Below are 57,671 nucleotides of genomic sequence, written 5' to 3'. Positions count from 1 at the left end.
TGAAGATGCAAACTAAAACATCGAAATCAGCGTTATTTCCATATGTGTTATGGATTGCCTTTTTCGTTATCGCGCCGATAGCACTCGTTGTTTATTATTCCCTACTTGATTTACATGGCAACTTTACGCTCGATAACTATAAAGGATTCTTTTCTTCTGTTTACTTAAAAATGACCTTGAGCTCGTTTTGGTATGCATTTTTAATTACATTCTTTACATTATTAATTTCATATCCAACTGCCTATTTCTTAACGAAGACAAAACATAAACAACTTTGGCTTCTGCTTATTATTATTCCTTCATGGATTAATCTTTTATTAAAAACATATGCCTTTATCGGCATCTTTGGGCTATACGGCCCAATTAATGCATTTATCGAAGTATTTGGCTTCGATCCAAAGCAAATGCTCTTTACTGATATTAGCTTTGTCTTTGTATCGGTCTATATTTTTATTCCATTTATGATTTTACCGATTTTCAACTCTTTAGATCGATTAAACCCAACGCTCATTTATGCAGCACGTGATTTAGGTGCTTCGGCTTTTACAACCTTCCGTCGCGTTGTTTTACCCTTGACAATGGATGGCGTTAAGTCTGGAATTCAAGTTGTCTTTATCCCAGCACTATCCCTTTTCATGATTACTCGCTTAATTGCGGGGAACCGTGTCATTACTCTAGGTACAGCGATTGAACAGCAATTCCTTGTGACACAAAACTGGGGCATGGGTTCCACTATTGCTGTATTCTTAATCTTATTCATGGTGATTATTATGCTAATTACGGGACAAAAGGATAAAGGAGGTCGCGTACGATGAACAAACTATCTGCATCAGCCAAAGTTTATTTAACAATTGTCTTTATCGTTCTCTATGCACCAATCCTCTATTTAATCTTTTACTCGTTCAATAGTGGCGGTTCCATGAATAATTTTGAATCCTTTACTTTAGAACATTATCAAGCCGTTTTCGAAGATTCACGTCTTCTTGTTATATTAATAAATACGGTCATCGTGGCATTACTTTCTGCTCTCATTTCTACTATTATTGGTACGCTAGGAGCAATTGGTATTGTGACGGTTAAGGATTCAAAAATGCGTAATACTTTACTATCCTTAAACAATGTCTTAATCGTCAGTCCAGACGTTATCATCGGGGCAAGCTTCTTAATTTTATTTACAATGGTTGGCATTAAACTGGGCTTTGCATCTGTGTTATTAGCTCATGTCGCATTTAGTGTACCAATTGTTGTACTAATGGTTTTACCCAAACTACTAGAAATGAATAACTCATTAATCGATGCAGCATTAGATTTAGGGGCAACGAAAAAGGACGTTATGATGCGTGTCATTCTTCCTTATATTCAGCCAGGTATTTTTGCAGGCTTCTTCCTTGCCCTTACGTATTCATTAGATGATTTTGCCGTGACGTTCTTCGTAACAGGTAATGGCTTCAGTACCTTATCCGTAGAAATCTATTCAATGGCCCGAGCAGGAATTTCTCTAACGGTGAATGCGATTTCTGGATTAGTATTCTTTGTTACGGTTTTAGTTGTTGTTGGTTATTATTTCATTACAAGTCGTACGAGTAAAAGAATGGAGGGGCAACGATGAAGTCATTAATTCAAGCTACCATCGCCATCCTTGTCGTTTCAGCCCTTTTATTCTATGCGGCTGACGCCTTAAGTGCAGGCGGCGGTAAAAGTGGAAAAGACACGTTAACCATCTTTAACTGGGGAGAATATATTGATCCCGATTTGTTAAAAGCATTTGAAAAAGAAACAGGCATTCATGTCATCTATGAAACATTCGATTCCAATGAAGCCATGATGACAAAGATTCAGCAAGGTGGAACAGCTTACGATATTGCTGTGCCTTCTGAGTATATGATTGAAAAAATGAAGGAAGAAAATTTATTGATTCCTTTAGATAAAACGAAGATCCCTAATTTAAAAAATATCGATCCTTACTTTTTAGATTTACCTTTCGATGATAACAATAAATATTCTGTCCCTTATTTTTGGGGAACTGTAGGTATAGTTTACAATCCAAGCCTTGTTGGAGACTTAGACTTCTCTACTTGGGACGATTTATGGGACCCTTCCTTAAAACGAAAAGTGTTTTTAGTGGATGGTGCTCGTGAAGTCATTGGAATGGGCTTAAACAGTCTTGGACATTCTCTGAATTCACTAGATGATCAAGAACTACGTGAAGCTACTGATAAATTAATCACACTCGCACCAAATGTGAAAGCTATCATTGGAGATGAAATTACGCCATTAATGATCAATAATGAGGCAACTGTAGCCCTTACTTGGTCTGGGCAAGCAGCAGACATGATGTATGAAAATGAAGAGCTAGACTTTGCAGTACCTGAGGAAGGCTCAAACTTATGGTTTGATAACATGGTCATCCCAAAAACATCGAAAAATATCGATGGTGCCCATGCCTTTATCAATTTTATGCTAAGTGCTGAATCTGGTGCTCAAAATGCCGATTTTGTAGGCTACTCAACACCTAATATTGCAGCTATGGACTTAATGGACGAAGAAGTTGTTTCTGACGAACGCTACTATCCTTCTGAAGAACAACGCGATACATTAGAGGTCTACAAAAACTTAGGACCAGATTACTTAGGGAAATACAATGAATTATTTTTAGAATTTAAAATGAGTATTCGATAATTAAACTAGCGAATTGGTTTTCACACCCATTCGCTAGTTTTTTTCTGCTTATCTAACTTTCTATTAAATAAGAACCTTTACAATGGATTATTTGCATTATTATATTTAGAAAATAATTTATCTGGATTTCGAGGATTCCTACATCATTTGTTATGGAGTAGCTTTGCATCTAGATATTGTCATCTATCATGCACAACTTTATATTGTTTTATCGAAAAACAAGCCATGAAAGTGTACTTTTTATATTACATAACCTTCACTCAGTATTTCTGATGCCGCTATATCATCGCTAGGATTTATAGCCAACCTTTATGTCATTACAGACTAACTCATAATTTTTTTTAATTATCTCTACATAAGCGAAGTCCATTCATTGTTGTTGCAACTTTGGAGCTGCAAATTTTCCATCTCCCATTCTACAGCTTCATTTTCATCCATTTTTATTACAAAAATGGATTATTTCGCAATTCGTAGATGCCCGGACGAAAACTTTTGTGGAAAACCATTCTAAATATAGAACCAGTTCTACAATCTTAACTATTAGCCAAGCAATAATTCTTTATGATAGACTGTACTATATTTGATTACAAAAAAAGGGGGTTCATTCGATGACCCAGCAGAAGTCCAATAAGGCGGCTTTGTATATTTTAATGTTTAATATGTTTATCGCAATGGGGAGTATTGGCATAATTATTCCTGTCATGCCGGAGTATTTAAAAATATTTGGTGCAGCAGGACAAGTTCTAGGTATGCTAATTGCAACGTTCGCCTTAGCTCAATTCGTATTTTCTCCTATTGCTGGGAACCTTTCCGATCAGTACGGTCGAAAAAATTTAATTATTTTCGGTCTCATCGTGACAGGTCTTGCACAAATCGGTTTTGGCCTTGCTACAGATGTATGGATGCTCTTTTTAGCACGCTTTTTAGGTGGCCTAGGTTCCGCTTTTGTCGCACCTCCTATTATGGCTTTTGTCGCTGACGTCACAACCTATGAAGAACGCGGGAAAGGGATGGGGATGTTGGGTGCTGCCATGTCTCTTGGTTTTATGATAGGGCCAGGAATCGGTGGTTTCTTAGCAAAGGTTAGCTTACATTTTCCATTTTACACTGCTGGAGCTGCAGCCATCCTAGCTTCTATTTTATCTTACTTTTTATTACCATCTACCAAACCAAACACTGCACAAAAGAAGCAAAAGCAAGACAATCTGGCGAAGCAAATGGCTCGTTCCATACATATGCCTTATTTTGTAATGCTTATCATTATGCTGGTGTTCTCATTCGGAATTGCAAACTTCCAAACGACATTGTCATTATTTGTGACAGAAAAGTTTAATTACACACCTGTGGACATAGCAATTATATTAGTTGTCGGTGGTGCTTTTGGGGTAGTTGTACAAATGTTTATTATTACACCACTATTCAATCGCTTCGGTGAAATGAAGGTAGTCCTTGTCAATTTATTTATTGCATCTGTTGCTATTTTCTTCATATTATTTGTTTCTGGCTTTGCCCTTATATTAGTTGTAGCAACGATTTTCTCTACAGCAACGACATTAATTCGTCCAGCTGTTAATACACTCATCTCAAAGCTTGCAGAGAAAGAACAAGGATTCGCTGCGGGCTTGAATAATGCCTATATGAGTCTTGGTAATATGATTGGACCCGCTTTGGCTGGTTTATTATTTGACTGGAATATGAATAGTCCATATATTTTCGGATCGATCATATTATTAGCTTGCTTCTTCCTTGCACTCATCTGGACATTGAAAAAAGCACCTCATTTAATGCATCCCGATACAAAATAGTCTGAAAAATCATTGACTATTTTTAGCAGTATGTTACATTAATGTTGGTCAACGAAATTGAATGATTTTAACCACTAGGGGAGTCTTTAAAAGGCTGAGACGTATATGGTAATATACGGACCCTTTGAACCTGATCTAGTTCACACTAGCGGAGGGAAGTGGCGCTACTTGCTGTTGTCACTAGATACACGCAAGGCCGCTTCCTATTGTTTAAAGGGGGCGGCCTTTTTATTTTTCCTCACGAACTTTATCAAAAGGAGTGAACTTTATGTCAATTCGTAAATTAACAGTCATGGCTTTATTAGTAGCTATTGCTGTTGCAGGCTCTACCTTCGTATCTATCCCAACAGGAATCGCACGTGCTTACCCCGTTCAGCATGCTATTAATGTGATAGGAGCCATTATACTTGGACCCGTACCAACAGTAATAGTTGCCTTTGTCACTGCCGTCATTCGAATTCTTACCGGAACAGGCTCTCTATTAGCTATCCCTGGTAGTGTCATTGGCGCGTTCTGTGCGGCCCTTGCCTATAAATATAGCAATAAAATGTGGTTAGCTGGTATCGGAGAAGTTGTGGGAACTGGCATTCTTGCTTCACTTATTGCCGTACCTTATGCAAAATTATTCATGGGAACATCTGTAGCAGCATTCTTCTTCCTACCTGCCTTTTTAACATCAAGTACAATCGGCGCCATTCTAGGTGTTATGGTTGCTAGCAGCTTGCGTAAAACGGAGCTAGTAAAGGGGTTTAATTCTTCTCTTTATTGAGGGGGGTGGCCAAGATTGGAGCGCTTTTCTTCCTTCTATGAGCGGCGATGGCCTTGGTTGGAGCGCTTTCTGTCTCCTTATGAGCGGCTGCGACTCTACTTAGAGCGCCTTCCACCTCCTTAGGAGCGGCTGCGACTCAATTTAGAGCGCCTTTCTTCTCTTTAGGAGCGGCAGGGACTCAACTTAGAGCGCTTTTCTTCTCCTTAGGAGCGGCTGCGGCTCTATTTAGAGCGTCTTTCATCTCCTTACGAGCGGCTGCGACTCAATTTAGAGCGCCTTCCTTCTCCTTACGAGCGGCTGCGGCTCTATTTAGAGCACCTTCCTTCTCCTTACGAGCGGCATTGACTCAACTTAGAGCGCTTTCTATCTCTTTATGAGCAAAGCTCCCACTTTTTAGATCATCTTGCCACTCTCTACAAAGGGGACAACTCTCTATTCAAACAATACAAAAAAGCAGTGCAAAATCTAATATTTTGCACTGCTTCCACTATATTAAGATCGTTTTTTCATACCTTTTAATAACTGTGCCACATTTGTGTCTTCTGCCTGTATAGGTTTTTCCTCAACCAGCGGTTCTTTCTTCTTCGCATTCGTTAGGAAGTTCCATCCAAAACGTCTTATGGTAATATCCATAAAGAATAAAAGCATACTTGCTAAGAGAAGCCATGTAGCAATATTTTGTCGATCCGCTCCTTTTGTTGTAAAGTCTCGGAATACATCTTGTGGTTCCTTTAAAACTGCGCCTCCTGTTTGTTGAGTTAACTCTTCTATCAGTTGATCATTGACAGGAAGTAGTTCGTATTCGGCACTATAAGGAACACTTAGTCCTGCTTGATAAATGGCCTGCTTTTCATCTGCTACACGGAAGAATATTAATCCAGGTTCGGCTTGTACTACAGCTCGAACTTGGGAGGCCGAAATGGTTTCAAGTTGTGTTTCTAGCTCTTCCCCAGCTTCATTAACTGCTACAATATCTAAAAATGCAGCTTCATTTGTAGGGTCGGTAATCATAAAGGAACCATCTGCTTCCAATCTTACATCATAGGCCACATCATTATAGCTTGGTAGCATTTGTGAAATAAGTGTTTGCCAGAATGTTCCCCAATCCTGCCATCTTGCCCAATCTCCTGTCCATTTACCCGTTGAATCAGATGTAAAGGCAAAAGTTTTACCGAGACCGTATTGCCACTGCGCTAACACAGGATCTTCCTTCTCGCTTTCTGCCACAACAGTAGTCCCCTGTTTTGCCGTTGTACCAATGTAAGCATTCATTTGTGGGACACCATTGGCAAACAGCGAATTCCATCCTGCTGCATTATAAATCGCGGGATAGAATGGATTATCCTCAATGTAAGTGCGAGAAATCATAGCTGTTTCACGAGATAAAATAGAAGGAATCGTTTGCTCATCTATGACATCATAGAAACGGCCACTGCCCATGTCACTAAGCGCTTCTAATAAGTTCGCATCGGCATCTTGTCCAATCGCTACTGTCGATAAAGTTATACCGTTTTCTTTTCCTTCAGCAATTAGATCCTCGTAATTTCCTGACTGTGATTGCCCATCTGTTAAGAGAATAATATGCTTACGTTGCAGTTTTAAATCAGCTAGATTTTCATAGGCTTTAGCTAATGAACTGTAAATTTCCGTTCCACCACCAGGTGTTACGGATAAAATAGTATCCACTGCCTCTTCTTTACTGCTAAGAGGTCCTGTCTCTATAATCTCCCAAGGACGATCATCAAAGGCAATAAATCCCAATGTATCCTCATCTCGCAACATCTCAACAGAACGTGCTGCTGCTTCTTTAGCAAGCTCTAGCTTCGAGCCTTGCATACTACCAGAACGGTCAAGTACAATCACTAACCCTAAGGAAGGTAATTGCTCTTTGCCCTTAATTTCCATTTCCACTGGCAATAAGGTTTCAATCGGTGTTTTAAAATAGCCGCCTAGACCAAAACTATTTTCTCCTCCAACCATGGTAAAACCAACACCAAAGTTTTTGACTGCTTGCTCAATAACACTCATTTTTGCCTCACCGACTAAATGACCTGGCACATTGTCGAAAATAATAGCATTATACTGCAAATAGCTGGACAGTTCATTTGGTAGACTTTGAGGATTGACAACATCATAGGCAATAGATTGACTGCCAAGTGCTGCTGCGATAGGTGAAGCTGTTTCATAACCATTAACGATTAGTAAATGTGGTTCACTTTGTACCATTGTGACACTAGTTAACTTATTGTTTTCAAAAATAGCATCCTGACCAACTTGAACAACTGCCTCATATTTTACAAGTCCTTCAGCTGTCGCTGCATGTTTATAGGTAAACACATTCGTGCCTTCAGTCAGCTCAACTGCCTCTCGATGAATAAGCTCATCATTTTCATATAATAACAGCTCTCCTTGGCCTGCAGTCGTTGCATGAATTTCCGTCACTAATTGTTGCTGCTCTCCCACATAAGCAACCTGAGGGGATACAAAGCTTTTTAGTGACACATCATTGACAACTGGTTGACTAAAAGGTCTAACATCCACACTAATATTGGAGCCTTTCAGCTTCGTGGCAAATTCTAAAGCATCGCCTTTTGTCTCATTACCATCTGTTAATAGCACAAGACGAGTTGCTTTTTTCGGATCGATAATACCTGCTGCAAGCTGGAGACTTTGTTCAATATTTGTTTGATCGGTTGCTTTAATTTCTGTAAGTTTTGGTACTTCCTTTAAAGTTTTAGACAAAATGGCTTCTGTTTGTAAAGTGGAGGAAAATGAATAAATGCCTGCAAGCTGTGGTTCTTTTTTTGATTGTAGGCTCTCCTGTATAAACTGAACCATTTCATCTTCTGTGCCATTCATGGAAGCAGAACGGTCAACTAAATAGACGATTTGTTCTTCTTTTATTGGTAATAATAGATATGGTCCTGCAAGTGCAAAAACTAAACAACTTACTGCTACTATGCGAATAGCAAGTACAACAATATGACTTTTTTTGAGTCGCTGCCGTTCACGAAAATAAGTCCATCCAAAATACAAGAACAATGGAAGGAGTAGCAACAATACTAATGGCATATCAATTCGTAAATCCACGACGTCGTTGCACCTCCCACTCTGAAACAAGTAATAATAAAATAATCACAATTAGCCAAGGTACGAAAGAGGTCATCGATACTTCTTCTTTCCCATTATCTGAGATATCACCTAATGTAAAGCTTGTTCCTTGTTCAATGACACGTTCTTGGGCTTGCAATTGCACTATCAATTGTTTTTCTTCATTATTTGAACGTACCATATAAATGCCTGGTTGTTTTGGTGCAGTTAGCATGCCCTTCGTAACAGTCGAGAGAAACTCGTCTTCTTGCGAATAAACATTCCACTCTCCTTGCGCTAAAGCTACTGCACGCTGTTCATTCGGTGAAAAAATCCCAAGTGAACCAACTGTTTCTGTTAGCTGCTGCTCAGTACTCCATAGAAATAGCGGGAATGATGGATGTAATGGCCAATCTGTATCGGCAATATCCGCTAAAACAACGATATCTCCTTTAGGGGAGCGTTGGATGAACGGCTCTTCTCCAACAGAAGCAATCGTTTCATAGTCCGCAAAGCCTGGATAAACAGCACTAACATAAACATCCTTTAGTTCGCTAAAAGCAAACAATGCATCACTTCTAGTGCTTACCAAGCCATTTGCTTCTACTTTTTCTGCATCGTCACGACCAAATAATACAAGGGGTTTGTCCATCTTTTCTAATAAGGCTGTTTGGTTTGTGATTACTGTAGCATCCTGATTGTCAGCTACTTGTAATGACGGAACGATTTTTACCCCATTACTGACCGTTTGAAAACCTTTTTGTATCAATTGATGCATACCTTGATCAACAACAATTTTAGAAGTAGTTGTTTGTAGTAAAACGGTTTGTTGATTGTCTACAGCATAATCATCTTTTGCATCAATAGTAGCTGTCATCGATTTTGCTAAAGGCAAATCTTTGAATGTTTTCGTAATGGCTTCATTTGGAGGCACAACGACACTTTCTGCTACCAGCTCCTCGCCCTCTGCATTTTGCAATGCGAGTGTTACCTTTTGCTCGGTATTTGTATCATTATGGAGCTGTACAAGTGCCAGCGTAGCTTGTCCATCTGTCGTAGCAGCAAAGCGGGTGATAGCGATATTTGTTAAGTCTTTTGTAGCACCTCTTACTAGCCATTTCACAGAATCCTTGTCCATCGGTAATTGCTTTTTATCAAGTGTATCTGTAAAAACATAGATAGAAGTCGGTGTGTCGCCCACAAATGCCTGTGCTACATCCAGCGCCTTATTCATTTCAGCAGTTTCATAGGCTACTTGTAAATCTTGAATAGCTTTTTTTATTTCATTCATGTTTGTTTCTTGCTGTAAAACAGCTTTTGGAGCGGCGCCAGTTGTAATCAATGTAACAGGTCGACCATTCAGCTCATCCATCAAGGTCAGCATTTCCTGTTTATGTGTGTCAAAGGTTGATTGACTCTTGCCTGCCAACATTGTAGCTGAAGTATCTACAATAAATATGGTTTGTGCACCCACAATGGTTGATTTCTTTACATATGGATTCATCAGTGCCAATACAAGTAGTAGCAACGCTAGTAGCTGTAAATATAGTAGGGCATTTTTTTGTAAATGCTTTAAATAAGGCGATACACGCGTTTCCTGCATAATCTCCGACCAAAAAAGTGTCGAAGAAACAGTTTGCTCTGTATATTTTTTTCGAAAGAAATAATAGAGTAGGACAATGACCGGGATGATGGCCGTCCAGCTAAATATAATTTGACTAAAGCCCAATACGGCTCACCTCACCTAATCCAATGTGCTTTTAATAATTGCTGGAAAATTGCATGTTGCAATCCATCTTCCACTTTCAATTGTAATTTTCGAACACCAAAGCGACGGCAAATGGCTTCAAATTCTTCTTCATGTAATAAGCGTCTTACATGATAGGTCTCTAGTACTTTAGAGGACATCGTCACATTCACATCATTACCTGTTTCACGGTCAAGCAGGCGTACATCACCCGAATAATTTGGTGACAGCTCTTCTTGCGTCACAATTTGCAAAATGCGAACATCCCCAGCATAGCGTGGTAGCCTTTTCAATAGCTGTTCCCATTCCTCAATTGGCTCTAATCCATCTGTTACGATGAATAATACGGTACTATCTTTAGGCAAAGCATTTAGTGCACTCTGGGCAAAACGATTAGAGTAATTAGCTTCCTCTATATCTGTTACTACCTGCAAAAAAGCTCGGCGATACATGGCACCTTTCCGTCTAAAGGGTGGTTTCACTTCATCTTGAACAATAGAAAAGGATAAACGGTCATCTCGACCTAATACCATTAAACCGAGGGAGGCTACGATTTGACGAGCAAATAGCCACTTAGCATGATCCCCCATTGATTTGGTAGCATCTAGTAAAATATGTACACGCATCTCTTGCTCGTCTAAAAACCTTTTAATAAAGTATTTATCTGTACGAGCAAAGACGTTCCAATCTACTTGGCGTACATCATCTCCTAAATGGTATTCTCGAAAATCCGAGAAATCAAGGGAGGCCCCGAAGCGTTGTGAACGATGCGAGCCCTTATGTTGCCCGCGTAGTTTGGAGGCCGTCGCTACTTGAAAGCGACTGATTTTTGCTAACCAGTCTTCGGGCAATAAGTATTTGGCTGTCACTTGCCAACACCTTGCTGAACCTTTTCTAAAATAACATCAATCACATCATCTGCTGTTTTTCCTGAAGCCTCCCCTTCATAATTCAACAGCATTCGATGACGTAAAACGGGCTTTGCAACAGACTTAATATCCGCTACAGAAACATGGAAACGTCCATTCATTAGAGCTCTCGCCTTTGCTAATTTGATTAAGCTCTGCAAGCCACGTGGGCCACTGCCATACATTGCATATTGTTTAACCTCATCAAGTGCATCAGCTCTTTCAGGATGCGTAGCCACCACTAAATCCGTTGCATACTCCAGCATTTCATCAGCAACCATCACTTCTTTCACCATTTGCTGAGCTTCAATAAGAGCCTCCGTATCCATCTGCTTCTGTAAACCAATTTCCTGAGCACCTGTCGTTCGCTTCATAATTTCCATAAGTTCACTTTTTTCAGGATAGGGTACAAGAATTTTACAAAGGAAACGGTCCATTTGTGCTTCTGGTAATGGGTATGTTCCTTCCATTTCGATCGGGTTTTGTGTTGCCAACACAAAAAATGGTTTCGCCATTTTTTTCGTATCCCCTAATATCGTTACCGTTTTTTCTCCCATTGCTTCCAACAAGGCACTTTGTGTTTTCGGTGTTGCACGATTTATCTCATCAGCCAATACCATTTGGCTAAAGATTGGCCCAGGTTGAAACGTAAATTGCTGCTTCCCATCGGGTGTACGTTCAATCATGCTCGTTCCTGTTATATCTGCTGGCATAAGATCTGGTGTAAATTGAATACGTGAAAACGACAGATCCAGTACCTCTGAAATCGTCCGAATTAACATCGTTTTTCCTAAACCAGGTAAACCTTCTAACAATGCATGACCATCCGCTAATACTGCATACAAGGTATAATCAATTGCTTCTTCCTGTCCGACAATGAAACGATGAATTTCTTCTTTAACTTGTTGTAATTTCGTACTCATATCTACATACTGTTGCTCCGTAAAGGCCATTTTTTTTCCTCCTACTGCGACTCAATTGACGTGAAATAAGATTGCACGACATTTTGTAAATCCTTCGGTAATTGCAAACGCTCTGAACTCTCTAAATAGCTGTCTTTATAAGAGCCAATTACTTCCTCATAAGGTCGAATAGAACCCTTTGTTATCGGGCCATTTCCTTGTTGCTCGGATACATGAGAACCGTCTCCTAATGCACCACCATCTACAGATGTCTCACTAGACCCACCAATTCGATTCGGTGTCGTTAACAAATTCCGACTGCCTTGGCCACTCCCTGCTCCTTGACCACCTTGGCCTTGACCCTGTCCTTGTCCTTGTCCTTGCCCTTGACCCTGGCCTTGACCCTGGCCTTGCCCTTGACCTTGACCTTGCCCTTGCCCTTGCCCTTGACCCTGGCCTTGTCCTTGACCCTGGCTATTACCATTTTGCTGTTGAGAACCGTTTTGAGCATTATTCTGACTAGACTGACCTTGTTGATTGCTGGGCTGGGCATTACCAGATGACTGTTGATTATTTTGATTGTGACTGTTTGCATTATTGGCACTGGCAATCGCATTTTGTAAGGAGTTACTCGCTGGTTTACCAAGTTTACTCATAGCGGTTTGTGTAGCATTTGCATTTTCTGTGAGCTCTTGCTGCATTTGGGCAAGCTCTTCTAGCTGCTCAATTTCTTCCTTCGACAAGCCTTGTCCTTCGGCAGCTCCATCTTGGCTAGCCGTTTGCTTATCTTTTAATTGCTGCTCCTTTAGAGCTAACTCCTTTTGCTTCTTCACAACTTCCCGTAAAGCTTCTTCTGCTGTTTCAGCCTCTTTTAAAGTATTTTGAAGTTCTTGCAATTGCTCCTTTACTTCTTTTGTTTCAGCCTTTTTCTCTAGTTCAGCAACTTCCTTCTTCATATCTTCAATTACAGCCTGCTCCTTTTCAACCTCTATTGCTTCGATTTGCGTAGCTGCTGGGAACATATAAAGAATGGCTAGTACAACTGTTGTGATAAATAATCCAATAAATGCCTGAGGACGAAATAGATTTTTCTTTCGAGCCTTGAAATCTGTAAAAGCTTTTTCAGCATTTTGCATAGCTTTCGATAATAGTGATTGAACAAGAGGATCCTGATCATCTTTAAATGATAACGCTGTCACTAATTCATTATGTGAAAAATAATGATCGAGTGTGTGCAAAGCCTCTTTCTCGTTGACTCGTTTCCACCATATATAAGCAAAGGTTGCAACAATAACAGTAATGAAAACTCCTAACGCTATTTGGCGATAATAGGGCCAAACAAATAGTCGGGAAATAAGTACGAGAGAAGCACTCGAAAGCAATGCCAAAAACAAACCGTATTGTGCAATGGGAATGCTTCTTTCAAGAGTTAATCTCGATTTTGCACGCTGAATATATTTTCGTAATTGCTTACGACGCTCCATAACTATTCCTCCTCATCGATTACTTTTCATGTTGGCACGTAATTTTTTAATGGCGATTGTTAGGCATAAAACAATAATCAAGATATACGCTATTAAATAGGTAATCCAAACAGGTAATTTCACGCCTGAAAGTTCGCTAAGCGCATCTCCCATTTCCGGAGAAATAAGTGTCAGCATCAAAGCACCTGGATTAATAGACGCCCAGAAATAGGTCATAAAGGAGGTACCTGTTCCAATGGTGTTGCCCATTTGATGAAAGGCCATTGTTAAAAAGAAGAAGAATGCTGTAATACCACCCAAGAAAATAATTGAGCCATATGTGGCAATCATGGCAACAATGGTTCTTTTTGTAATTGTGGAGAACATCACGCCTATGCTACCAATGGCTACTACAGTGACTAAATAAAATAAAAATATAGAAATAAGCTGTGAAGGCGACACACCACCGAATAGAAACACTAAGCTATATAGTGGCAATCCCGCTACCAGCATCAATACTAGAAATGCTACAGAAGATAGTAATTTTCCAACAACAATTTGTGTAGAACTTTGTGTCGTTGTTAATAAAATATTTAATGTTTGCTTTTCGCGCTCACTGCTAATGGCACCTGCAGTCAAACTTGGTGTAATGAAAAGAACTAATGCCATTTGTAAAATGGTTAGCACAGCAAACATCATAAAGCTTGTCTCTGGTCTAAAGAAGCCTCTGCCAGTAAATTCAGTTGTAAGCAATAAAAACCCTGCAATGAAAATACACAGTACTGCTAAATAAAACATTAAACCTGAAAAGCTTTTAAAAGAACGGAAGCGTAACTTCAATTCTTTTACAAGTACTGGATTATAAAATCTTTCCATCATTGATTGTCCGCTCCCTTCGTAATCGCCATAAAGACATCCTCTAAATCCTTCTCTTCTTCACTTAAAGCATAAATCGGTAAATCGGCAAGCATCGCCTTTTTCAGCAATGCCACCTGCTCTACATCTGTTCCTCGATAATTAAAGGCTATTTCTAATCGATTGTCGATGACATCAAGAGATGAAATTTGAGGATCTTCCTCTAAAAATGCACGTACTGCATCCAGTTGATCTGTCACTTTCAATACAATACGCTTTTCTCCCTGTAGCTGAGCCTGAATCGCAGCTACATTGCCATGCGCAATTAATTTACCATTATCAATAACACCGATTTCATCACACATCTCAGCAAGTTCTGGCAAAATATGCGACGAGATTAAAATTGTTTTTCCCATGGACTTTAAATTCCGTAAAATATCTCGCATTTCCACACGAGCCCGTGGATCTAGTCCTGATGCTGGCTCATCTAGAATTAAAACCTTTGGATCATGGATAAGTGCACGGGCTAAACATAAACGTTGCTTCATACCACGTGATAATAAATCAACATATTCGTAGCGTTTATTTGTTAAATTCACTAGTTCTAATAGTTGTGGAATTAACACTTGACGCTCTGCTAATTGGATACCGTAGCTCGCTCCATAAAAATCTAAATATTCATCTACTTTTAACTGATCATATACACCAAAGAAATCGGGCATATAACCAATTTGCTTACGAACTTCTTTTGGTTCCTTCACTACACTTTTGCCATTTATTAGAGCATCACCTGAAGTCGGTGACAATAGCGTAGCTAAAATAGAGAAGGTTGTTGATTTACCTGCTCCATTGGCGCCAACAAATCCAAATACAACGCCTTCTTCTAAAGATAAGTTTAAATGATCTAGTGCTGTAAAGGAGCCATACCGTTTCGTTAAATCACGAATTTCAATCATTATTTTGCCACTCCTTTCAGCTCTATGTCTGGTAACTTCGTTTGTTCCCCTGATGGATCGGGACCATACTTTAATTCAATGCGAAGCTCTCCTTCTTGATTAAAGTAAGTTGAAATTTTATCAGTAAACACTTGCTTTGTATCAACCAATGGCTCATATACATTCGTTTCATTATTCCAAATGGAAAGCTGCATACGTGCGACATCCTTATTAGAAATTGTCAGCTCATTAAATGATTTAATAACATCCATAAATTGATCTGGCATGGCCATCGTTACTTCATACAACCCTTCAGATAGGTACCATTTGTTCAATTCTTCCTCGATCTTTTCATAATACCCATTTGCTGATAGTGGCTCTACTGTATACGAGAAGTTATTGCGCTTCATTGTAAATGGACCAGATAGCTCTACTTTTCCTTTAAATGGCTGAACAAGCATCGTAATCGGTGACATATTGGCACTTGTTTCTAATTCAACCCCTACAATTGCTTGATCTGTCCAAGCAGTAAGTATTGGCTGTTTATCATTTTCTACAAGCGGCAATGCTAATGTTTTCATTCGTTCAATACGCATTGGGTCTACCTCATCCTTTTTCGATGGGTAACTATAATTATTGAAAATAGATGGTTTTTGAAGAACCGTTGTTTTCAGTTCCTTATTGACCTGTAATGTTCCGTTTGCTTCAATATCACCCAGTTTTACTTCTTTCACACCAGAGATTAATGTGACATCTTTTAATGCGAACGGGAAATTATTTTTAACTGTTCCTGTTAGTTTTTCATTTTTCAGTGTTATATCTATATCCATCTTGCCAATATTTTGTGCTGATGTTTTTCCACCAAAGGACTGCACAGACCAGTAGCTTAAATCACGTAATGTTAGCGTTGAACCGCTAGCGTTTTCTTTTATATAGGAAGATTCATGTAATGGCCCCATCGTGCCTGTGAAATTATTGTAATTTCTTAATGCAACGGCAGTTGTATTTTGATCAGCATTGACTACAAAATCCCCACTGCGATTCGTTAGAATGGACTCTACATAATAGCCATTTACACTACTATCTTCATTTACTTTATAGAATGCAGATTGTTGCACTTGTGGCTGAACAATACGATCCTTCGCTCCGACAATAAAGAGAACAATGGAAAGGACAACAGAGATGGACGGAATAATCCACCATGCATGCTCACGCTTGTCCGCTTTTTTCAAGACAAAATAAAGCATTGGCCCGATAATTAAAATATAAAGAATAATGACAATTAGCATATAGCTCACAGATACTTCGAATGATGGAAATAATTCGTTAATGTTACGAAGTTCATAAGAGATTTGATCGAGAGGAGATTGCCCCTGTCTCATCATTCCTTGCTGTGAAATACTTTGAATATTGATCACTTTAGCTAAAAGTGCTGCATAGCCATCCATAGAAGCGAGTGGTTGATCACCTAAAGAGAAGGTTGTTTGAATAACTTCCCCGCTACCTACTTTTTTCTTTGCTGCTAACACTGCATTATTTTCTGTTAATACAGGTAAACTTCCTTCACTACTAGTAGCTGAGTAAATCGAAATCGGCTGAGTAAAAATGCCGCCTCCTGACAGTTTAGTTAAAGCTTCTGCAGAAATCGAAGTCATTTCTTGTGATAATGACAAAGGTAAATATTCTTTAAAAATACCTGCAGTTGCATCGATTTGGTCAGCAGCACCTAGAAGTAAGGTACCACCATCTTGTACCCATTTAAGTAATGCTTCTTGTTGTTTCTGTGTTAAATCAGCAATCGCCACTTCATCTACAACAATAACATTGGCCATAGCAAGTCCTTGTGAATCTTCTGGAAGTGTATAATCTTTTAATTGATTGATATTGAATACTTCCACATTGCTTTGAGCTACAAATGTTGATAAACGTAATAGCGCTGAAAGTCGATCACTTTTATCTGTTAATGTATAAATGAATGTTGATGAGGGATCTAAAAAATTTGATTGCAGACGCTTTGTTCCTTTATAGGCAATCTTTTTTCCTTTTTCAATGTTTCCCTCATAAAAGGCAAATAAATCTGTGTCCGAATAACTATAGTCAGCTAAACCATTTAGATAGAAAGTAAATGTCTTTTCCTCTCCTGCTGCTATATCAATTGGAACGACGAGTGCTGAAGCAGCCTCATAAGAGTTGGCTGAATTGATCGCCATATCTCCAGAAAAGTCAGCCCCATTATTTTTCACTGTAACTTGTAGTGGCACTACTGATTGATATTTCGCTTTTCCTGAAATACCTGCTGTTGCTTTGACCTCTAGCGTAGCAGCAGCGCTCGCCTGTGTTGTAGGCAAGATAAAGCTCATTACAAGCATAACTAGTAAGGTCAGTGCCGTCCATTTTGTCTTTTTCAAAAGCTCAACCCCTTTTTATGTAAATAGATGGTTACATAATTATACGATTTAGATTGCATTTTGTTCCATTTCTTATGATATCTTCATGAATATTCATAAACTCTTAAGAATTCTACAATGCAAAAAGGCAACTCCAAAACAACCTGGAGCTGCCTGATTTTCTATTTAGTATAATCAAACAAACACCGTGCATGATCCTGCACCACTTCAACAAAAGCCTCTACCTGTCTCAATTCAAAGGAGGATTCGTAGCCAATTAGCCAAGTATCACGTGTAAGTCCAAATTCCTTTTCATTATTTGTCAGAGGTATTTTATGAATGCCGTCGTGGTCATTTAACGTAATAGAAGGTAAGATCGCATAACCGATACCATTTAAAGCCATTTGCTTACAAATTTCAATTTGATCCACTAAAATTTGTTTTCTAGGATTTGAAGCAAAATGCTGCTGCCACCATTGTTGAATTTCTTGATAATAGTTGGAATCACTCTTATATTGAATAAATGGACGGTCTGTCTTTAACACATCTTCAATTGTTTTAACCTCTTTGTCCACTAAATATAGAGTATCTCTGAAAAGGTGGATCTTTTCTCCTTTCCAGTCAACCTGGCCTCGTACAATGCCTACATGTGCCTCGCCCTCATAAAGTGCTTTCACAATTTCAGAACTCCAGCCCGTCATCAGGGATATTTTAGCCTCAGGATATTTTGCTACAAAATCCTTCAAGATTTTTGGTAGCCAGTTTTGACCAACGATCGATGCACAGGCAATTTTCAATGTCCCATTTACTTTTGTTGTTAAGGATTGTATGGTTTCAAAAATCTCTTCCTTTTTAGCCAGCATTTCCTTTGCATAGGCTATCACCTGTTCGCCAGCGGGTGTTGCTGTAAGACCTTTCTGTGAGCGAATAAATAACTGTGCACCCCAGTCTTTTTCAATCGTTTGCAATCGTTGTGAAAGGGCTGGTTGGGATAAAAATAGACGTTCTGCTGCTTTCCGCATATTACGTTCTTCAGCTAAAATTTTTAAAATTTCTGCCTCTGTTGCCATCAAACAATAAACCTCCAATACAAGCAAAGAGGGCCTCATGATTTTCATCTGAGTTCCCTCTTAAGCTACTACTCTTTTTGATAAATATATTTTTTCAATTGCTTCAAAATAACACGTCTTGTTAATATCCCTGCAAATGTACCATCTTCGTCCACTACACATAAAAAAGCGTGGTTAATGACTAAATCCAAAGCACGCTGGAAAGTATCCGTCAGCTTTAATACAGCGATCTCTTTTTCCATAATAGTGTCAACCTTAATATCAGGTAGCTTTTCATATTCTATATGCTCAAGTCCAAGAATCGATTCGGTAATCATTTTCATGCTTAGTAAACCTTGAAGTCGATATTTCAAATCTAATACAGGTATGGACGAGTACCCTGTACGTGTTAGTACAAGGAGTGCATGTTCCGCACTATTTCCAATTTGTACATGCGCAACTTTTTCAGAGGAAATGATAAACTCACTAATTGGCATTGCTAATAAGTCTTTGCTGTTAGTTGAAATCATGAACTTCTTCTCCTTTTCTGTCCTCACTGTGTAGAACAGTCCTTCCCTTTCATCATATCACAACTTTTCTATGTATGACCATGACCAGGCCGAGAAGAGTTTTTCATGAACAATGAATTATTTTAGCCCATACAGCAAAAACTTAGTATATCTTCATTCAGTCAAGCTTTTCATGACTGAATGAAGATGGTTCCTATCTAATAGCCAGCCTTACTCCAGTAATAAAAAATCATGATTCCTAAAAAAAGCAAAAAAATTGCATAGACCCAAACAATTGGGTTCAACATCGTTGCATACTCTTCAACTGTTTCTGAAATCGGGGTATCATTTTCAGATTTCCGTTCAGAAGTCATTTTGGCTATTTTTAGCGTATAGACAAACGAAATAGCAGAAATGATCACAATGGCAATAATTGCTGGTATTAACCACATACCCATTGGCAAAACTCCTTTCTTTACCCTTAGTATGCGTCAACCCAGCTCTCTGTTATGCAAACATTTTTAGAATGGATATTGATTGAGCCACTGCCCACCATCCAATGTCACACATTCTCCATTCATATAACTTGCTTTGTTAGACATCATAAACGTAGCTAAATCAGCAATTTCTTCCGGTGTTCCTATACGACCTAGCGGAACAGAATCTAGTGTACGAGCTGCCGCTGCTTCTGATTCCCAAAGCTTATCGGCTCCACCAGTACGCTCGATTGGACCTGGTGCAATCGCATTAACGCGAATTCCATACTGTTTTCCCCACTCGACAGCTAGCGTTCTTGTCAATGATAGTACCCCCGCTTTGGCCGCAGCAGAATGGATCACACCAGCGCCTGCATTCCAAGCATAAGTCGCCACCATATTTAATATAGACCCCTTGATTTTTTGCTCAATCCAATACTTGCCGACTACTGAAGAACAGTAGAATGTACCATTTAATACAATATCCACGACAGCCTTCCAGCCATTCGGTGATAAATCTTCTGCACGTACAATAAAGTTACCTGCAGCATTATTCACAAGCCCATCCACTTGACCAAATTTTTCTACAGCAAATGCGAGCATAGCTTCAGCATGCTCAGGTACGCGTACATCCATTTGGAATGTCTCGATAGAGGGACCAGCCTCCGCTATAAATTTCTTTGCCTCTGCTAATCGTTCTTCGTTACGTCCCGTTATGACAACATTAGCTCCCTCAGTGACGAATTGCTTAGCCATATACAGCCCCATGCCACTTGATCCACCCGTAATAATAATAGTCTTCCCTTGCAACATTCCATTTCCCCCTTTGTTAAAAATGAATGATGATTCACTAAAATTTTACTATATATTCTCGAATATGTCATATTAATTCTATAGATTGCTAGTTTATTTTCTAAAAAAATATAAGAGAGCTATTCATTAGTTTGAACAGCTCCCTACATAGTGTTAAAAAACAAAACCATCAATAGAATTTTTGTGAAAGGTGAAAATGGATTTCCGTTGCAGGCTACTTGCTTTCCTGTGGGCGAGCGTCAAGCAGCCTTCCGCATTAATCCACACATATAAATTGAAAGTGTCCACTACTCATTTTATTGATAGTTGTTGTGACTAATCATTCTTCACATTGAAAATAAGAGTCTATCCTCTCTCTAATCATACAAATCATGGGGTATTTTGATCGCTACCGCTAGTATGAAAGATAAGGAAAAGACACTATTGCAGAATGGTTGATTGGAGTGGAGCCAGCGTCACAGAGGAGACCCTGGAGCGAGCGTAAGTGAGTGAAGCGGCTCATCGGACGCTGGCGGAACAGAAATCACCCCCTCGCCTTGCCAAAAGGCCTTTTTCTACTAGTGACATGATCTTTTTCCAACAACATAGAGAGAGCCATTCATTAGTTTGAATAGCTCTCTTATATTATTAAAACTCATACGTATAGGCGATTTTGTATAGCTCCATTAATTCTTCTTTGGTTGGTATCTTCGGATTATTCGCAGGGCTACCACTTGCAAGAGCATCTTCAGCCATTTTAGGTATGGCCTGATAATAAGCATGCTCCTCTATTCCCCATTGCTTTAAATTGCCAATCTTCATATGCTTACACATTTCTTTAATGGACGTAATGGCAAGCTGAGCAAGCTCTTCTTGTGATAAACTTTCTTTTGTTTTATTAAAAAACTGTCCTAAATTTGCTAATCGATCTATACAAGCTTCTTTTGAATAGTCTAGTACAGCTGGTAAAAGCATCGCATTGGAGATGCCATGTGGTACGTGGAAAAGTGCACCAATCGGACGCGACATTCCATGTACGAGGGCAACAGAAGCATTTGAAAATGACAGCCCTGCCTGCATCGAACCTAATGACATGGCTTCCCTCGCATCAACATCATCTCCATGTTCATAAACCTTTATCATGTTATTAACGATTAATTCCATGGCAGATAAGGCCAGCACATTCGAATAGGGGTGAGCTAAGCGCGATAAATAGCTCTCAATGGCATGGCTCAACGCATCTATTCCTGTTGCTGCGGTAATTGCAGGAGGTGAAGTAATGGTTAAAATAGGATCCACAATCGCAATAGTTGGCATAAAAGCTGGTTGCTTAATCATCATTTTTACATCACTTTTTGTATTGGTAATAACAGTTGCATCTGTTGCTTCAGAGCCTGTACCCGCTGTCGTTGGTATCGCAATGTGTGGAATTGGCGAATAAGCTGCAACCTTTGCCATTTTCATATAATCTCCTATGTAGCCGCCGTTTGTAGCCACTACTGCAATCGCCTTTGCCGTATCAATACAGCTACCACCACCAACAGATATAATGACATCACAGTTTTCTTTCTGCAAAAGCTGCAAGCCCTCTGCTACATACGTATCAACTGGCTCTGTTGTCACCCCTAAATATGAAACGACTTCCATCCCTTGGGTCTTTAACAGCGTATAGCATTTCTTGACAAAGCCTAAGCCGTCCATGATTGGGTCACTAATAATTAATGCCTTGGAGCCTAGTTTTTTTGCATACTCTCCTACTTCTTCAAATGAATCACGACCATACACAATCGTTCCTGGTGAATGAACGGTAAAGATGGTTTTTGTTTGAATCATATTTTCCCTCCTAAGCTATTGAGCTGTATAGCCACCATCTAATAGAATGGCTTGACCGGTTAACCCCTTTGCTACATCACTTGCTAAATATAATGCAAGCCCTGTAATTTCCGAGACATCAAGTAAACGTTTTTGTGGTACAAGTGGATATAACACTTGTTCAAGTACTTCCTCCACTTGAATACCTCGTGTTTTTGCTAAATCCATAAACTGATTACGTACTAATTCCGTATCAACATACCCCGGACAGATGGCATTAACCGTGATTCCATCCGTGGCCACCTCAAGTGCGGTTACCTTGGTAAGTCCAATTACACCATGCTTTGCTGCATTGTAACCAGCCTTACCAGCAAAGCCAATGATGCCATTGATGGATGCCATATTGATAATACGACCAAATTGATTTTTCTTCATATGTGGTAACGCATACTTCATCGCCACAAATGGGGCAACCACCATTACTTTTTGCATAGTCTCAAAAATTTCTGTCTTAAAATCCTCAATAAGCGATACATGTTGAAATCCTGCATTATTGATTAAAATATCTAATGTTGAGAATTTTTTAATCGTAAAATCAATGGCTTCTCGTATGGCTTGTTCTTCTGTCACATCACATATAAAGGAAGTTAAAGAGGGGTTTTGTGAGACAGCTTCCTCTAAAAGCTGTTCATTTTTATCCGTAATCACTACATTAGCTCCTTGCTCAGCAAATGCTTGTGCCATGGCAAGGCCGATACCACGAGCTGCCCCTGTAATAAAAACCGTTTTTCCTTGCATACTACATCCCTCCCTCTTTTTTAGAAAAAGAGCTGTATGTCTCTACAGCTCTTGGTTTTATTAGTCGTTATTGCTAGGGAATGCAAATGTTGATGCTGTGGATGCATTGCCTGCCATCCATCGCTCTGAAATTGTCTTTGTTTTTGTAAAGAATCGTGCTTGATCTGGGCCAAACATATGCCCCTCGCCAAAACGAGAGCCTTTAAAGCCAGCGAAGTTATGATAGCCAACTGGAATAGGAATTGGTACATTGACACCTACCATGCCAACATCAATTTCTGTTGTAAATTTTCGAGCTGCTAGCCCATCATTGGTAAAGATTGTGACACCATTACCTAGCTCATGCTTATTTATAAGTGCAATAGCTTCCTCCAATGAATCAACACGAACAACATTACGAGCTGGGCCAAATATTTCTTGCTCATAAACTTCCATGCCTGGCTTTACATGATCTAATAATGTAGGTCCTACATAAAATCCTTTAGACTCTTTGACAATGTCAAGTTCTCGTCCATCGCATACTACTGAAGCTCCTTCTGTTTCTCCTCGATCAATTGCAGCAAGTATTGCTTCTTTTGATTGTTGAGAAATAACAGGGCCAAAATCTGAATCAGGGTTTGTATATGGGCCTACCTTTAGATTAGCGATCTTTTCCTTCAGGATCTCCACTAGACGGTCTGCAGTATCTTTTCCTACAGGCATAATGGTAGATATCGCCATACAACGCTGGGATGCTGCCCCATAAGCTGCTCCAATAAAGGCATTAGCTACCTGTTCAAGATCAGCATCTGGCATCACGACCATATTATTTTTACCACCACCAAGTGCTGTTACACGCTTTCCATATTTTGACCCTGTTTCATAAATATACTTTGCTACTGGAGTTGATCCAACGAATGAAATCGCTTGCACTGTTGGGTTTTCTAAAAGTTCGTTGACCGCATCTTTATCACCATTGATCACTGTCCAAATGCCATCAGGCAACCCAGCTTTCTTCCACAGCTCACTAACATACAATGCAGTCATTGGCACACGCTCTGATGCCTTTAAAACAACCGCATTTCCTACAGCAATAGCCATACTCGTTTGTGCTAGAGGCACCATGATTGGGAAATTAAATGGAGAAATTGCCGACACAACCCCTAATGGATATTTTGCAGAATAGGCATTTATTTGACCTCCAACATTAACAGAGTATTCTCCTTTCATTAAGTGAGGCGCACCGATGGCTAAGTCAACAGATTCAAGTCCTCGTGTAATTTCACCTTTGGCATCTTCAATCGTTTTACCGCTTTCAGTACAAATGATTTGTAATAGCTCCTCCATATTTTCAGTAACAAGGTTACGGAACTTTAGCACAATTTCTGCACGCTTAGCCACTGATGTATCACGCCAAGTTGGAAATGCTGCTTGAGCTTGCTCGATTGCATCTCGTGTTTCTTCTACTGTTGCAAGGGGAACCTTAGCAATGACTTCACCTGTTGTTGGATTAAATACCGACCCAAACCGGCCACTTTTCCCTTCAACCAATTTACCGCCAATAAAATGTGTTAATGTTTTAACCTCTTGCGCTGTTGTCATATCCATTTCCTCCTCTTAAAATTGTTCTAGTTTACATTTTTCTTTTAAGCTTAAATAAGCAGCAGACATATCATTTTCGCCATAGCCCTGCTGAGCAATTTCACTGTAAAGATCCACCAATTTTTCACCGATTCGCAGAGATACACCAGCTTCATCTGCCATTTCCTTAGCTAACTTCAAATCTTTTAATAGTAGATTTGTCGAAAAGCCTGGCTCATAATTATCATTTTTCATATATTCCACATAATTGCGTTCATAAATACGGCTTTGCCCATAGCTATTACTTAAGACTTCATATAGGGTGTCTGCCTGAATACCCATTTTTTCGCCAAGTACAATTGTTTCAGCGACCGCCTCTGTGTAAAAGCCAATCATTAAGTTATTGAGTAATTTAATTCGCGTTCCTACACTTGAAGATGTGCCCAAGTGATAAACATTTTCCCCGACTATTTCGAATATTTTAGCAGCACTTTTATAATCATCTGTGTCACCACCAACCATAATGGTTAATGTCGCATTGACAGCCCCAATTACACCCCCACTGACAGGTGCTCCCAAATAACGTAATCCCAAAGCTTTAGCTTCTGAATGTAACGTATCATTCAATTCGGGATTAACAGTACTAAAATCAATCAGTAGACTTCCCTTCTTTGCATGTTGTAAAATTCCTTGCTCGGACTGAAAAACCAATTCTACAACGTGAGGGGTAGGCAAACTGGTCATAATAATATCACATTGTTTCGCAATATCCATAGCTGTCTCAAGACCGATACCACCTGCTGCTACGAATTGTTCCATTGCCTTTGTATTTGTATCGAAGCCATACACCTCATAATCTGCTCTTAATAAGTTAATAGACATTGGTAAACCCATATTCCCTAAGCCGATAAAACCTAATTTTTCCTTCATTGTGACCTCCCCCAATTCTTGAAAATACAACAGAAAAGCTTGATGATGCACTAGCCAACTTTCATTTTTTAAAGTAACATTAATAACAAGATATTTTAATGACCACGGTCACTGACTTCGGTCAATTAAATCATAATCAATAGAAATCCATCTCGTCAATTAAAAATTCGATATTTTCAGAATGTTTTTTATGGAAAATATTTCACAATACTTAATATAGGAGGTAATAGGTGACAATGGAAGCACTCACAAGCAGACAGAAAAAGGCATTGGAAACACGTGAAAAATTATTGAAAACCTCTTTGGATTTATTTAATAAATATGGTTATGAACATGTATCTGTTGAACAAATTACGAAGGCTTGCAATGTTTCAAAGGGTACATTTTATACACATTTCCCATCTAAATATGATGTTATTTTAGAAAAATTTATGGAACTTGATCATTTTTATAGTACGGTTGAAAAAAAGATTGATGGTACATTATCAGCAAGTGAAAAAATACTATTAGTGTATCAAGAGCAAATGAAGTATTTAACAAATGTGGTGGGAAAGGATTTATTACGTACTGTATATACCGCTGCCATGACAAACCAAGTAGAACAGGATCATTATTTAATTAATCCCCAACGTAAGATTTTTCAAATAATGAACACATATATCGAGGAAGGCATTCAACAAGGCGAATTTAGACAAGATGTATCTGCCACTACCATACAATCAATTATTCAGCGATGTATGCGTGCCAATGTTTATGATTGGTTAATACATAGTGAAGATTTTGACCTCGCCTCTGAGATGGCCCAATTTACGGCAATTGTCTTAAATGGTCTTAAAAACGACAAATAAAAAAGTAGCACTTCATCTATTTTGCGATGAAAGTGCTACCTGTTTTCTAGCTGACAAAATATTGTTGTACAATGGTTTCAACGGGTAATGGTTTATTATACAAATAGCCTTGCCCTTTTTGACAACGATGACGTTTAAGAAAATCGACTTGTATTGGTTCTTCAATACCCTCTGCAATGACCTCTAATCCTAAATTATGAGACATTGAAATAATGGCTTTTATGATGGCTTCATTTTTGTCATCCTTTGCTATATCTGCAATAAATGACTGATCAATTTTAATAATATCAATCGGATAACGCTTGAGATAACTTAATGAGGAATAGCCTGTCCCAAAGTCATCCACTGATACATAAACACCTAATTGCTTCAGTTCTGTAAGTATCGAAAATGTTTCATGAACGTTTGTCATAGAACTTTCGGTAATTTCTACTTCTAATAATTCAGGTGGAACATCATATTTTTTTAAAGCTGTTTTAATTTTTCGCGCAAAGTTTTCTTTTCTAAACTGTTTTGGAGATATATTGACTGCAACACGTACAGGACGGTATCCCTTCGATTGCCATTCTCTTTGGTAACGACATACCTCATCAATAATCCAATCACCGATTTCAATAATTAATCCTGAGGCTTCTGCAATAGGAATAAATTGTGCAGGTGATACAAAACCAAATTTACGATTATTCCAACGCAGTAATGCTTCAAAGCTATTGATGCTATTATTTGCTAAATCCATTTGCGGTTGTAAATGGAGACTTAGCTCATTAAATTCAATTGCTCGACGTAAATGTGCCTCCATCAATGCTTCGTTTGGAAAAATGGCTGTCATATCTTCACGGTAGTAGCGGTAATGCGATCGACCATGTTCTTTAACAGAAAATAAAGCTTTATCTGCTTTCCGTACAAGTGTCTCGATATCTTTACCATCTGCTGGACTAAGTGAAATCCCAATCGACACGCTAATAAAATACTCCTGCCCATCTATCATAAAAGGCTGTTTTAATACGTCCATGATCAAGTTAGCAGTTCGCTCAATTTTTTGGATAGTTGCATCTTTTAGTACAAATATAAATTCATCACTATTATATCGGTATAGCGAACATTTTGAGTAGCAAAGCTCCCGTAACCTGTGACTAAACATACGCATCAACTCGTCTCCCTTGCTCTCACCAAGGGATTCATTAAACTTTTTAAAACGGTCAATGTCAACTAAAATAAGGGCTGCTTGCTTATGCTCCTGTTTTTTATCATTTAAATGTTGTAGCCAATGTTCCTTAAAAGCTTTTCGATTCCAAATACCTGTTAATTCGTCCATCAGCGCTAGGTAATAGAATGCTTCGTGATCATTCATAAATGAATTAGCATCTTTAACAAATAAGTGTACACCTACAACTTCACCATTATAATACGTTGGATGCGTTCTTAAATAAAAGGGCTCTTTACTAAGCAATTGACCCTTTAATAAACATTTAGGCATGCCAAACGCTGAACCTTCAATTGTTTTAGTAAATAATAATTTGAATTCATTAAGATATTTACTTTCTAATAATGAAAAAATATCTAGTCCAATTAGACTGTGCTGCTCTCTCGATAGTAGAGCAGTAGCAGCAATATTTTGATGAATGATTCGACCTTGTAAATCTGCCGTTAACACTGGACTTACATGTTGTTCAATGAATTGTAAATAGGGCTTCTCTTCAAATGGTGTTGCTCGAAGAATAATGGCAACCATTGATTCAGAAAAGTGCTGAACATGAAGCACGAATGTTTTCTCTTGAAGACCAGTACCTAATTTTAGGACATGCTGTTTATTGAATTCTTGATTTAGAAGTTCCGACAATTGCAGCCAGCATTGCTTTGTAAAAAAGTTCTCCGCGTTTTTGGCTGTTATATCCTCCAGCTCAATCAATGACGATAGCTTTTCATTAAATTCAACGACCTCAAACGCTGTCGTATCAACTTTTCTCAAACAAGCGACTGCATCAAATGGATTCAGTTGTATGAGCTGTTGATAATCTGCAAATGGCGCTACACTTTCTCTACATTTTTTCATTCTATCCCTCACTAAGTAGCGTGTTTGCTCTATTCTTCATCTAGCGTAGGCTTTAATGCATCCTTCAAGAAAATTTCCTGGCTATTTAATGGATCTTCGCTGCGATCAAACTCTTTGTAATGATACTTACCATTAGAGTCTTGAATACGTGCTTTGGCAGTATCCATTAATTGTGCATTCATTATGTCAATAATACGAGTTTTTGCTTCACTTGCATATACAGGGAATAAAATCTCTACACGTTTAATCATATTGCGTGTCATCATATCTGCGGAGGATAAATAGACTTTGTTTTCCCCATTATGATGGAACCAATAAATACGAGAATGTTCAAGGAAACGACCAACAATACTTGTTACGGTAATGTTTTCACTAATACCTGGGATACCTGGCCTAATACAGCATATACCACGAATAATAAGCTCCACCTTTACACCTGCAATCGAAGCCTCATAAAGCTTCATCATTAAATCCTTGTCGGTTAGTGAATTCATTTTTGCACGAATAAAACCATTACCATATTTTTTATGACAGGCAATTTCCTCATCCATTAAACGAATAAACTCATCTCGTATATCAAATGGTGCTACGACTAAATGATTAAAGGTAGGCTTTTCTGTATAGCCACTTAAGTAGTTAAAGAAATTTGTCGCATCAATGCCAAACTCTTTATCTGTAGTTATTATGCCCATATCCGTATAGATTTTTGCAGTAGCATCATTATAATTTCCTGTACCCAGATGGACAAAACGTTCAATTTTGCCATGACGACGACTAACGACTAGTGTGATTTTGGAGTGTGTTTTTAGGTTATTCATACCATAAATCACAAGACAACCCGCTTGTTCTAATTGTTTTGCCCAATGCACATTATTTTCTTCATCGAAACGGGCCTTTAGCTCAACTAAAACTGTTACTTGTTTACCGTTTTCAGCGGCAAGCTTTAACGCTTGGATAATCGGCGAATTCCCACTTACTCGATATAATGTTTGTTTTATTGCTAACACATTCGGGTTGACAGCTGACTCAGAAATAAAATCCACAATAGGAGCAAACGATTCATATGGATGATGGAAAAATATATCTTGTTGAAGTGCTTTTTCAAAAATATTTTCGTCTGACTGTAAATCTAAAGGTGGCTGTGGGATAAAGCTTTCATATTCTAAATGCTCACGTCCTACAGAAATACCTTTGACAAAAGAGAACATAAACGTTAAATCCAATGGTCCATCAATATGGAATACATCGGATTCTTCTATTTCAAATTCATCTAGTAAGTATTGCAGCACTTCCTCGTTCATTTCTCCAACTCGAACCTCTAAACGGCTACCTACTCCCCATTTTCGCTTTTTCAGCTCTTTTTCGATCTCCACTAAAAGATCTCGAGCACCCTCTTCATGGATAGTTAAATCCGCATTTCTTGTTAAACGGAAGGCTTGCGCTGATTTTACACTATAGCCATAAAATAGTTTTTCAATATGAGCTACTATTACATCCTCCAATAAAACAACAACTGTTTTTCCTTCTTCGGATGGTACTTTTATATAGCGATCTAAAACAGATGGAACCTGGACAATTGCCACTTTTTCACGACTTTCAAGATCTGTCTCATCCTGCTCTATCAGTACTAGTAAATTTAAGGTTTTACCAAGCAAGGTTGGGAAAGGACGATATGCATCCACTGCCACAGGTGTTAAAACTGGGAAGATAGTTTCTGTAAACATTTCATTGATAAATGATTTTTGCGTGCTATTTAAATCTTTCATATCCGCAATATGTACATTATGTTGTGGCAGTAAATCGTAGATTAAATGTCGATATACCTCAGTTTGTCGACGAACTAATGCTTGTGTACGCTCTGCGATTTTAGCCAGCTGTTCTTTCGGTGTTAATCCAGATTTATTTTCGGGCTTATGAAAACCAGCGCGTACCTGGTCCTGTAATCCTGCAACACGCACCATAAAAAATTCATCTAAATTTGAACTAAATATAGCCAAAAATTTTAAACGCTCTAGCAGAGGATTATTAATATCCTCTGCTTCTTCTAATACTCGCTCATTAAAGGCAAGCCAGCTTAATTCCCGATTATTATAATATTGAGGCTTTGCAATTTCCTCCAACAATAGATTGTAGTTTTCGGAAAACTCTTCCTCGTATAGCTCGTTTTTCGTTACTTCAGTTGTCATCCATTGTTCCACCCTTCTTCAATAAAATTGATTTTCATTGGGATTTTTAATGCACGTTCTAAATGTTTTCTATGTCGATTGGCTTGATATTTTTCAGCCGCAGCATTCTTTTTAACATAAATATCAAGCTGAACATGATCTTCTTCGGTGTGCATTTCAATAGCGTGTACAATATTGCGCTTTGAAACATTTAATGCATAGACAAATTTTAATAACGCTCCGAAATCTCGTATTTTACGATGTTCCTCCCGACTCATCCATGTAGCAAATGGAGCAGCAAATCGTTCGAAATAATCTTTATTTTTATAGGAGGCAAGAAGTGCTAGTTTTACTCGTTCTAAATGATTTAAACCATCAATGGATTGATTTGCAATTAAATAAAAAGTATGTTGGCTTGAAGAGCTTAATTCGATATACTCTCCTATATTAAAAACCTTCGCCGCTTTTGCTAATAAATGCAAATCTTCTGGATTATATTGCAAGTAGCCTAAATGACAACATTCACGATACAATTGATCTGCTAAATGCATTAAATAATCTACTTCCATTTCACTCCGACCATACTGACGTGCTAATCTTCTAGCATTTCCTTCAAATACATTATATTTATCAAAGGCTTGTGTGTCTGTTTGCAAAATCCGTTGAAAAATGAGTCCCTCACGTAAACCTCGTTTTGTCAGTTGGAAGGACTCACTACCAACTACCTCCATCAACACTCTAAATACCTCTAATGCAGGAACAATGATATCTGCACGGTCTGATGAAAGACCGTCCAATTGTTTCAATTCCTGAAAGCTTAATTGCCCTAAAAATAAGCTTAAATCATCCAAATCTCCCTTTGTCATTTCGTAGCCATGAACGCTGGCAATAGGATAATCATGCTTTTGTTGATGTATTTGAGCAATATTGCGCGCACTACCACCAATTGCGATAATAGGTAGAGCAATATTTTTTATCCAAGGGAGAGTTTGGAACTGCTCTTTTACAAAGGTAAGAAGCTCTTTTTTCTCACTACTATTGATAATGTCACCTTTTACAAAACGTTGCTTTAAAGAAACTGTCCCAAAAGGAAAGCTATGTGATTGCTGAATTTCTTTATTTTCAAACAGCGTAATTTCGGTACTACCACCACCGATATCTATCGTCACAGCCGATTTCGTACCCATGGAATAAGCAACAGCAACGTAGCCAAAATAGGCTTCTTCCTCTTCTGATAAAAGCTCTATTTGGATACCTGTTCGTTCTTTCATTACCTCAATAATTTTGTCACGATTAGTGGCTTGTCGGATGGCAGCAGTCGCAGCAGCTTTTACATCTGTTACTTCAAAATCCTCAAGCATTGCTTTAAATGTTAATAAAGTTTCTGATAACAATTGAATACCTTCATCAGACATCTCCCCTGAGGGCTGTATATATGTACGCAATCGTGCTACCGTTTTGATATTTCCAAGCTCACGAAGTCCCTCTTCATTATCATATTGATATAATACTAATCGAATAGTATTGGAGCCGATATCAATAATCGCTGTTTTTAATTCATTCAAATAATCACATCCTTCAAGCGTCTACAATTTATTTTGTTCATAATATTTGGACATATACAAAAAAAGTCGGTCCCTCTTAATTAAGGCATCCGACTTTTCTTTCATTTATTTTTACTTGCAGGATACCAATTATTAAAATTGAGAAGTATCATGTAAGCCATGGTGATTACAGAATTAGTTGGTCAACACGTAAAATGAGCTCTGCAATTTCTGGCTTACTTATTTGATCCTCAGCCCCTACTTGATCACCTTTATGACGTAGGTCATCTGTAATGAGACTTGAGAAAATGATAACAGGAAGCTTTTGAAGATCGGGATGCTCTTTGATTTTTCGTGTCAAATGATGGCCATCCATTTGTGGCATTTCAATATCCGTTACCACCAATTGAATATGCTCTGCTATATCACTACCACTCTTCACAATTCCCTCTAAGTATTCATAAGCATCGCGGCCATTTTCAAAGAATTCAACATTGTCATAACCAGCTTCACTCATTGTATCGAATAGTAATTTACGTAATAACGGTGAATCTTCCGCAATTAAAATTCGCTTACCAGATCGCTCACGTTTGCCGAGCTTTTTAACAGATTCCACACTAATTCCTGATGCAGGATTGATATCCACCATAATTCTTTCGAAATCTAGTAATAGAATCATTTGCTCATTCTGTTTAATGACACCAATTACTTGTGATGTACCTCCTTGATACATATCTGAAGGCTTTTCAATTTGATTCCAAGAAATACGATGAATCTGTGTGACATTATCTACATGGAAAACCACACGTTGTTTATTAAACTCTGCTACAATATATTTTTGTTGTGGATTTCGCTCAGCACCTTGAATCCCTAATACTCGTAGCATATCTACAACAGGTAATACCTCACCTCGTAATTGAATGATTCCTTCTACATGCGGGTGCGCGTGTGGGATAAATGTTACTGGGATCGGTTGAATAATTTCTTTTACTTTAATAACATTGATGCCAAATTTATTGTTTGCTACTTCAAATTCAACGATCTCTAGCTCATTTGTGCCACTTTCTAATAATATTCCTTTATGTTCCAATGCAACCCCGCTCCTTTCTCTACATCTGTTTATAATTCAATTGTATCATAGGCAATACATTTCTCCTACTTGCTATTTCCATTTTTATCATTAACTTTTAGATGTACCAGTAGACCAACGACAGTCATAACAATCAACGTTGATAGTGCTACACGACTAGCAAGAGTACCATAATCCTTCATCCACAATGTAACAGTTCCATATACGGCTGGACCGATAATGGATGATACCTTACCTGAAAAAGCAAACAACCCAAAAAATTGACCGCGTTTTTCGTTTGGTGATAATTCAATTATATATGTCCTAGATGTCACCCACATTGAGCCAAGTGAGATACCAAAAAGACTACCAGCAAGCCAGAACATCCATTGTGCTGAGGCAAAAACAGCGAATACCAACGCAACTATCATAATAAGTGCAACAATTGTAATGGCACGTTTAGCTCCTATTGATTTCGTAATATACCCAAATGCAAGTGATCCAAGGATTGTTGAAACTGTAGAGACCAAATAAAGAACGATAAATTGTCCAGAACTAAAGCCGACAATTGTTGTCGCATAAACAGCCATCATTGCAATCGTTGTAGCAATGGCATCATTTAAAAAGAAATAAGCAATCATAAAGGTAAAGATTGCTTTATATTGCTTCATATCTTTAAATGTTTGAATGATTTCCTTATAACCATCTAAAAACTTTAAGGACTTCCGCTGTGATTTAGGAATCGGTGTATCTTTATTAATTAAGAATAATGGCAATGAAAAGAGTAGATACAGGATAGCTGTTGGAATAAAAGCTCGATGAAAATCGCTATTACCAACATACAAGTAAACAAGTAATCCAAAAAGTGTACCAAGATACCCGATTGCAACACCATACCCTGAGATGAGTGGCATTTCTTCTTTTGTCCCTAGATCACCCATCATAGAATCGTAAAATACTAAACTAGAATTAAAGAAAAATTTTGCTATGACAAAACTTGCAACAACCAAAAACAAACTAAGAGGTACACCAGAGTAATTGACAGTGGTTTGTATATTCGCAAACATTCCCATCATAAACGTAAACAGAATAGATATGGATGCAAACCATACAATAAATCTCTTTTTATAACCTGTGTTATCAATCCAAACACCGAAAAGCGGTGAAAAGATAACGAGCAACAAGCTTGCAATGGCATTTGCATACGATATAAAGGTGCTCGCAACTTGTTGCATGACTTCATTTGTACCTAAAACCTCATCCATGTAAAACGGGAAAAATATTGTATTTATATTTGAAGAAAAAATTGTATTCGCAAAATCATAGAATGCCCATGAAAGTATCGGCAATGATAAATAAATGGCTAATTGACTTCGATGTTGTACGTCTATAGCTGTACTCTTCTTCATAAAACCCTCCCCTCCATTCTCTATAATAATCAATTAATTTCTCTCTGTAATAAAAAATACCTTTTTTTAAAGAAAATTAATATTATTTACAATATAACAGTAAATTCACTGAAAAATAACTGCCAATTGGCCGATAATTGAATACTCATTTTCCTTGTGAATCAAAAAAGGTATTCAAGCCCCTCGCTTGAATACCTTTTTATCATTCTATATCTATGGTCACCCATTCAGAGGACCACTGCTCAATCGCTTTTAGCACAGGTGCAATAGCATAACCCTTTTCCGTCAGTTCATACTCAATGACAACTGGTGTTGATGGAATTACTGTGCGAAGCACTATTTGCTCAGTCTCTAACTCCTTTAAACGTTCTGTTAATACACGACTACTAATATTTAGCTGATTTTTAATGGTCGAATACCTTTGTGGACCATCTAGTAGCTGATAAATAAGTAGAGTATTCCAACGATGATTTAATATCATGAGTGCTTTTTCAAATCGTGGACAAATATTTTTTTGATCCAAATGACTTACCCCCTTTGTATATTAGTTCCTATTTAACAGTATATCACTTTTTTAAAAAAACCTGTTCTAAAAAAACATTTAGTTACTTGACAAAAGTTGTTTTTAAAAATAAACTAAGTTACGAATTGTAAGTAAAAAAAGAAAAGGAGTTACTCTATTATGCAAAATATTGGTTCAACTATTTTACGTATCGTTTTAGGCATTATTTTTGCAGTGCATGGTTTTCAAAAATTTCAAGGCGGTATCAGCTATACAGCTGACTTCTTTGATAGCCTAGGTATACCAGGATTTATGGCGTATATCGTGGCAATTATTGAATTAGTTGGTGGAATTGCAATTATTTTAGGTTTAGCAACAAGAATATTTGGTGCTTTATTAGCCATTACAATGATTGTAGCGATCTTTACGGCAAAGCTTAGCATCGGCTTTATCGGGGCAGATGGATTGGCTGGTTATGAATTAGATTTAGCTTTAGGCGCCATAGCTCTGTACTTTGCTCTCGCAGGTCCATCTAGCTTCTCACTGGATTCTCAACTTTTTGGGAAAGAGTAAATAAAAAAAACCTGAAGGCCTCCTATCATAAGGAGTCTTCAGGTTTCCTATTCATAATACATCGCGAATTATTTATAATACTTTAAGAGTGCTTGTGTACCATTATCACCATAGCCTAAGGCGATTAATTTCTCATACATTTCATAGGCTAATGCAAGTCCTGGTAATGTGATGCCCATTTTATTTGACTCATCTAAAGCTATTTTCATATCCTTCACAAAATGTTTAATATAAAAGCCTGGTGCAAAATCTTCTTTTATCATACGTGGTGCTAAATTGCTTAAAGACCATGAACCTGCTGCACCTGAAGAGATCGATTGTAATACGGTAGGTAAATCTAATCCCGCCTTTAGTCCATAAGCTAACGATTCACACACCCCAATCATACCAGAGGCAATGACAATTTGATTGCACATTTTTGCATGCTGGCCGGCTCCTGCCTCACCCTGATAAACTATATTTTCTCCAAATTGCTTCATAATTGGCAATACCTTGTCATATGTAACCTGATCGCCACCAATCATGATAGACAAAGTACCATTTTGCGCACCAATATCCCCACCTGAAACAGGCGCATCTAAAGCCTCTACACCGATGGATTGAGCATGCGTATAAATTTTCTTTGCTAAAGATGGTTCTGAAGTCGTCATATCAATGACAATGTTGCCTTGTTCTGCCGTTTGGAAAAGGCCATTTCCCCCAAAATATACTTCCTCTACATCTGAAGGATAGCCAACCATTGTAAAGGCAATTTCATGATTTCTAAATGCTTCAGCAGGCGAGCTTGCCCATGACGCCCCTAAAGCAACAAGAGGTTTTGCTTTTTCTTGTGTACGTGTATAGACGGTTACTTCATGACCATTTTTTAATAAATGCTTAATAATACTTGCACCCATTACTCCAGTTCCAATAAATGCAATACGTTTCTTTGTCATATGTACATGCTCCTTTGTTCTAGAATGTCTGCACTCTCTGTGAGAGTCTAACTCTATATCTTTTCAGTTTAGGTGAAGGAAAGAAATAATTCAAACTCTTCCCATAACTTGTACTAAAATTTATATGTAGGGCATATATACCGAATAAGCAAAAAAAGAGAGCAAGTGATTGGGGGATCACTGCTCTAAAGGGGGAAATGAGAATGTTGCTGTGTTCATAGTAAGTTATTCCCCATAGAAATGCATTTTAAACATATATGTTAAAATGTTTTTTTACTCTGAATACTGGAACAATCTTTTTAGTCTTCTTGGTCTTTTTCTTCTTCAAATGCCATCTGTCTATAATAAGTATTCATTAACTGATCTAATCTGCGACTCAGTTGAATGGTTTTTGCATTTTGTAACCCGTTTTCTACACCTGAGCGAATCATCATCTCACGAGTTTGTTCCATTTGTTTCAAGAGTAGATTGACCATTCATACAACCCTCCACACACAAATAATCATACCATTATTATACATTTATATTTCATTTCTTACAGCATTAACTTACGACAATGTTCGACAAATTAACTTCTTGGTGTTTCAGTATAAGTATAGATAATTCGTCCATTTTGCTTGGCCTCACCTCTAAAATGTTTAAATAATGGGTGTTTTACAAGTATTTCACGAAATTCGTAAAATTCTTCCTTTTGAATTTCAATACTTTCTCTTTCCCCATTTTGTAATTGTTTAAGCATATTTTCGTATTTTTCCATGAACTTTATTCCTCTCTTTGCCTCATTTGTGTAATAAATTATGAATTATTTAAAAAAAGCTTTACGTTTACCAATTTTTCATGCAAACTGTATATTATTAGTCGATGAAGGAGCTGACTGTCTGTGAAAATAGCTGAAGTTGGAAATATTATCGAGTTTAAAAATGGTCTCCAAGGTATTGTAGAAAAGGTAAATGAAAATTCGGTGATCGTTAATTTAACATATATGGAGAATTTTGATTCCCTTGAAATTGAAGAAAAAACGGTCGTCAATCATAAACGATATAAAATTTTATATACTAATGAAGCTTAATAGTCTGAATAGTCCCTATTTGTCTTAATAGATGATAAGGGACTATTTTTTTGATAAGATTAGGGTATGGAGGTCGAATATGCTAACAAATTCGAAACAAACAATACTATTTCTCCTTTCTTTATTATTCGTTTATGGCATGCTTGCTTTTACCTTTGCTAACCAAGCGGTATTTTGGTACATGTATGCATTCACTCTACTAGTATGTATTGCCATTGCCATTTTAGCTGGCTCCATCGAAGATCAATTACCTACATGGCAATTTTTACTCTTTGGTATTGGATACGGTACCATCACATATGGTATTATTCGCTTTGGTTACTGGCTCGCCCCATATATTAATAATAACTTAGTACAATCCGTTCAAAAATTTTTAGCAAGCTACGGACCACAAAATATTTGGCACTATGTTTTACTCGTATTTATCGTTTCCATAGGTGAAGAATTATTTTGGCGTGGTTATATCCAACAACAGTTAAAACGCTTTATGCGCCCAACTTTGGCTGTCATAGTTACCGCAGTATTATGTGCTGTCTCAATTGCCCTAAGCGGATTTATGCTTGGTGTCATTGCTGCACTGGTAACAAGCATTATTTGGGGCTTCTTATATGAATGGCGTAAAAGTATGCCACTTGTTATTGTAGCTCATGTCGTTTTTGTACTATTATTATTTTTAGTGTTGCCTTTAACATCATAACATTAATATTTGGAAACATTTTATCTTTACTAACGTTTAATTTAGAAAAGGAGGGTTTTTTATGCAAAAAAAATTAGTTTCTATTCTTGCATTATTACTAACAGCCGTATTAGTTGTAGGTTGTAATACATCTGATAAAACAGGGGATTCAGATGCTCAACAAAATGAGCCATCAAATACTGCTGCCGATCAAAAACCATCTGGAAATACAGCTGGTGAATCAAATGAGGAAGAAGAAGATACACCTGCAGCAAATGATACAAATACAGAGGATGCTAAACAGCCTCAACAAGATGTGAAATACGTCCAAAAGGGTGTAGATAAAACAGAAAAGGCAACTGAATCAGCAAGTGTTGATCAAAGCTATAAACTACAACAGCTTCCTGGATTTACACTAACACAAGAAGAACCTGGTAAAGACATGTTAGTGTCAAATGATGATGATGAAGTGTTTATGCGTATTGAAACAATTGAAGCTTCACAATCGAGCTTTGAAGAAGTAAAAACAACTATGCAAGATTATATGAACGCAGTGGGAGAAACAGTAGCTCTAACAGCTGAGGAATTAGCAGCATTTAAAGATGTTCAAAATATCGAGGGTTATGTTGTGGACTTCGACACTGAGAAAGTAATTGGGGTTGTATTTGAGAAAGATGGTCTCATTACGAAATTAACTATTCATGATAATGATGAACAAGATTTAACAGATGCTATGCTTAATATGGCAGCAACTATATCTAAAAAATAATAAAATACTAAGGACGATAGACTATTGTCTATCGTCCTTACCTTTTCATCACAAAAAAGTTGTCTCAAATCAATGAGACAACTTTTTTAATAAGATAGGTCCTTTATAGAAAGGCCTATTTTCTTCAATAGCGTAATAGCTTGTTCTTTTTCTTCTGATGAAAGTACACTCATTAATTCATGCAAATGCTGCTCATGTTTTGGGAACAGCTCGCCCATAAAGGCTTCACCTTCCGAGGTGATTTCTGCATACGTAACACGACGATCAGCAGGACAAGATACTCGTAATAAGTAACCTCTCTTCTCCAGCTTATCAATGACATACGTAATAGACCCACTGGCTAATAAAATTTTATTGCCAATTTGCTGTAATGGCTGTCTTCCTTTATGATAGAGAAGTTCTAGAACAGCAAATTCAGTTGGGTTTAAACCATTATCCTGAAATAATTGATGTGTTGTTTCATTAATTGCTTTTAGTGCACGTGACAATACAATATATAATTTTAAAGATTGTTTTAGATCTTCTGACGGCATATTCTTTTCCTCTCACTTCGCTCTTTATACATGACATTATAGCGACATTAGAAAAGCATTGTCAAAAGCAATATATAATTTAGAAGGTTTTGTTGTTCATTATGCAACCATTTTTACTCTCTTTATGTTACTAAATAAGCAGAATCTTTTGTGGATACTTCCATTGTATCCAGCTGATTGAATGTGTAAATTGGAAACTGCAGATGGAAGCATGTCCCCTTCTGTAATTCACTACTAACACCGATTACACCTTCATGCTCTTCAATCACCTTTTTCACGAAAGCAAGGCCCAGTCCTGTCCCTGATGATTTTGTCGTGTAAAAAGGCTGGAATAGGTTTTGAAGTGTCGTGCTGTCCATGCCAACACCTTCATCTTTAATCATAAGTTCGACAATCGCACAGTCATTTGTTGCCATTTCGACGGTAATCGTTCCACCATTATTCATGGATTCCATTGCATTTTTAATTAAATTCATCAGCACTTGTTTTAATCGATTCTCGTTGCCGCCAATATATACTTGATTAGAAGTTGAAATATACTGAATCATAATATTTTTCATGAGTGCATCAGGTAGCATAAACTCAATGACTTGCTTTACAATATGATCCAGTTCTAATAATTCCACTTTCATCGTTGTTGGCTTTGACAATACTAATAATTCGGATAAGATTTGTTCCATCCGTTGAAGCTCACTGTCAATAACAGAGAGATACATGCGTGATTCATCATCAGCATTTAACTTTAGTAATTCAGTAAAACCCTTTAAAGAAGTTAATGGGTTACGAATTTCATGCGCAATGCTCGCAGCCATCTGTCCAACAACGTTTAATGCTTGCTGATGCTCAACTTTATGCTGAAGTTGCTTTTTCTCTGTTTCATCATTGATAACAGTGACAATAATATTATTGTATTCATCAAAAATACTTGAAATTTCATAATAGCAAGTTCTGCTTACTTGTGTTTCGTCGACTACATGAATGCTTGCATGTTTTTCACCCATTAGCTTAGAAAGGTAGGTTGTAATTTGCCCTTTTTTCAATGTAAAAGAATCAAATATATGCTGATGCGCTTTATGAAGGAGCTGTGAATTTTCAACTTTCAGAAACATTTCGGCATACTTATTAAGCCCAAGAATAATACCACTAGCGTCACTAACAATAACAGCATAAGGTAAGTAATCGTAGGCATTAAAAGATTGCGCTCTCTCATGTGCTTGACTAACATATAATTTATGGGCAACATCATCATTCAATGTTGAAATTTGCGCAACAATTTCCTCTGTATTGGGATCGTAAAAACATTTGAAAGATAACATTTCGTAGTCATTTCCAACTGTGCGAATATTGAAAATTTCCTCTGAACGTAAATCATTTTGTAACTGTTTGACGAACTTAGTCCATTTAAAATTAGATGGCTCGTCCATAGCTAAATAGCCAATATAGGTTAAATTAAGATTGAAAAGCTTGATAGCAGCCTCATTGACGTTCAAAATTTTCCCTGCTTTATTGAGTATAAGTGTTGGTGACGAAGTACTTTTCATAAGATTTCCAAAACATTGATTAATATCATTTTGCTTCAACTTTCTCACCGAACCTTTCAAAAGAGTAAAAAACCTCTAAATCGAATTTTGAGCCTTTACTATACTTTATGACAGCACGATTCTATTATTACAAAATTTAGTAAATTTAAGTATTTTAAATTATTTCACGAACTGTTCACAAAATAAATAGGTAAAAAGAATTATATTGTATGTCAGATACTTGACTGATACAATAGGATGTTGAAAGGAAGATTATTGCATGAATACTATTTTAACTACTTTAAATGCAAAGTATATTCACACAAATTTAGCATTGCGCTATTTAAAAGGCGCAGCTTTACCGGAGTTTAACCCAATTATAGCAGAGTATACTATTAAAGATCCTGCTTTTAATATTGTATCAGATTTATTCCAAAAAAAACCTGATATCGTTGGATTTAGTTGCTATATTTGGAACATCGAAGAAACGATTCACGTTATTAAAATGTTAAAAACGGTCTGTCCAAATGTTAAAATTTTGCTTGGAGGGCCTGAGGTTTCTTATGATTCTCACCATTGGTTACGTCGAATACCTGAGGTAGACTTCATTGTGATGGGTGAAGGAGAAACTTCATTTAAACAATTACTGCGCTACTTCCATGGTGAAATTTTACTGGAAGATGTTCCTGGTATTTGTTATTTAGAGGGCGAGAAAGTCAAGATTCACGCTATGCCACCTAAAATTGATTTGCGTGAATTACCAAGTCCTTTTCGTTTCGAGGAGGATCTTCCCTATCTAGGTAAACGAATTCAATATATTGAAACAAGTCGAGGCTGCCCATTTAGCTGCCAATTTTGTTTATCTTCTATTGAAGTGGGCGTCCGATACTTCAACCGTGAAAAAATAAAAGAGGATATTCGTTTCTTAATGGATAACGGAGCTCGAACAATTAAATTCGTGGATCGTACCTTCAATATCAGCCGTAGCTATGCTATGGAAATGTTCCAATTTTTAATTGATGAACACAAACCTGGCGTTGTGTTCCAATTTGAAATCACGGCCGATATTATGCGTCCTGAAGTAATTCAATTCTTAAATGACAATGCACCAAAAGGTTTGTTCCGTTTCGAAATTGGTGTTCAATCGACGAACGATTTAACAAATACTCTTGTGAAACGTCGTCAAAACTTTGAAAAACTAAAGCGAACCGTAACAATGGTGAAAGATGGCGGAAAAATAGATCAACATTTAGATTTAATTGCTGGATTGCCAGAGGAAGATTATGCAAGCTTCCGTCAAACATTTAATGATGTTTTTGCAATGCGGCCAGAGGAATTACAGCTTGGATTTTTAAAGCTTTTACGCGGTACTGGTCTTCGATTAGAAGCTGAAAAGTTTGGCTATACCTATGTGGATCTATCTCCTTACGAAATCTTTTCAAATAATGTTCTAACATTTGATGATATCGTTCGCATTAAACATGCTGAGGATGTGCTTGAGAAGTATTGGAATGATCACCGTATGGATCATACGATTGAATACTTAGTGACAGAGGTCTTTGATACACCATTTGATTTCTTCCAGAATTTCGGGACGTATTGGGAAACAAAAGGCTGGTCTCGTATTGGCCATCAGCTGGAAGATTTATTCCGCCGTTTATTAATGTTTTTAGAAACTATTGAAGATGTGAATTTAAACATTGTCCAGAGTTTAATGCAGCTTGATTATTTAATGGCTCAGCAGTTCCAACCACGGAAGCTATGGTGGAATGAACGTCCAACAGAAGACCAACAAAAGGCCCTTTATCATGCCTTACGAGAAAATCCAGCTATTGCTGGTGAGGAATTTGCTAACTTTAAGTTATCTGAAAAAGAGTTGTTTAAGCATACCTTGATCATCCCTCATTCCCTTGACTATCAAGATTTCATAAATGGCAAAATTGTACCAAAAAATGGCTATCTGTTAACCTATTTCCGTCACGGTCAAGCGCCTTATTTTGCAACAATCTACTCTAAATAATAAGAAAAGCTAGTCCTGTAATAATTATCAGGACTAGCTTTTTTTCTTACTTAAAACATTCTTAAATCCTCAAAGTAACAATAAAGACTGTAAAATTTGTTCTTTCTCCATATCATTCGTTCCGTTAGTTAAGTATTCATAGCTAGCCTTATCAATATAGGCTAAATTACTTAAACAAAAACTGTTAAAACTTTGTAAAAATACCCAAAAAACGAATTGTTCAATCAGGAAAAATAATTTTAAATTTTTTGAATATTTTATGACAACTTCATGTTTTTATACTTTTTATGGAGTATACGATGGGATGATTACCTATTAAGCATCATATACTCCTTAAGATTTACCCTATAATTACTCTTTCTTTTGGATAGTGGAAGCCTGATTTTTTACCTCTTCCTCCACCCCCAAGTGTGTAAAGGAATGAAATTAATCCAACTCGACCAATAAACATTAAAATAATGATAATGATTTTACCAATCACTGATAAATCGGATGTTATTCCTAACGACATCCCACATGTACCGAACGCTGATGTGATTTCAAAAATAATCTGAATAAGGGATGCTTGTGGCTCTGTTATAAGCAAGATAAGGGTTGCAACTAACACCATGAAAAAGGCTAATAAAATAACGACAAATGACCGGAAAACATCAATTAAATGAATTTCTCGACCAAATACTTGAATATCCTCTCTTCCCCTAGCAAAGGTAATTAAGAATAAAATGGCCAAGGCAAAAGTTGTGGTACGAATCCCTCCACCAACTGAACTTGGTGAAGAACCGATGAACATCAGGAAGCTCATAAATATATCGGTTGCTTCGCTAAATGTCGTGACATCATAAGTTGTCAATCCAGCTGATCTTGTTGATACGGAATGGAACATCGCTGAAAATAGTGCTTCATGCCAAGACATTTCCTTAAAAGAATGGAAAGATTCAAGGAGTAAAATGACAAGCGCACCAACTATAAATAAAATGGCGTATGTTGAAGTAGTAATTTTAGTAAACAAACTAAAACGAAAATTCTCGCGTCGATTAAGTAAGAAAGTCTTCAATTCAATTAATACTGGAAAGCCGATAGCTCCTAATACGATCAGTACCATGGTAACCATTTGTACAAAATAATCATCATGGAATGGCAGTAAGCTCATTCCCGTAATATCGAAACCACCATTTGTTGTAGCAGAAATAGAAGCAAAAATTCCATGTAAAAAGGCTTCTTCTAATGTATCAAAGTAATTGGTAAAATGTAGCGTTAAAATAATCGTACCTGCTAATTCAATGCCAAATAAAATTTTTAAAATTTCGCGGATTAATTTAACAACACCAGAGACACTGTACTGGTTATGATCTATCATGATTAACTGGCGCTCACGCATGCCAATTTTTTTCCCAACTAGCAACCACACAAAGGTACCAAGTGACATAATACCAATGGCGCCTAACTGTAAAATAACAAGAATCATTATAAGCCCAAAGGTCGTATAAGTTTCCGAAATATTAATCGTCGTTAACCCAGTGACACTTACTGCACTGACTGCCGTAAACAAACTATCTAAAAAAGAAACTTTTACACCTTCTTGATGAACGCCTGGAAGCCGTAATAACAGGAAGGAAATCGCTATCGCTATAAAATAATAAGAAACAAGTACCTGAAATGGTGTGACTAGTTTATTTGATGATTTTTTCCAAGGCACTTTAACAACTCCTCCCACATATGATGCCCAACTAGATAGATTATAGTATAGAAAAAATACATAAAAAAAGAAAGAGGAATAGTGATAACTATTCCCCTAACGTTCATGTACTTATTTTTTATTTCGAACACCGACTAAATAGCCTGCAAATGCAATACCTACTAGGACAATCCAGAAGGTTAACTCCCATGCAGTGGAATGTGGAAATTCCTTAGGTAATATCCCTACCTTTTCATGAGCCAATGTTAAGACAACCAGCTTCACACCTACCCAGCCAACGATTAGAAATGCCGCTGTTTCAAGTGAAGGATAATCATTTAATATTTTTACAAACCATTGTGCTGCAAAACGCATCATAATAACGCCGATAAATCCACCAAGGAGCATCACAATAAACTGCCCGCCATTGATACCGCCAATATCAAATCCGCCTAAGTGTGGCAAAGTTACAGCAATTGCAACGGCTGCCAGCATCGAATCAATAGCAAAAGCAATATCTGCTGCTTCTACCTTTAGGACGGTTAACCAGAAACCAGAACCCTTTTTTCCAGCTTTTTCAGTTTGTTCTTCTTCTTCATCCTTATGTTTACGCAAATCATATATATTTTTCGCAGACATAAACAATAGATAAGCAGCACCGACCGCTTGTATTTGCCAATAATTTACCAATACCGTAATAACAAACAGCGCGGAAAATCGGAAAATCAGTGCCCCAAACAGTCCATAAAATAACGCCTTTTTTTGCTGCTCTTGTGGTAAATGCTTGACCATAACAGCCATTACTACCGCGTTATCAGCTGCAAGTAATCCCTCTAATACAACTAGGACAATTAATACCCAGCCATATTGTAATAAAATTGCTTCCATTCTAGTGCCTCCTCTAAGCTCTATATACCCACTATGACCATTTCATCCAAGTACAAAAAGAAAAAAACCCCTGCCCTAATTCAGGCAAAGGTCTCGCTAAGTAAATTCATACCTTATTTTCTTTAAGGTACATTAATCTACACGTCATACGTATAGAGCCATTCACTATCACACCCGATGGTAAGTACCATGTCTTGACGAATGTGAAACCAGGTAAAGTTAATTGCCTGTTAGCTACTCCCCTTTGACAAATTGTCGAAGGTATCTTCTTTCAAATATTATAGCACTATCATTTACAGCTGACAAAAATATCTATATGTTTTTCTTTACTTAATCTGAATTTGATAGCTCTTATCTTCTTTATGTGCTAAATAAAACTCAATCATTCTTGGCATCGTCTGTATAAAATCAGGACATGTAATATCGCCTTTTTGTAAAATATGATGTGCTTCAGTCGTGTCAAATGTGGCATTCCATGTTAAATAATCTAATGTTTCTTGTTCGACACCTAATTTTTTCCGAATAAAAGGAAGCTGTAATGATAGTTTCGCCAATATAAATGGTAAACGTCCTTTTGGATAAGAGTTCGTAACTAGTTTCACCATTGTACGGTATACTTCCTGTACAGGGTGAGGATTTGGATCAGTTAAATGAAGTGTCTTCCCTTCTGCACCCTGCTCGTTTACCAGAAAAGTAGAGGCATTTAAAATATAATCGACTGGCACTACATTAATCGTCGATGTAGATTGGCCAATATACGGAATAAAAGGTAAACCCTTTAAACGTTCCACTAAGTTTAAAAAGAAATAAGGGCCATCAAATTTAATGGTTTCACCCGTTTCGGAATGCCCCCGCACAATTCCAGGTCTAATAATCGTCAATGGTAATTCTGATTTTAAATCCTCCACTCGAAGCTCAGCCTCATATTTTGTTTCCTCATAGTGGTTTTTAAATGCTTTAGGTCGGATCAATTCATTTTCACGCAGTAGTCCCTCTCGTATACCAGCCACATAGGCAGTACTAAAATACATATAGCGTTGTAAATTTGGTAAGGTGCGGACAAAATCATTCACCATTGTTGTCCCATGAACATTTACTTTCCACGCAATATCACGTGGCACAGCTAAATCATAGATTGCGGCTAAATGCCAAAGCACTTCGATTTGCGGTACAATTTCTTTGAGGGTTTGATTGTCTAATCCCAGATTTGGTAGTGTAATATCGCCCTCCACGATACGAATCGAACAGTCAGGAAACTCCTCTATCAGTTTGTTTTTTTCCTTTTGTGCCTTGATGATTTCACCTGTCAACACGATTGCAATCACTTGTTGCGTTTGTTTCTTTTGGAATAATGCTCGAATTAGTTGACTCGAAATGAAACCAGGAAAACCAGTAAAAAAATGAACCTTCATCTTTCTTTCCCCCTTGAATCTAGCGCATCTTTCTTGTTTCTTTATCCATTAAACTGTAGATAATCGGTACAATATACAGCGTTAGTAATGTTGAAGTCACAAGCCCTCCGATTACAGCAATCCCCATCGGTTGGTTCATCTCTGTCCCTTCTCCAATGCCAAGTGCGAGTGGTAATAGCCCTAAAATAGTCGTTAACGCTGTCATTAAAATTGGACGTAGACGATCTTGGCTAGCGAGTAAAATTGCCTCATAAGCTGGCATACCCATTGCCTTTTGCTGATTAATATAATCGACAAGTACGATGCCGTTATTCACGACAATTCCAACAAGCACTAAAATACCAATAACAGAGGTCACACCAATTAAAGTATGTGTTGCGAACATAGCGATCGCCACACCAATGATCATTAATGGGACAGTAAACATGATAACAAATGGATATTTAAATGACTCAAATTGAGCCGCCATCACAATATAAACAAGCACGATTGCTAGCATCACTGCTAATAGCATATCATCGATTGCACTATCATAAAGCTCTCGATCCCCACTGAACACAACTTGAGTGGTAGGTGGCAAATTGACATGTTCTAATGCTTTATCTACTTTTGCAGAAATTCCTCCCAACGATTCCTTTGTTTCATAATCTACAAAAAAGGCCACTGCTGCTGCTTGATCAGAACGACGAATGGATACGGGACCCTCTTGTATAGATACAGTAGCCACTTCCTCTAATTTTACAAATAAGCCTGCTGGCGAACGAAGCTGCATAGCTTTTAGCGCATCTATACTAGTATTAAATGTCTGTCCATAGCCTGTATAAACGGGTAATACTGCGCCGTCCTCAGTAATTAATTGGGACGTTAATTGACCTTTTGTCATTTGATTCACGGTTTGAGCGATTTGTGCTGGAACAAAACCGTAGTCTTTTGCTTTTTCTCGATTAACCTCAATTTGAATCTCTTGAACAGTATTATCTAAATCTGTAGAGACATTTGTGACTTGCTGAATCGCTAGAAGTTCCTGCTGCACTTTCTTAACAGTCTGCTGTAGCCTTTGTTCATCTGAGTCTGTTAAGCGGAATGTTAAGGTGTGTGGTGACGAGCCTCTAGCTGTTGATACATTCAAAGTAATTTCTGCTTGCTCTCCAAGCTCTCCCTGTATATCTTGTTCTAGCTCTTCCACAAATTCGAAAATGGAACGTTGCCTTTCTGCTAATGGCACAAGTTTTACATACATTTCAGCTTGGTTGGCGCTAGTTTGTCCACGTGCCTGAGATTGTTGTGTACCGCCAATTAAACTAACATAAACATCCACATCTTTTTCCTGTTTCAAACGTTCCTCAATTTGCTTAACAATCTTTTCTGTTTCCGATACAGCAACACCTTTTTCAAGATTGACACTTATAGAAGTGAAGCCCTCATCGGTAGGCGGTAAAAACTCAGTACCTATTCGAGTCAGCCCAAATAAAGATAGACTAAAGCAAACTACTGTGAAAATTAGTATGAGCATTCGATGCTTTAATACCCAGACAATTGAATTTTTGTAATGCCGATAAAATTTGGACTTACTGCGTTCTACATAAAAATTACTGTTTTTCATTTTTAAAAGTCGACTTGCTAGCATCGGCACGACCGTCAACGCCACTACTAGAGATGCAATTAAGCTGAACGAGATTGTTAAGGCGAACTCTGTAAAAATTTGACCAATCAATCCTTCGATGAACATGACAGGAATGAATACTGCTATTGTTGTTAAAGTGGAGGCTGTAATCGCAAGGGCTACTTCCTTTGTTCCTTCCTTTGCTGCAGTAATGGGGTCCTTTTCTAATCCTAAGTGTCTTTCTATATTCTCAATAACGACTATGGCATTATCCACAAGCATACCAATTCCAAGTGCTAAAGCTCCTAATGTCATAATATTGAGGGAAAAATTCGCAAAAAACATCAACACAAATGTCACAATAACCGAATAAGGAATGGCAACACCAATGATGATCGGACTCTTTACACTACGTAAAAAAACAAATAGGATGAACATCGCAAATAATCCACCTAATAGTAAGGAAGAGCCGATGTTGCTAATTGCTAAATCTACATAATTACCTTGATCAACAAGAATATCTGCTGTGATTCCTTTATACTGTTCTTTTTTTAGTAATGCCTCTAAGGCCTTCTGAAACTCCTTCGAAACCTCTGCCGTATTTGCACCAGATTCCTGTAAAACAGACATAAGGACTGCTGGATGCTCATTAGCACGTGTTGTTGTAAGAGATTGTTGTTCTGTCCTCTCGACGGTTGCAAGATCACCAACGGTTAGCAATTCGCCCGTTAAAGGGTTCACCGAAACAATTAAATCGGCTATGCTTTCAGGTGATGATAATGTACTCACAATACGTGTTGATAGCATTTTGCCATCATCTGTTGAAACAGGCTCACCAGGTAGCGACACATTATTCGCTTGAACTATTTGCATCACATCTGTTTGTGTCAAGCCTTTTTCAACTAACTTTGCTTCGTCTAATGTTATTTGGATCTCTTCAATCAATTTGCCAGAAACATTCACACTGGCAACACCCTCTGTCCGTAGCAGCTCTTTCTCTAAGTGCTCAGCTAATAAACGTACATCTACTTGATTATTTTCCGCACGTAAAGACAGCTGAATAATGGGAAATTGAGACGGATCGAATTTTAGAAAACTAGGCTTGCCAGCATCATGAGGCAGTGGGGTCATATCAATTCGCTGTAAAATATCGAGTTGGACCACTTCCATATTAGTGGACCAGTTGAACTCAAGCACAATTAAATTGGAGCCTTCTTGTGAGGTTGATTGGATTTTCTTGATGCCAGGTAAGGTGGCAAGTGTAGCCTCTAATGGCTTCGTTATCTTCTCATTTACCTCCGTCGGGTTTGCCCCAGGATATGAGGTGACAACCACACCAATAGGAGGATTTAACTCTGGAATCAATGTAATCGGTATTTTTAATAATGAGACACCGCCTAGTATGATGACAAAAAGCATAGTAACAATCGTAAAGACGGGTCTTTTAATGGAAAAATGACTAATATTCATATAAAAACAAACTCCTTTTTCTACCTCTTCCTTTCTATGATAGCCGAAAAGGATATTATTTTATAAATAAGCTAGGCTCCCTTTAGCGAAATACTATCCTTAAAAGAAACTTACATTTCCTAATAATGTATATATTCTACAAACAGTGTCAATTTTCCTTGCAAAAAAACACGAATCGCAAAATTGTCGATTCGTGTTTCATGATTATAGAAGGCTATAAAGTTTAATGTTTTCGTTTTTATCGGCAAACCATCGCATAGCAAACTCATTTTCAAATAGGAAAACAAGATTGTCAAAACGGTCCTTCACGAGCATGGAGCGACCTGAGGACATAGACTCTTTAACATCCTCTTCATTTTCAATCCAACGTGCGATTTTGGAACCAATTGGCTCCATTCTTACTTCCACATTGTATTCATTTTTCATACGATGCTCAAATACTTCAAATTGTAATTGACCAACTGCTCCAAGGATAACTTCTTCTGTATGCAACGTTTTATAGTATTGAATGGCACCCTCTTGTACTAATTGTAAAATCCCTTTATGGAATTGCTTTGATTTCATAACGTTCTTCGCTGTTACACGTACGAATAATTCTGGTGTAAACTGTGGTAATTTTTCAAATTGGAATGTTTTCTTGCCACCTACAACAGTGTCTCCAATTTGGTATGTTCCTGTATCATATAAACCAATAATATCTCCGGCAACTGCTTCATCTACTGTTTCACGATCATCTGCAAGGAACTGTGTGGATTGCGTAACTTTAAAGGATTTCCCAGTACGAGATAATGTCATATTCATTCCACGTTCAAATTTACCAGAAACAATACGTACAAAGGCAATACGGTCACGGTGGGCAGGATTCATATTGGCCTGAATTTTGAAAATAAAACCTGAAAATTCATTATGCTCCACAGGATCAATGAACTGCTCATCTTCAGTAATTCTAGGCTGAGGTGTCGGTGCAAATTGTAAGTATGTTTCAAGGAAGGTTTGAACACCAAAGTTCGTTAATGCTGAACCAAAGAATACAGGTGTTAATTCCCCACGACGAATTTTTTCCTCAGAATACGCATTCCCAGCTTCATCTAGAAGGAGAATATCGTCCATTGCTTGTGAATAATAAGAAGTCACTTTCATTGGATGCTCCACAGCAAGCTCTCCATTGTCATCTATTGGTAAGAAACGTTCAGCTTCATCTGTACGGAATTGTTCAATGCGTTTATTATAACGATCATAAATACCAAGGAACTCTTTACCCATACCGATTGGCCAGTTCATTGGATATGCGTTGATACCTAGTACCTCTTCAAGCTCTTCAATCAACTCAAGTGGTTCTTTCCCTTGACGGTCTAACTTATTAATAAATGTAAAAATCGGAATGCCACGCATTTTACAAACCTTAAATAGCTTTAAAGTCTGAGCCTCGATCCCTTTGGCAGCATCCACTACCATGACAGCACTATCTACAGCCATTAATGTACGATATGTGTCTTCTGAGAAATCTTGGTGACCAGGGGTATCCAAAATATTCACACGAGAGCCGCTATAATCGAATTGCATGACGGATGAAGTAACCGAAATCCCACGTTGTTTTTCGATCTCCATCCAGTCCGATGTTGCAAACTTACCTGTTTTTTTCCCTTTGACTGTACCTGCATCACGAATGGCACCACCAAAAAGTAAAAGCTTTTCTGTAATCGTCGTTTTCCCAGCATCAGGGTGACTGATAATGGCAAAAGTACGACGCGATAGTATATCTTTTTCTAAATTTGAATTCATCTCGTCATTCTCCTTTTTTCATACTTAATAATAATAAAAGAAGACTTGCCTTTCGTACAACCTTTTTACATGAAATCTCCAAAAAGAAAACCCTCTAGTTACAACTAAAAGGGTTTCCTAATCACTTAGCTTTCATCATACGAATTTTAATCGGCCAGCTTCTATCGCAATTTCTGCATCACTATGTGGGAATTTTGTATTTTCGATAATTTGATAATCCTCATGCCCTTTACCAGCAAAAATAATCATGTCACCAGGTTCAGCAATTTCAATAGCATGGCGCACTGCTTCTGCACGATCCCCAATACAAGCATAATTGTCATGAAGCATACCTTTGGCAAGATCGCCTGTAATACTAGCATAGTCTTCATAGCGTGGGTCATCTGTTGTCAAAATGACATATTCCGCAGCTGACGCTTTCTCAGCCATGGCAGGACGCTTCGATTTATCTCGATTACCCCCTGTTCCAACTAAGAAAATAAGCTTGCCCTTTTTATAAGGTTGTGCAGCTTCAATCGCCTTTTCAATAGCATCTGGCGTATGCGCATAATCAATAAAAATTTGTACAGGTAGATCTGAACATACTTTCTCCATCCGACCTTTAACTGGTGGTAGTTGCTCAATTTGCTCAATAATAGACTCCATTGAATAGCCACGACCATAAAACGCAATCATGGCTGCCAATACATTATAAATGTTAAATTCCCCAAGTAAATTCATTTTTACGCGATAAATTCCTTCGGGCATTTCCACGTCAAAAGATGTCATATAATCGTGATACTCACAGTTAATGGCACGGAAATCAGCCTTTTCATTTTTTAAACCATATGTCCACACTGGAAATGGTGTCATGGCGGCATACCGCTCTGACCAAGCATCGTCAGCATTCAACACAACAAATTTATTTTTTTCTAAATCTTGTCCAAGTTGGGAGAATAATAAGCCTTTTGCATGGCCGTATTCCTCCATCGTACCATGGAAATCAAGGTGATCATGCGTTAGATTCGTAAAAATAGCGATATCATAATCAACACCTGCTAAACGCCCAAGTGCTAACCCATGTGATGAAACTTCCATTGTCATTAAACGACAGCCTTCCATTTTTGCTCGGAAAATCATTTGTTGTGTCGATAACGCATCACTCGTTGTATTGGCTGATTCATATAAAATACCATTTAAATTAAAGCCAATTGTGCCGGATAAGGCCGATTTTTCGCCCATACCATGCATAATATTTTGAATAATTCCTGTTACGGATGTTTTACCATTTGTTCCAGTTACACCAATCATCGTTATGTCCTTAGAAGGATAATCAAAGAACTTTGCAGCTAGTAAACCTACTGCGCGATCTGTATCTTGCACAATCACTTGTGCAATCGTTTCTCCTAGCGGTAATTCACGCTCCGTTACAACAATTGTTGCGCCGCCATCTACAGCCTTTTGCGCATAATCATGCCCATCTACTGTATAACCTTTGATACAAACAAACATGCTATTTGGTTGCACACTTCTTGAATCTACTACGATATCGCTAACCTGATCTGGCAGCACGCCAATTATTTTTTTCAAAGGTAATGCGCTTAACAATTCCTCTGCATACATTTCATAGTCCTCCAATCAATCTCTACACTCATATCATCACCCTTAACAATCGACAAAAAACGACAATATGAATTCCCCCACATTCTATTGAACTTATTTTACTACTTATTTCATGATAAATAAAATGCCTCAGTTGTGTTTTTTCAACGAAAACGCTTTCATTTGAACAAAAAATCATGTTTTCTTCAAATTTTTATTTATAATCACCAATCGGCATTTTTCGACATAACGAGAAAGGTTTATTTAGAGAACAATCTTCTATGCATATGAGACTTATTCTTAAAATGGAGGCATCATAAGATACCCCCATTGTTAGGCTATTTCATAATTGAACGCACAATTTTCACTTTTTGTTTATATGGTGGGAACAGCACATTTGTCTCCAGTTTGGAAGATTTCTTTAAAATAGATTTGGGGTGTGTAAAGTTTTCAAAGCTCGCTTTGCCATGGTATGCTTTCACGCCTGATGGACCTACACCACCGAATGGTAAATGTAAATTCCCAACATGTGTGATGGTATCATTAATACAGCCTCCACCAAATGGTAATTCTTCTAAAAAGTATTGCATTGCTTTTTCATGTTCTGAGAAGAAATATGCCGCTAAAGGCTTCGGTAATTGGCGAATTTGATGAATGGCAAGTGGCAAATCATTATACATCATAACAGGTAAGATAGGACCAAACAGTTCTTCCTGCATCGAAGGACTTGTCCATTTTACATATTCGACGATTGTAGGTTCAATATATAAATCATCTCGATCCATTCGTCCACCATATGTAATGGCATCACGTTCTTCCACGATTATTTGCTGTAAACGATCGAATTGTTTCAAATTCACAATACGACCGTAATCAGGGCTTTTCAAAGGATTTTTGCCGTAAAACGAACGAATCGTTTCTTTTAAAATTTTCATAAATCGGTCATAAACAACTTTGTGGACAAGTAAATAATCGGGGGCCACACATGTTTGTCCAGTATTTGTAAATTTGCCCCATACAATACGCTTTGCCGCTACTTCTAGGTTTGCTGTTTGATCGACAATCGCTGGACTTTTCCCACCAAGCTCTAAAGCAACTGGTGTCAAACGTTCTGCAGCAGCTTTTGCTACTACTTTACCGACGGCTACACTACCTGTAAAAAAGATGTAATCGAAGGAAGCATGAATAAGTGCCGTAACTTCTTCCTTTTCACCTTCAACAACACGTACGTAGGAAGAGGGGAACGTTTCCTCAATGATTTTTTTCACAATGGATGCTGTGTGTACAGATGTTTCTGACGGTTTGACGATTGCTGTGTTGCCTCCAACAATGGCACCAATTAGAGGCTCCATTACAAGTTGGAATGGATAATTAAAAGGCCCAATTATTAATGTAACTCCATACGGCTCACGTACAATGAAGCTCTTGCCCATTTGATATTGTATCGGCGTTTTGACTGCTTCTGGTTCCATCCATTCTTCCACATGCTTTACCATATATGAAATACTATCTAATACAATGCCAATTTCTGTCGCATATGCTTCAAATTCGCTTTTACGAAGGTCTAAGTGAAGCGCATTCAATATTTCTTTCTCATATTTCAAAATTGAAGTTTTTAATTTCTTTAATTGCTCTTTTCTAAATTTCACACTTTTTGTTGCGCGTGAAAAATAAAATTGACGTTGCGCTGTAATCATATTTTCCACATCTTGTGACGTAAAATTCATCAATAAAGCACCCCTTTTTTAAAATGGCATACATAGTTTTTTCATTTTGAAACAAACTATCTTTGTCTATACGATACAACATCGAGAGGCAAAAATCCTCTTTCTACATCGAGGGGGTGAAATGGCATATGTGAAAATGAAATGTTTTAGTTTTTTCATCTCGGGAAATATACAACTACATATTAAAACCGAAACGGGGGCGTAGATGAATGACAACAACAACAGGAACATGGTGGGAGTCCATTTTTTCTGGACCATTATCGCATGGAATTTGTGAAGAAAAAATAATGCTATTGCAAGATGAAGCTTTCTTATATCTCTCTACAATACCTGTGGAGAATGAAGAAAATCCAGAAGGAAATTAAAAAATAGCGCATTATAGGATGCCCCTATAAATGCGCTTTTATTATTTTAATTAACAATGAATACTTGCTGCAATTGTTCTAATTGTGCTTCAAGTCTGCTGATGGCCTCTTCCTCAATTGCAAAGCCACCCTCTTCCAAACGAATGATCTGTTTATCCACAATGTAAACAGAATTAGTAATGGATGTGGCTCCTAGTACAGCTAAAACTGGCTTTAGTGCATATTCCAATGCCAATAAATGGCTGATTGACCCTCCTACAGCTATGGGTAGTATGGCCTTATCGAGCAAGGCTTTTTGCGGTAGTAAATCCAAGTAAGTCTTCAAAATACCTGTATAGGATGCTTTGTAAATAGGTGTAAGGATGACAATAAGATCTGCTTCCTTAATCTGTTCATTTTCAGATTGTATTTCCTTACTTGAAAAATTCGCCGTTAATAAATCAGTAGCTGGTAGTTCATGTACATAATTTGAGTGAACCTCTATTCCTTGTGTAATGAAATGATTTTCCACCTTTTCATGAATAGCCGTAACTCTTGAATTTTTTGAATTACTTCCATTAATAATGACTGCTTTTGTCATCTTACCCACTCCCTTTATCATTGTTAATAAAAAAGGCCCCTATTCTACAATTCGACGGATAACCGTTTTGTAAAATAGAAGCCTCTAGATGTCTAGTTAACTTAAATACCTAGTATTCTTATAAAATTAATTTAACATAAATTTCTTGAATGTCAACAGCTTTTTATCATTGGTGAATGGCTTTCCCAAAAACAGCTTTTGCCACATCACCAATATGCTCCGACACTGTCGGATGTGGAAAAATCATTTGTGCAAGTGATTGAGCGGTACCACCAGCATTTTTTGTTGCTAATAGCGCATTAAGCATTTCTGTTGCACCATCCGCTACTACACAAGCACCTAAAATTTGACCATTATCCTTGGATGAAATTAGCTTCACAAAGCCTTCTGTATTCCCCTCCATTAATGCCTTTGGATTAGTCTGCAGTGGCATTTTTATTACAGTATATGGCGTTTTGACCTGCTCTTCTAATAAACCAAATGTGGCAATTTCAGGATGTGTATAAACACATCGAGGGATGCACGATTGATCAATTGGTATTGGCTGGTTGCCCACAATATAATCAACAACGTAAATTCCCTCCGCACTGGCAGAATGCGCAAGTTGATAACCACCCACTAAGTCACCAATCGCATACATATTCGGCAGGCTTGTCTCAAAATGCTTATTGACTGCGATTAACCGACCATCAAAAGTTAATCCTAATTGCTCTGCAATTTCTGTATTCGGACGACGTCCAGTTGCAAATAAAAGGTTTTCATATGTATAAGAGCCTTTAGATGTATGAATGGTATTGCCTTCAAATTTTTCAAATTGGAAATCTGTCACAAGTTCAATACCAAGCTTCTTCATTTTTTCTCGAATCAGCGGTCTTGCTTCAGCCTCTTCCGTTTGTAAAATATCCTCGCTATGATTAAGCACTGTTACCTTAGTACCGAGGGGTGCTAAACTAAAAGCCATTTCAATTGCAATTACACCTCCCCCAATAATTGTTAACTGTTCTGGAAGCTCTTCTATATCAAAAAATGTGTCTGTCGTATAGTAGGTAGATGTCTCTAACCCTTCAAATGATGGGACAAAGGGTTTACTGCCTGTGGCTAAAATAATATCTGTAGCCGTTATTGTCTCGTTCTCGATTGTAATTGTTAAATCCTTTGCGACTGAAGCTTCACCACGATATAAAGTAACATGATTGCTGACAATATAATGCTCAATGTTTGTTAATAGTTCATGAATAATTGTATCTTTCCGCTGCATTAATCGAGGAAAATTAATTTCCACTTTGGGCACTTCTATTCCCCAGCTATTCCCCCGTTTTATTTCCTGCACAAGTTTACTATGCTCCAATAAAATCTTTGATGGTATGCAGCCAACATTATAGCAGGCGCCTCCCAATTTATCTCGTTCAATTAGCGCGACTGTTTTGCCATTCTTTG

49 protein-coding genes and 1 riboswitch (2 of these 50 cut by a window edge) are annotated in these 57,671 nt (G+C 37.7%); of the genes, 13 read left to right on the top strand and 36 right to left on the bottom strand.

What is annotated here, in order from left to right:
• The 6 genes from MHB40_RS04270 to thiW form a co-directional block, all read left to right on the top strand.
• Positions 1 to 16 carry the 3' end of an ABC transporter ATP-binding protein gene (locus tag MHB40_RS04270; RefSeq protein ID WP_205441597.1) on the top strand. The gene continues 1,091 nt to the left of window position 1, outside the view, so the window shows 16 of its 1,107 coding nt (coding positions 1,092-1,107); its start codon lies beyond the left edge, outside the window; it ends in the stop codon at positions 14 to 16.
• A complete protein-coding gene (locus MHB40_RS04265) occupies positions 6 to 815 on the top strand; it encodes an ABC transporter permease (RefSeq protein ID WP_205441595.1) in 810 nt (269 codons plus the stop codon). Before MHB40_RS04270 ends, MHB40_RS04265 begins: the two co-directional genes overlap by 11 nt.
• The gene (locus tag MHB40_RS04260; protein WP_342534010.1) at positions 812 to 1,609 is read left to right on the top strand and encodes an ABC transporter permease; all 798 of its coding nucleotides are present in this window, start codon (positions 812 to 814) and stop codon (positions 1,607 to 1,609) included. Before MHB40_RS04265 ends, MHB40_RS04260 begins: the two co-directional genes overlap by 4 nt.
• Complete coding sequence (locus tag MHB40_RS04255) at positions 1,606 to 2,679, top strand: ABC transporter substrate-binding protein (protein ID WP_342534008.1); 1,074 nt, start codon at positions 1,606 to 1,608, stop codon at positions 2,677 to 2,679. The genes MHB40_RS04260 and MHB40_RS04255 overlap by 4 nt, the downstream gene beginning before the upstream one ends.
• 608 nt (positions 2,680 to 3,287) lie before the next feature.
• Positions 3,288 to 4,484, top strand: a complete 1,197-nt coding sequence (locus MHB40_RS04250; RefSeq protein WP_342442587.1) for an MFS transporter — start codon at positions 3,288 to 3,290, stop codon at positions 4,482 to 4,484.
• A gap of 66 nt (positions 4,485 to 4,550) precedes the next feature.
• Positions 4,551 to 4,658: riboswitch (TPP riboswitch) on the top strand.
• 94 nt (positions 4,659 to 4,752) lie between these two features.
• Positions 4,753 to 5,253: an energy coupling factor transporter S component ThiW gene (thiW, locus tag MHB40_RS04245; RefSeq protein WP_342534006.1), complete on the top strand. Its 501-nt coding sequence runs from the start codon at positions 4,753 to 4,755 to the stop codon at positions 5,251 to 5,253.
• 492 nt (positions 5,254 to 5,745) lie between these two features.
• Here the strand turns inward: thiW and MHB40_RS04240 are convergent, their stop codons facing one another.
• From MHB40_RS04240 to MHB40_RS04165, 16 genes are all read right to left on the bottom strand, one after another.
• Positions 5,746 to 8,343 (bottom strand): VWA domain-containing protein, encoded by a 2,598-nt coding sequence (locus MHB40_RS04240; RefSeq protein ID WP_342534004.1) that lies wholly within the window; start codon positions 8,341 to 8,343, stop codon positions 5,746 to 5,748.
• Positions 8,327 to 10,072: a BatA and WFA domain-containing protein gene (locus tag MHB40_RS04235; RefSeq protein WP_342534002.1), complete on the bottom strand. Its 1,746-nt coding sequence runs from the start codon at positions 10,070 to 10,072 to the stop codon at positions 8,327 to 8,329. Before MHB40_RS04235 ends, MHB40_RS04240 begins: the two co-directional genes overlap by 17 nt.
• Positions 10,073 to 10,083: 11 nt before the next feature.
• Positions 10,084 to 10,959, bottom strand: a complete 876-nt coding sequence (locus MHB40_RS04230) for a DUF58 domain-containing protein (RefSeq protein ID WP_342534000.1) — start codon at positions 10,957 to 10,959, stop codon at positions 10,084 to 10,086.
• On the bottom strand, positions 10,956 to 11,951 hold the full coding sequence (locus MHB40_RS04225; RefSeq protein WP_205441573.1) for a MoxR family ATPase: 996 nt from the start codon (positions 11,949 to 11,951) through the stop codon (positions 10,956 to 10,958). The genes MHB40_RS04230 and MHB40_RS04225 overlap by 4 nt, the downstream gene beginning before the upstream one ends.
• 11 nt (positions 11,952 to 11,962) lie before the next feature.
• Positions 11,963 to 13,384 carry a hypothetical protein gene (locus MHB40_RS04220; protein WP_342533998.1) on the bottom strand — a complete coding sequence of 474 codons (1,422 nt, stop codon included), beginning with the start codon at positions 13,382 to 13,384 and terminating at the stop codon, positions 11,963 to 11,965.
• A gap of 12 nt (positions 13,385 to 13,396) precedes the next feature.
• Positions 13,397 to 14,242, bottom strand: coding sequence for an ABC transporter permease subunit (locus MHB40_RS04215; RefSeq protein ID WP_342533996.1), 846 nt, complete (start codon positions 14,240 to 14,242; stop codon positions 13,397 to 13,399).
• Positions 14,239 to 15,174: an ABC transporter ATP-binding protein gene (locus tag MHB40_RS04210; protein WP_205441567.1), complete on the bottom strand. Its 936-nt coding sequence runs from the start codon at positions 15,172 to 15,174 to the stop codon at positions 14,239 to 14,241. Before MHB40_RS04210 ends, MHB40_RS04215 begins: the two co-directional genes overlap by 4 nt.
• Positions 15,174 to 17,561 (bottom strand): hypothetical protein, encoded by a 2,388-nt coding sequence (locus MHB40_RS04205; RefSeq protein WP_342533995.1) that lies wholly within the window; start codon positions 17,559 to 17,561, stop codon positions 15,174 to 15,176. Before MHB40_RS04205 ends, MHB40_RS04210 begins: the two co-directional genes overlap by 1 nt.
• Positions 17,562 to 17,722: 161 nt before the next feature.
• A complete protein-coding gene (locus MHB40_RS04200; RefSeq protein WP_205447275.1) occupies positions 17,723 to 18,610 on the bottom strand; it encodes a LysR family transcriptional regulator in 888 nt (295 codons plus the stop codon).
• A 68-nt stretch (positions 18,611 to 18,678) separates the two neighbouring features.
• The gene (gene cbpB / locus MHB40_RS04195; RefSeq protein WP_205441563.1) at positions 18,679 to 19,119 is read right to left on the bottom strand and encodes a cyclic-di-AMP-binding protein CbpB; all 441 of its coding nucleotides are present in this window, start codon (positions 19,117 to 19,119) and stop codon (positions 18,679 to 18,681) included.
• Between the two features lie 197 nt (positions 19,120 to 19,316).
• Positions 19,317 to 19,556 (bottom strand): hypothetical protein, encoded by a 240-nt coding sequence (locus MHB40_RS04190; protein ID WP_048391979.1) that lies wholly within the window; start codon positions 19,554 to 19,556, stop codon positions 19,317 to 19,319.
• A gap of 63 nt (positions 19,557 to 19,619) precedes the next feature.
• Positions 19,620 to 20,387: a 2,4-dienoyl-CoA reductase gene (fadH, locus tag MHB40_RS04185; protein WP_342533992.1), complete on the bottom strand. Its 768-nt coding sequence runs from the start codon at positions 20,385 to 20,387 to the stop codon at positions 19,620 to 19,622.
• 627 nt (positions 20,388 to 21,014) lie between these two features.
• Positions 21,015 to 22,199, bottom strand: coding sequence for an iron-containing alcohol dehydrogenase (locus tag MHB40_RS04180; protein ID WP_342533990.1), 1,185 nt, complete (start codon positions 22,197 to 22,199; stop codon positions 21,015 to 21,017).
• Positions 22,200 to 22,214: 15 nt separating this feature from the next.
• Positions 22,215 to 22,976: a 3-hydroxybutyrate dehydrogenase gene (locus MHB40_RS04175; protein ID WP_342533988.1), complete on the bottom strand. Its 762-nt coding sequence runs from the start codon at positions 22,974 to 22,976 to the stop codon at positions 22,215 to 22,217.
• Between the two features lie 60 nt (positions 22,977 to 23,036).
• Positions 23,037 to 24,557 carry a CoA-acylating methylmalonate-semialdehyde dehydrogenase gene (locus MHB40_RS04170; protein ID WP_342533987.1) on the bottom strand — a complete coding sequence of 507 codons (1,521 nt, stop codon included), beginning with the start codon at positions 24,555 to 24,557 and terminating at the stop codon, positions 23,037 to 23,039.
• A gap of 15 nt (positions 24,558 to 24,572) precedes the next feature.
• Positions 24,573 to 25,466, bottom strand: coding sequence for an NAD(P)-dependent oxidoreductase (locus MHB40_RS04165; protein ID WP_342533986.1), 894 nt, complete (start codon positions 25,464 to 25,466; stop codon positions 24,573 to 24,575).
• A gap of 236 nt (positions 25,467 to 25,702) precedes the next feature.
• Here MHB40_RS04165 and MHB40_RS04160 point away from each other — a divergent pair, with 236 nt between their 5' ends.
• The gene (locus MHB40_RS04160; protein ID WP_205447273.1) at positions 25,703 to 26,314 is read left to right on the top strand and encodes a TetR/AcrR family transcriptional regulator; all 612 of its coding nucleotides are present in this window, start codon (positions 25,703 to 25,705) and stop codon (positions 26,312 to 26,314) included.
• A 46-nt stretch (positions 26,315 to 26,360) separates the two neighbouring features.
• Here the strand turns inward: MHB40_RS04160 and MHB40_RS04155 are convergent, their stop codons facing one another.
• The 6 genes from MHB40_RS04155 to MHB40_RS04130 form a co-directional block, all read right to left on the bottom strand.
• Positions 26,361 to 28,367 carry an EAL domain-containing protein gene (locus MHB40_RS04155; protein WP_342442575.1) on the bottom strand — a complete coding sequence of 669 codons (2,007 nt, stop codon included), beginning with the start codon at positions 28,365 to 28,367 and terminating at the stop codon, positions 26,361 to 26,363.
• Positions 28,368 to 28,396: 29 nt separating this feature from the next.
• Positions 28,397 to 30,553: an RNA degradosome polyphosphate kinase gene (locus MHB40_RS04150; RefSeq protein WP_342533985.1), complete on the bottom strand. Its 2,157-nt coding sequence runs from the start codon at positions 30,551 to 30,553 to the stop codon at positions 28,397 to 28,399.
• Complete coding sequence (locus MHB40_RS04145; protein WP_016992446.1) at positions 30,550 to 32,097, bottom strand: Ppx/GppA family phosphatase; 1,548 nt, start codon at positions 32,095 to 32,097, stop codon at positions 30,550 to 30,552. Before MHB40_RS04145 ends, MHB40_RS04150 begins: the two co-directional genes overlap by 4 nt.
• 166 nt (positions 32,098 to 32,263) lie before the next feature.
• Positions 32,264 to 33,166: a chemotaxis protein gene (locus MHB40_RS04140; protein ID WP_016992447.1), complete on the bottom strand. Its 903-nt coding sequence runs from the start codon at positions 33,164 to 33,166 to the stop codon at positions 32,264 to 32,266.
• A 65-nt stretch (positions 33,167 to 33,231) separates the two neighbouring features.
• Positions 33,232 to 34,554, bottom strand: a complete 1,323-nt coding sequence (locus tag MHB40_RS04135; protein WP_342533983.1) for an MFS transporter — start codon at positions 34,552 to 34,554, stop codon at positions 33,232 to 33,234.
• A 202-nt stretch (positions 34,555 to 34,756) separates the two neighbouring features.
• Positions 34,757 to 35,077, bottom strand: coding sequence for a helix-turn-helix domain-containing protein (locus MHB40_RS04130; protein WP_016992449.1), 321 nt, complete (start codon positions 35,075 to 35,077; stop codon positions 34,757 to 34,759).
• Between the two features lie 159 nt (positions 35,078 to 35,236).
• Between MHB40_RS04130 and MHB40_RS04125 the strand changes: the two genes are divergently transcribed.
• The gene (locus MHB40_RS04125; protein ID WP_342533982.1) at positions 35,237 to 35,629 is read left to right on the top strand and encodes a DoxX family protein; all 393 of its coding nucleotides are present in this window, start codon (positions 35,237 to 35,239) and stop codon (positions 35,627 to 35,629) included.
• A 68-nt stretch (positions 35,630 to 35,697) separates the two neighbouring features.
• Here the strand turns inward: MHB40_RS04125 and MHB40_RS04120 are convergent, their stop codons facing one another.
• The 3 genes from MHB40_RS04120 to MHB40_RS04110 all read right to left on the bottom strand — a co-directional run bounded on the left by MHB40_RS04120 (position 35,698) and on the right by MHB40_RS04110 (position 37,321).
• Positions 35,698 to 36,564 carry an NAD(P)-dependent oxidoreductase gene (locus MHB40_RS04120; RefSeq protein WP_342533981.1) on the bottom strand — a complete coding sequence of 289 codons (867 nt, stop codon included), beginning with the start codon at positions 36,562 to 36,564 and terminating at the stop codon, positions 35,698 to 35,700.
• A gap of 299 nt (positions 36,565 to 36,863) precedes the next feature.
• Positions 36,864 to 37,040 (bottom strand): aspartyl-phosphate phosphatase Spo0E family protein, encoded by a 177-nt coding sequence (locus tag MHB40_RS04115; protein ID WP_004224595.1) that lies wholly within the window; start codon positions 37,038 to 37,040, stop codon positions 36,864 to 36,866.
• A 92-nt stretch (positions 37,041 to 37,132) separates the two neighbouring features.
• Positions 37,133 to 37,321: a hypothetical protein gene (locus tag MHB40_RS04110; protein WP_016992451.1), complete on the bottom strand. Its 189-nt coding sequence runs from the start codon at positions 37,319 to 37,321 to the stop codon at positions 37,133 to 37,135.
• A 123-nt stretch (positions 37,322 to 37,444) separates the two neighbouring features.
• Here MHB40_RS04110 and MHB40_RS04105 point away from each other — a divergent pair, with 123 nt between their 5' ends.
• The 3 genes from MHB40_RS04105 to MHB40_RS04095 all read left to right on the top strand — a co-directional run bounded on the left by MHB40_RS04105 (position 37,445) and on the right by MHB40_RS04095 (position 39,078).
• Positions 37,445 to 37,633: a DUF2187 family protein gene (locus MHB40_RS04105; RefSeq protein WP_004224583.1), complete on the top strand. Its 189-nt coding sequence runs from the start codon at positions 37,445 to 37,447 to the stop codon at positions 37,631 to 37,633.
• Positions 37,634 to 37,712: 79 nt separating this feature from the next.
• Entirely contained in the window at positions 37,713 to 38,330 is a 618-nt protein-coding gene (locus MHB40_RS04100; RefSeq protein WP_036075766.1) for a type II CAAX endopeptidase family protein, read from the top strand.
• 61 nt (positions 38,331 to 38,391) lie between these two features.
• Complete coding sequence (locus tag MHB40_RS04095; RefSeq protein ID WP_339280619.1) at positions 38,392 to 39,078, top strand: hypothetical protein; 687 nt, start codon at positions 38,392 to 38,394, stop codon at positions 39,076 to 39,078.
• An 86-nt stretch (positions 39,079 to 39,164) separates the two neighbouring features.
• On the opposite strand, the gene MHB40_RS04090 is transcribed toward MHB40_RS04095, so the two are convergent.
• Both MHB40_RS04090 and MHB40_RS04085 read right to left on the bottom strand, forming a co-directional pair.
• Positions 39,165 to 39,611 carry a MarR family transcriptional regulator gene (locus MHB40_RS04090; RefSeq protein ID WP_016992454.1) on the bottom strand — a complete coding sequence of 149 codons (447 nt, stop codon included), beginning with the start codon at positions 39,609 to 39,611 and terminating at the stop codon, positions 39,165 to 39,167.
• 122 nt (positions 39,612 to 39,733) lie between these two features.
• Positions 39,734 to 41,152: an ATP-binding protein gene (locus MHB40_RS04085; RefSeq protein WP_342533980.1), complete on the bottom strand. Its 1,419-nt coding sequence runs from the start codon at positions 41,150 to 41,152 to the stop codon at positions 39,734 to 39,736.
• A gap of 259 nt (positions 41,153 to 41,411) precedes the next feature.
• Here MHB40_RS04085 and MHB40_RS04080 point away from each other — a divergent pair, with 259 nt between their 5' ends.
• Positions 41,412 to 43,151: a B12-binding domain-containing radical SAM protein gene (locus tag MHB40_RS04080; RefSeq protein WP_342533979.1), complete on the top strand. Its 1,740-nt coding sequence runs from the start codon at positions 41,412 to 41,414 to the stop codon at positions 43,149 to 43,151.
• Positions 43,152 to 43,491: 340 nt separating this feature from the next.
• Here MHB40_RS04080 and MHB40_RS04075 read toward each other — a convergent pair whose 3' ends face one another.
• The 7 genes from MHB40_RS04075 to MHB40_RS04045 all read right to left on the bottom strand — a co-directional run bounded on the left by MHB40_RS04075 (position 43,492) and on the right by MHB40_RS04045 (position 55,289).
• Entirely contained in the window at positions 43,492 to 44,847 is a 1,356-nt protein-coding gene (locus tag MHB40_RS04075) for a potassium transporter TrkG (RefSeq protein ID WP_205441516.1), read from the bottom strand.
• 111 nt (positions 44,848 to 44,958) lie between these two features.
• Positions 44,959 to 45,714 carry a TerC family protein gene (locus MHB40_RS04070; RefSeq protein WP_205441514.1) on the bottom strand — a complete coding sequence of 252 codons (756 nt, stop codon included), beginning with the start codon at positions 45,712 to 45,714 and terminating at the stop codon, positions 44,959 to 44,961.
• Positions 45,715 to 46,040: 326 nt separating this feature from the next.
• The gene (locus MHB40_RS04065; RefSeq protein WP_342442565.1) at positions 46,041 to 47,126 is read right to left on the bottom strand and encodes an SDR family oxidoreductase; all 1,086 of its coding nucleotides are present in this window, start codon (positions 47,124 to 47,126) and stop codon (positions 46,041 to 46,043) included.
• A 19-nt stretch (positions 47,127 to 47,145) separates the two neighbouring features.
• Positions 47,146 to 50,199: an efflux RND transporter permease subunit gene (locus MHB40_RS04060; RefSeq protein WP_342533978.1), complete on the bottom strand. Its 3,054-nt coding sequence runs from the start codon at positions 50,197 to 50,199 to the stop codon at positions 47,146 to 47,148.
• Between the two features lie 204 nt (positions 50,200 to 50,403).
• Positions 50,404 to 51,981: a peptide chain release factor 3 gene (locus MHB40_RS04055; RefSeq protein ID WP_205441508.1), complete on the bottom strand. Its 1,578-nt coding sequence runs from the start codon at positions 51,979 to 51,981 to the stop codon at positions 50,404 to 50,406.
• A 135-nt stretch (positions 51,982 to 52,116) separates the two neighbouring features.
• A complete protein-coding gene (locus tag MHB40_RS04050) occupies positions 52,117 to 53,583 on the bottom strand; it encodes a UDP-N-acetylmuramoyl-L-alanyl-D-glutamate--2,6-diaminopimelate ligase (protein ID WP_205441506.1) in 1,467 nt (488 codons plus the stop codon).
• 317 nt (positions 53,584 to 53,900) lie between these two features.
• Positions 53,901 to 55,289, bottom strand: a complete 1,389-nt coding sequence (locus tag MHB40_RS04045) for an aldehyde dehydrogenase (RefSeq protein ID WP_342442563.1) — start codon at positions 55,287 to 55,289, stop codon at positions 53,901 to 53,903.
• Between the two features lie 209 nt (positions 55,290 to 55,498).
• On the opposite strand from MHB40_RS04045, the gene MHB40_RS04040 reads away from it, so the two are divergent.
• Positions 55,499 to 55,654, top strand: a complete 156-nt coding sequence (locus MHB40_RS04040; RefSeq protein WP_205441502.1) for a hypothetical protein — start codon at positions 55,499 to 55,501, stop codon at positions 55,652 to 55,654.
• A gap of 46 nt (positions 55,655 to 55,700) precedes the next feature.
• Here the strand turns inward: MHB40_RS04040 and ssuE are convergent, their stop codons facing one another.
• Both ssuE and lpdA read right to left on the bottom strand, forming a co-directional pair.
• Positions 55,701 to 56,234, bottom strand: coding sequence for an NADPH-dependent FMN reductase (ssuE, locus tag MHB40_RS04035; protein ID WP_342442562.1), 534 nt, complete (start codon positions 56,232 to 56,234; stop codon positions 55,701 to 55,703).
• A 166-nt stretch (positions 56,235 to 56,400) separates the two neighbouring features.
• On the bottom strand, positions 56,401 to 57,671 hold the 3' portion of the coding sequence (gene lpdA, locus MHB40_RS04030; RefSeq protein ID WP_342442561.1) for a dihydrolipoyl dehydrogenase. It continues 67 nt past the right edge of the window; only the last 1,271 of its 1,338 coding nucleotides appear in the window; its start codon lies beyond the right edge, outside the window; its stop codon occupies positions 56,401 to 56,403.

The sequence above is a fragment of the Lysinibacillus sp. FSL K6-0057 genome, assembly GCF_038630885.1.
In the GTDB taxonomy this organism is placed as follows: domain Bacteria; phylum Bacillota; class Bacilli; order Bacillales_A; family Planococcaceae; genus Lysinibacillus; species Lysinibacillus fusiformis_F.
Note: the sequence above shows the minus strand (reverse complement) of the source record. Positions and strands in the feature narration are given on the sequence as shown.

What these genes read in the sequence shown, in the direction of transcription:
- MHB40_RS04265 (WP_205441595.1), top strand. Translation starts at nt 6, where the DNA reads ATGCAAACTAAAACATCGAAATCAGCGTTATTTCCATATGTGTTATGG.
- MHB40_RS04260 (WP_342534010.1), top strand. Translation starts at nt 812, where the DNA reads ATGAACAAACTATCTGCATCAGCCAAAGTTTATTTAACAATTGTCTTT.
- MHB40_RS04255 (WP_342534008.1), top strand. Translation starts at nt 1,606, where the DNA reads ATGAAGTCATTAATTCAAGCTACCATCGCCATCCTTGTCGTTTCAGCC.
- MHB40_RS04250 (WP_342442587.1), top strand. Translation starts at nt 3,288, where the DNA reads ATGACCCAGCAGAAGTCCAATAAGGCGGCTTTGTATATTTTAATGTTT.
- thiW (WP_342534006.1), top strand. Translation starts at nt 4,753, where the DNA reads ATGTCAATTCGTAAATTAACAGTCATGGCTTTATTAGTAGCTATTGCT.
- MHB40_RS04225 (WP_205441573.1), bottom strand. Translation starts at nt 11,951, where the DNA reads ATGGCCTTTACGGAGCAACAGTATGTAGATATGAGTACGAAATTACAA.
- MHB40_RS04220 (WP_342533998.1), bottom strand. Translation starts at nt 13,384, where the DNA reads ATGGAGCGTCGTAAGCAATTACGAAAATATATTCAGCGTGCAAAATCG.
- MHB40_RS04215 (WP_342533996.1), bottom strand. Translation starts at nt 14,242, where the DNA reads ATGATGGAAAGATTTTATAATCCAGTACTTGTAAAAGAATTGAAGTTA.
- MHB40_RS04210 (WP_205441567.1), bottom strand. Translation starts at nt 15,174, where the DNA reads ATGATTGAAATTCGTGATTTAACGAAACGGTATGGCTCCTTTACAGCA.
- MHB40_RS04200 (WP_205447275.1), bottom strand. Translation starts at nt 18,610, where the DNA reads ATGGCAACAGAGGCAGAAATTTTAAAAATTTTAGCTGAAGAACGTAAT.
- cbpB (WP_205441563.1), bottom strand. Translation starts at nt 19,119, where the DNA reads ATGATTTCAACTAACAGCAAAGACTTATTAGCAATGCCAATTAGTGAG.
- MHB40_RS04190 (WP_048391979.1), bottom strand. Translation starts at nt 19,556, where the DNA reads ATGGGTATGTGGTTAATACCAGCAATTATTGCCATTGTGATCATTTCT.
- fadH (WP_342533992.1), bottom strand. Translation starts at nt 20,387, where the DNA reads ATGTTGCAAGGGAAGACTATTATTATTACGGGTGGATCAAGTGGCATG.
- MHB40_RS04180 (WP_342533990.1), bottom strand. Translation starts at nt 22,199, where the DNA reads ATGATTCAAACAAAAACCATCTTTACCGTTCATTCACCAGGAACGATT.
- MHB40_RS04175 (WP_342533988.1), bottom strand. Translation starts at nt 22,976, where the DNA reads ATGCAAGGAAAAACGGTTTTTATTACAGGGGCAGCTCGTGGTATCGGC.
- MHB40_RS04170 (WP_342533987.1), bottom strand. Translation starts at nt 24,557, where the DNA reads ATGACAACAGCGCAAGAGGTTAAAACATTAACACATTTTATTGGCGGT.
- MHB40_RS04165 (WP_342533986.1), bottom strand. Translation starts at nt 25,466, where the DNA reads ATGAAGGAAAAATTAGGTTTTATCGGCTTAGGGAATATGGGTTTACCA.
- MHB40_RS04160 (WP_205447273.1), top strand. Translation starts at nt 25,703, where the DNA reads ATGGAAGCACTCACAAGCAGACAGAAAAAGGCATTGGAAACACGTGAA.
- MHB40_RS04155 (WP_342442575.1), bottom strand. Translation starts at nt 28,367, where the DNA reads ATGAAAAAATGTAGAGAAAGTGTAGCGCCATTTGCAGATTATCAACAG.
- MHB40_RS04150 (WP_342533985.1), bottom strand. Translation starts at nt 30,553, where the DNA reads ATGACAACTGAAGTAACGAAAAACGAGCTATACGAGGAAGAGTTTTCC.
- MHB40_RS04135 (WP_342533983.1), bottom strand. Translation starts at nt 34,554, where the DNA reads ATGAAGAAGAGTACAGCTATAGACGTACAACATCGAAGTCAATTAGCC.
- MHB40_RS04125 (WP_342533982.1), top strand. Translation starts at nt 35,237, where the DNA reads ATGCAAAATATTGGTTCAACTATTTTACGTATCGTTTTAGGCATTATT.
- MHB40_RS04120 (WP_342533981.1), bottom strand. Translation starts at nt 36,564, where the DNA reads ATGACAAAGAAACGTATTGCATTTATTGGAACTGGAGTAATGGGTGCA.
- MHB40_RS04115 (WP_004224595.1), bottom strand. Translation starts at nt 37,040, where the DNA reads ATGGTCAATCTACTCTTGAAACAAATGGAACAAACTCGTGAGATGATG.
- MHB40_RS04110 (WP_016992451.1), bottom strand. Translation starts at nt 37,321, where the DNA reads ATGGAAAAATACGAAAATATGCTTAAACAATTACAAAATGGGGAAAGA.
- MHB40_RS04100 (WP_036075766.1), top strand. Translation starts at nt 37,713, where the DNA reads ATGCTAACAAATTCGAAACAAACAATACTATTTCTCCTTTCTTTATTA.
- MHB40_RS04095 (WP_339280619.1), top strand. Translation starts at nt 38,392, where the DNA reads ATGCAAAAAAAATTAGTTTCTATTCTTGCATTATTACTAACAGCCGTA.
- MHB40_RS04090 (WP_016992454.1), bottom strand. Translation starts at nt 39,611, where the DNA reads ATGCCGTCAGAAGATCTAAAACAATCTTTAAAATTATATATTGTATTG.
- MHB40_RS04085 (WP_342533980.1), bottom strand. Translation starts at nt 41,152, where the DNA reads ATGAAAAGTACTTCGTCACCAACACTTATACTCAATAAAGCAGGGAAA.
- MHB40_RS04080 (WP_342533979.1), top strand. Translation starts at nt 41,412, where the DNA reads ATGAATACTATTTTAACTACTTTAAATGCAAAGTATATTCACACAAAT.
- MHB40_RS04070 (WP_205441514.1), bottom strand. Translation starts at nt 45,714, where the DNA reads ATGGAAGCAATTTTATTACAATATGGCTGGGTATTAATTGTCCTAGTT.
- MHB40_RS04065 (WP_342442565.1), bottom strand. Translation starts at nt 47,126, where the DNA reads ATGAAGGTTCATTTTTTTACTGGTTTTCCTGGTTTCATTTCGAGTCAA.
- MHB40_RS04060 (WP_342533978.1), bottom strand. Translation starts at nt 50,199, where the DNA reads ATGAATATTAGTCATTTTTCCATTAAAAGACCCGTCTTTACGATTGTT.
- MHB40_RS04055 (WP_205441508.1), bottom strand. Translation starts at nt 51,981, where the DNA reads ATGAATTCAAATTTAGAAAAAGATATACTATCGCGTCGTACTTTTGCC.
- MHB40_RS04050 (WP_205441506.1), bottom strand. Translation starts at nt 53,583, where the DNA reads ATGTATGCAGAGGAATTGTTAAGCGCATTACCTTTGAAAAAAATAATT.
- MHB40_RS04045 (WP_342442563.1), bottom strand. Translation starts at nt 55,289, where the DNA reads ATGAATTTTACGTCACAAGATGTGGAAAATATGATTACAGCGCAACGT.
- MHB40_RS04040 (WP_205441502.1), top strand. Translation starts at nt 55,499, where the DNA reads ATGACAACAACAACAGGAACATGGTGGGAGTCCATTTTTTCTGGACCA.
- ssuE (WP_342442562.1), bottom strand. Translation starts at nt 56,234, where the DNA reads ATGACAAAAGCAGTCATTATTAATGGAAGTAATTCAAAAAATTCAAGA.